At 68.7% G+C, this 56,088-nt stretch carries 49 protein-coding genes and 8 pseudogenes (1 of these 57 only partly in view); 28 read left to right on the top strand and 29 right to left on the bottom strand.

Annotated elements, in window-relative coordinates; all coding sequences use genetic code 11:
- The first annotated feature begins 184 nt into the window (after positions 1-184).
- The 5 genes and pseudogenes from ABZ823_RS23855 to ABZ823_RS23875 form a co-directional block, all read left to right on the top strand.
- Positions 185-1,375, top strand: a complete 1,191-nt coding sequence (locus tag ABZ823_RS23855) for an FAD-dependent oxidoreductase (RefSeq protein WP_361663879.1) — start codon at positions 185-187, stop codon at positions 1,373-1,375.
- A gap of 10 nt (positions 1,376-1,385) precedes the next feature.
- Positions 1,386-2,324: a sigma-70 family RNA polymerase sigma factor gene (locus ABZ823_RS23860; RefSeq protein WP_361663882.1), complete on the top strand. Its 939-nt coding sequence runs from the start codon at positions 1,386-1,388 to the stop codon at positions 2,322-2,324.
- A gap of 162 nt (positions 2,325-2,486) precedes the next feature.
- A complete protein-coding gene (locus tag ABZ823_RS23865) occupies positions 2,487-2,684 on the top strand; it encodes a hypothetical protein (RefSeq protein ID WP_361663884.1) in 198 nt (65 codons plus the stop codon).
- Positions 2,685-3,178: 494 nt separating this feature from the next.
- Positions 3,179-3,382, top strand: a complete 204-nt coding sequence (locus ABZ823_RS23870; RefSeq protein WP_361663887.1) for a cold-shock protein — start codon at positions 3,179-3,181, stop codon at positions 3,380-3,382.
- Between the two features lie 324 nt (positions 3,383-3,706).
- Positions 3,707-3,930 (top strand): annotated as a pseudogene (locus ABZ823_RS23875) (IS5/IS1182 family transposase); the annotation flags it as partial.
- Positions 3,931-4,040: 110 nt separating this feature from the next.
- Here ABZ823_RS23875 and ABZ823_RS23880 read toward each other — a convergent pair.
- Positions 4,041-4,380 (bottom strand): annotated as a pseudogene (locus tag ABZ823_RS23880) (TetR-like C-terminal domain-containing protein); the annotation flags it as partial.
- A 23-nt stretch (positions 4,381-4,403) separates the two neighbouring features.
- Here ABZ823_RS23880 and ABZ823_RS23885 point away from each other — a divergent pair.
- Positions 4,404-4,601, top strand: a pseudogene (locus ABZ823_RS23885) (DUF1772 domain-containing protein); the annotation flags it as partial.
- A gap of 155 nt (positions 4,602-4,756) precedes the next feature.
- Here ABZ823_RS23885 and ABZ823_RS23890 read toward each other — a convergent pair.
- From ABZ823_RS23890 to ABZ823_RS23900, 3 genes are all read right to left on the bottom strand, one after another.
- Positions 4,757-4,975: a hypothetical protein gene (locus ABZ823_RS23890; protein WP_361663890.1), complete on the bottom strand. Its 219-nt coding sequence runs from the start codon at positions 4,973-4,975 to the stop codon at positions 4,757-4,759.
- Positions 4,972-5,775 carry a hypothetical protein gene (locus tag ABZ823_RS23895; RefSeq protein ID WP_361663893.1) on the bottom strand — a complete coding sequence of 268 codons (804 nt, stop codon included), beginning with the start codon at positions 5,773-5,775 and terminating at the stop codon, positions 4,972-4,974. The genes ABZ823_RS23890 and ABZ823_RS23895 overlap by 4 nt, the downstream gene beginning before the upstream one ends.
- 607 nt (positions 5,776-6,382) lie before the next feature.
- Positions 6,383-6,922: a MarR family transcriptional regulator gene (locus tag ABZ823_RS23900; RefSeq protein ID WP_071384617.1), complete on the bottom strand. Its 540-nt coding sequence runs from the start codon at positions 6,920-6,922 to the stop codon at positions 6,383-6,385.
- A 68-nt stretch (positions 6,923-6,990) separates the two neighbouring features.
- On the opposite strand from ABZ823_RS23900, the gene ABZ823_RS23905 reads away from it, so the two are divergent.
- On the top strand, positions 6,991-8,283 hold the full coding sequence (locus tag ABZ823_RS23905; RefSeq protein ID WP_361663896.1) for an MFS transporter: 1,293 nt from the start codon (positions 6,991-6,993) through the stop codon (positions 8,281-8,283).
- A 303-nt stretch (positions 8,284-8,586) separates the two neighbouring features.
- Entirely contained in the window at positions 8,587-9,378 is a 792-nt protein-coding gene (locus tag ABZ823_RS23910) for an IS5 family transposase (protein WP_361663898.1), read from the top strand.
- Here the strand turns inward: ABZ823_RS23910 and ABZ823_RS23915 are convergent.
- Positions 9,335-9,871, bottom strand: a complete 537-nt coding sequence (locus tag ABZ823_RS23915; RefSeq protein WP_361663901.1) for a hypothetical protein — start codon at positions 9,869-9,871, stop codon at positions 9,335-9,337. The genes ABZ823_RS23910 and ABZ823_RS23915 overlap by 44 nt on opposite strands.
- Positions 9,872-10,803: 932 nt before the next feature.
- Between ABZ823_RS23915 and ABZ823_RS23920 the strand changes: the two are divergent.
- Both ABZ823_RS23920 and ABZ823_RS23925 read left to right on the top strand, forming a co-directional pair.
- A pseudogene (locus tag ABZ823_RS23920) lies at positions 10,804-10,980 on the top strand (IS1380 family transposase); the annotation flags it as partial.
- Positions 10,981-11,034: 54 nt separating this feature from the next.
- A complete protein-coding gene (locus ABZ823_RS23925) occupies positions 11,035-11,472 on the top strand; it encodes a VOC family protein (protein ID WP_361664082.1) in 438 nt (145 codons plus the stop codon).
- A 54-nt stretch (positions 11,473-11,526) separates the two neighbouring features.
- On the opposite strand, the gene ABZ823_RS23930 is transcribed toward ABZ823_RS23925, so the two are convergent.
- Together ABZ823_RS23930 and ABZ823_RS23935 are read right to left on the bottom strand one after the other, a co-directional pair.
- On the bottom strand, positions 11,527-12,381 hold the full coding sequence (locus tag ABZ823_RS23930; protein ID WP_361663904.1) for a hypothetical protein: 855 nt from the start codon (positions 12,379-12,381) through the stop codon (positions 11,527-11,529).
- A 247-nt stretch (positions 12,382-12,628) separates the two neighbouring features.
- Complete coding sequence (locus ABZ823_RS23935) at positions 12,629-13,246, bottom strand: TetR/AcrR family transcriptional regulator C-terminal ligand-binding domain-containing protein (protein WP_361663906.1); 618 nt, start codon at positions 13,244-13,246, stop codon at positions 12,629-12,631.
- A 105-nt stretch (positions 13,247-13,351) separates the two neighbouring features.
- Between ABZ823_RS23935 and ABZ823_RS23940 the strand changes: the two genes are divergently transcribed.
- On the top strand, positions 13,352-14,410 hold the full coding sequence (locus ABZ823_RS23940) for an aldo/keto reductase (protein ID WP_361663909.1): 1,059 nt from the start codon (positions 13,352-13,354) through the stop codon (positions 14,408-14,410).
- A 336-nt stretch (positions 14,411-14,746) separates the two neighbouring features.
- Positions 14,747-15,067 (top strand): hypothetical protein, encoded by a 321-nt coding sequence (locus ABZ823_RS23945; RefSeq protein ID WP_361663912.1) that lies wholly within the window; start codon positions 14,747-14,749, stop codon positions 15,065-15,067.
- 201 nt (positions 15,068-15,268) lie between these two features.
- Here ABZ823_RS23945 and ABZ823_RS23950 read toward each other — a convergent pair whose 3' ends face one another.
- Both ABZ823_RS23950 and ABZ823_RS23955 read right to left on the bottom strand, forming a co-directional pair.
- A complete protein-coding gene (locus tag ABZ823_RS23950; protein ID WP_361663915.1) occupies positions 15,269-15,430 on the bottom strand; it encodes a sigma factor-like helix-turn-helix DNA-binding protein in 162 nt (53 codons plus the stop codon).
- Between the two features lie 5 nt (positions 15,431-15,435).
- Positions 15,436-16,062 (bottom strand): ATP-binding protein, encoded by a 627-nt coding sequence (locus tag ABZ823_RS23955; RefSeq protein ID WP_361663918.1) that lies wholly within the window; start codon positions 16,060-16,062, stop codon positions 15,436-15,438.
- Between the two features lie 452 nt (positions 16,063-16,514).
- Between ABZ823_RS23955 and ABZ823_RS23960 the strand changes: the two genes are divergently transcribed.
- Complete coding sequence (locus ABZ823_RS23960; protein ID WP_361663920.1) at positions 16,515-17,282, top strand: glucose 1-dehydrogenase; 768 nt, start codon at positions 16,515-16,517, stop codon at positions 17,280-17,282.
- 163 nt (positions 17,283-17,445) lie between these two features.
- On the opposite strand, the gene ABZ823_RS23965 is transcribed toward ABZ823_RS23960, so the two are convergent.
- Positions 17,446-17,823, bottom strand: coding sequence for a hypothetical protein (locus ABZ823_RS23965; RefSeq protein WP_361663923.1), 378 nt, complete (start codon positions 17,821-17,823; stop codon positions 17,446-17,448).
- 244 nt (positions 17,824-18,067) lie between these two features.
- On the opposite strand from ABZ823_RS23965, the gene ABZ823_RS23970 reads away from it, so the two are divergent.
- Entirely contained in the window at positions 18,068-21,751 is a 3,684-nt protein-coding gene (locus ABZ823_RS23970; RefSeq protein WP_361663925.1) for a DNA-binding protein, read from the top strand.
- 590 nt (positions 21,752-22,341) lie between these two features.
- Positions 22,342-22,788, top strand: a pseudogene (locus tag ABZ823_RS23975) (helix-turn-helix domain-containing protein); the annotation flags it as partial.
- A 265-nt stretch (positions 22,789-23,053) separates the two neighbouring features.
- Here the strand turns inward: ABZ823_RS23975 and ABZ823_RS23980 are convergent.
- Entirely contained in the window at positions 23,054-23,662 is a 609-nt protein-coding gene (locus tag ABZ823_RS23980; protein ID WP_361664086.1) for a DsbA family protein, read from the bottom strand.
- A gap of 65 nt (positions 23,663-23,727) precedes the next feature.
- On the opposite strand from ABZ823_RS23980, the pseudogene ABZ823_RS23985 reads away from it, so the two are divergent.
- Positions 23,728-23,931: pseudogene (locus ABZ823_RS23985) on the top strand (GntR family transcriptional regulator); the annotation flags it as partial.
- Between the two features lie 450 nt (positions 23,932-24,381).
- Here the strand turns inward: ABZ823_RS23985 and ABZ823_RS23990 are convergent.
- The 3 genes from ABZ823_RS23990 to ABZ823_RS24000 are packed head-to-tail and all read right to left on the bottom strand — an operon-like array spanning position 24,382 to position 27,327.
- On the bottom strand, positions 24,382-25,233 hold the full coding sequence (locus tag ABZ823_RS23990) for an aldo/keto reductase (RefSeq protein WP_361663928.1): 852 nt from the start codon (positions 25,231-25,233) through the stop codon (positions 24,382-24,384).
- Positions 25,234-25,272: 39 nt separating this feature from the next.
- Positions 25,273-26,301 carry an alcohol dehydrogenase catalytic domain-containing protein gene (locus tag ABZ823_RS23995; protein ID WP_361663931.1) on the bottom strand — a complete coding sequence of 343 codons (1,029 nt, stop codon included), beginning with the start codon at positions 26,299-26,301 and terminating at the stop codon, positions 25,273-25,275.
- A 48-nt stretch (positions 26,302-26,349) separates the two neighbouring features.
- Positions 26,350-27,327, bottom strand: coding sequence for an aldo/keto reductase (locus tag ABZ823_RS24000; RefSeq protein ID WP_361663934.1), 978 nt, complete (start codon positions 27,325-27,327; stop codon positions 26,350-26,352).
- A gap of 219 nt (positions 27,328-27,546) precedes the next feature.
- Between ABZ823_RS24000 and ABZ823_RS24005 the strand changes: the two genes are divergently transcribed.
- Both ABZ823_RS24005 and ABZ823_RS24010 read left to right on the top strand, forming a co-directional pair.
- Positions 27,547-28,443 carry a helix-turn-helix transcriptional regulator gene (locus ABZ823_RS24005; RefSeq protein WP_361664089.1) on the top strand — a complete coding sequence of 299 codons (897 nt, stop codon included), beginning with the start codon at positions 27,547-27,549 and terminating at the stop codon, positions 28,441-28,443.
- A 23-nt stretch (positions 28,444-28,466) separates the two neighbouring features.
- Entirely contained in the window at positions 28,467-28,595 is a 129-nt protein-coding gene (locus ABZ823_RS24010) for a hypothetical protein (protein ID WP_361663937.1), read from the top strand.
- An 82-nt stretch (positions 28,596-28,677) separates the two neighbouring features.
- On the opposite strand, the gene ABZ823_RS24015 is transcribed toward ABZ823_RS24010, so the two are convergent.
- Both ABZ823_RS24015 and ABZ823_RS24020 read right to left on the bottom strand, forming a co-directional pair.
- Complete coding sequence (locus ABZ823_RS24015) at positions 28,678-29,070, bottom strand: hypothetical protein (RefSeq protein ID WP_361663940.1); 393 nt, start codon at positions 29,068-29,070, stop codon at positions 28,678-28,680.
- A gap of 75 nt (positions 29,071-29,145) precedes the next feature.
- Entirely contained in the window at positions 29,146-29,865 is a 720-nt protein-coding gene (locus ABZ823_RS24020; protein ID WP_361663943.1) for a hypothetical protein, read from the bottom strand.
- Between the two features lie 39 nt (positions 29,866-29,904).
- Here ABZ823_RS24020 and ABZ823_RS24025 point away from each other — a divergent pair, with 39 nt between their 5' ends.
- The gene (locus ABZ823_RS24025) at positions 29,905-30,456 is read left to right on the top strand and encodes an AAA family ATPase (protein ID WP_361663946.1); all 552 of its coding nucleotides are present in this window, start codon (positions 29,905-29,907) and stop codon (positions 30,454-30,456) included.
- A 99-nt stretch (positions 30,457-30,555) separates the two neighbouring features.
- Here ABZ823_RS24025 and ABZ823_RS24030 read toward each other — a convergent pair whose 3' ends face one another.
- The gene (locus ABZ823_RS24030; RefSeq protein ID WP_361663949.1) at positions 30,556-30,744 is read right to left on the bottom strand and encodes a hypothetical protein; all 189 of its coding nucleotides are present in this window, start codon (positions 30,742-30,744) and stop codon (positions 30,556-30,558) included.
- A gap of 190 nt (positions 30,745-30,934) precedes the next feature.
- Between ABZ823_RS24030 and ABZ823_RS24035 the strand changes: the two genes are divergently transcribed.
- Positions 30,935-31,810, top strand: a complete 876-nt coding sequence (locus ABZ823_RS24035) for a PhzF family phenazine biosynthesis isomerase (protein WP_361663952.1) — start codon at positions 30,935-30,937, stop codon at positions 31,808-31,810.
- A gap of 270 nt (positions 31,811-32,080) precedes the next feature.
- Here the strand turns inward: ABZ823_RS24035 and ABZ823_RS24040 are convergent, their stop codons facing one another.
- From ABZ823_RS24040 to ABZ823_RS24060, 5 genes are all read right to left on the bottom strand, one after another.
- Positions 32,081-32,836 carry an ASCH domain-containing protein gene (locus ABZ823_RS24040; protein WP_361663955.1) on the bottom strand — a complete coding sequence of 252 codons (756 nt, stop codon included), beginning with the start codon at positions 32,834-32,836 and terminating at the stop codon, positions 32,081-32,083.
- A 649-nt stretch (positions 32,837-33,485) separates the two neighbouring features.
- Entirely contained in the window at positions 33,486-34,844 is a 1,359-nt protein-coding gene (locus ABZ823_RS24045) for an oxidoreductase (protein WP_361663958.1), read from the bottom strand.
- 57 nt (positions 34,845-34,901) lie between these two features.
- Entirely contained in the window at positions 34,902-35,456 is a 555-nt protein-coding gene (locus ABZ823_RS24050) for a GNAT family N-acetyltransferase (RefSeq protein WP_361663961.1), read from the bottom strand.
- Positions 35,456-36,022 (bottom strand): NADPH-dependent FMN reductase, encoded by a 567-nt coding sequence (locus ABZ823_RS24055; RefSeq protein WP_361663964.1) that lies wholly within the window; start codon positions 36,020-36,022, stop codon positions 35,456-35,458. Before ABZ823_RS24055 ends, ABZ823_RS24050 begins: the two co-directional genes overlap by 1 nt.
- Before the next feature lie 66 nt (positions 36,023-36,088).
- Positions 36,089-36,337 carry a tryptophan 2,3-dioxygenase family protein gene (locus tag ABZ823_RS24060; RefSeq protein ID WP_361663967.1) on the bottom strand — a complete coding sequence of 83 codons (249 nt, stop codon included), beginning with the start codon at positions 36,335-36,337 and terminating at the stop codon, positions 36,089-36,091.
- Between the two features lie 16 nt (positions 36,338-36,353).
- Here ABZ823_RS24060 and ABZ823_RS24065 point away from each other — a divergent pair, with 16 nt between their 5' ends.
- On the top strand, positions 36,354-36,572 hold the full coding sequence (locus ABZ823_RS24065; protein WP_361663970.1) for a hypothetical protein: 219 nt from the start codon (positions 36,354-36,356) through the stop codon (positions 36,570-36,572).
- A gap of 3 nt (positions 36,573-36,575) precedes the next feature.
- On the opposite strand, the pseudogene ABZ823_RS24070 reads toward ABZ823_RS24065, so the two are convergent.
- Both ABZ823_RS24070 and ABZ823_RS24075 read right to left on the bottom strand, forming a co-directional pair.
- Positions 36,576-36,896 (bottom strand): annotated as a pseudogene (locus tag ABZ823_RS24070) (tryptophan 2,3-dioxygenase family protein); the annotation flags it as partial.
- A complete protein-coding gene (locus ABZ823_RS24075) occupies positions 36,893-37,612 on the bottom strand; it encodes an amidohydrolase family protein (RefSeq protein ID WP_361663973.1) in 720 nt (239 codons plus the stop codon). The gene ABZ823_RS24075 and the pseudogene ABZ823_RS24070, both read right to left, overlap by 4 nt.
- On the opposite strand from ABZ823_RS24075, the gene ABZ823_RS24080 reads away from it, so the two are divergent.
- A complete protein-coding gene (locus tag ABZ823_RS24080) occupies positions 37,558-38,550 on the top strand; it encodes an ATP-binding SpoIIE family protein phosphatase (RefSeq protein WP_361663976.1) in 993 nt (330 codons plus the stop codon). The genes ABZ823_RS24075 and ABZ823_RS24080 overlap by 55 nt on opposite strands.
- Positions 38,551-39,036: 486 nt before the next feature.
- Here the strand turns inward: ABZ823_RS24080 and ABZ823_RS24085 are convergent.
- Positions 39,037-39,696, bottom strand: a pseudogene (locus ABZ823_RS24085) (transposase family protein); the annotation flags it as partial.
- A gap of 49 nt (positions 39,697-39,745) precedes the next feature.
- Between ABZ823_RS24085 and ABZ823_RS24090 the strand changes: the two are divergent.
- Both ABZ823_RS24090 and ABZ823_RS24095 read left to right on the top strand, forming a co-directional pair.
- Positions 39,746-39,973, top strand: a complete 228-nt coding sequence (locus tag ABZ823_RS24090; RefSeq protein WP_361664092.1) for an MbtH family protein — start codon at positions 39,746-39,748, stop codon at positions 39,971-39,973.
- Between the two features lie 223 nt (positions 39,974-40,196).
- A complete protein-coding gene (locus ABZ823_RS24095; protein ID WP_361663979.1) occupies positions 40,197-41,768 on the top strand; it encodes an amino acid adenylation domain-containing protein in 1,572 nt (523 codons plus the stop codon).
- A gap of 390 nt (positions 41,769-42,158) precedes the next feature.
- Here ABZ823_RS24095 and ABZ823_RS24100 read toward each other — a convergent pair whose 3' ends face one another.
- Positions 42,159-42,746, bottom strand: coding sequence for a phosphopantetheine-binding protein (locus ABZ823_RS24100; RefSeq protein WP_361663982.1), 588 nt, complete (start codon positions 42,744-42,746; stop codon positions 42,159-42,161).
- A gap of 271 nt (positions 42,747-43,017) precedes the next feature.
- Here ABZ823_RS24100 and ABZ823_RS24105 point away from each other — a divergent pair, with 271 nt between their 5' ends.
- Both ABZ823_RS24105 and ABZ823_RS24110 read left to right on the top strand, forming a co-directional pair.
- Entirely contained in the window at positions 43,018-43,254 is a 237-nt protein-coding gene (locus ABZ823_RS24105; protein WP_361663985.1) for a phosphopantetheine-binding protein, read from the top strand.
- Positions 43,255-43,271: 17 nt separating this feature from the next.
- Positions 43,272-45,005 carry an amino acid adenylation domain-containing protein gene (locus ABZ823_RS24110; protein WP_361663988.1) on the top strand — a complete coding sequence of 578 codons (1,734 nt, stop codon included), beginning with the start codon at positions 43,272-43,274 and terminating at the stop codon, positions 45,003-45,005.
- 58 nt (positions 45,006-45,063) lie between these two features.
- Here ABZ823_RS24110 and ABZ823_RS24115 read toward each other — a convergent pair whose 3' ends face one another.
- The 3 genes from ABZ823_RS24115 to ABZ823_RS24125 are packed head-to-tail and all read right to left on the bottom strand — an operon-like array spanning position 45,064 to position 49,622.
- On the bottom strand, positions 45,064-48,237 hold the full coding sequence (locus tag ABZ823_RS24115) for an amino acid adenylation domain-containing protein (RefSeq protein ID WP_361663991.1): 3,174 nt from the start codon (positions 48,235-48,237) through the stop codon (positions 45,064-45,066).
- A gap of 40 nt (positions 48,238-48,277) precedes the next feature.
- Entirely contained in the window at positions 48,278-49,366 is a 1,089-nt protein-coding gene (locus ABZ823_RS24120) for an amidinotransferase (RefSeq protein ID WP_361663994.1), read from the bottom strand.
- Positions 49,367-49,418: 52 nt separating this feature from the next.
- Complete coding sequence (locus ABZ823_RS24125; protein ID WP_361663997.1) at positions 49,419-49,622, bottom strand: MbtH family NRPS accessory protein; 204 nt, start codon at positions 49,620-49,622, stop codon at positions 49,419-49,421.
- Between the two features lie 487 nt (positions 49,623-50,109).
- Here ABZ823_RS24125 and ABZ823_RS24130 point away from each other — a divergent pair, with 487 nt between their 5' ends.
- Positions 50,110-51,093 carry a fatty acid desaturase gene (locus tag ABZ823_RS24130; RefSeq protein WP_361664000.1) on the top strand — a complete coding sequence of 328 codons (984 nt, stop codon included), beginning with the start codon at positions 50,110-50,112 and terminating at the stop codon, positions 51,091-51,093.
- A gap of 240 nt (positions 51,094-51,333) precedes the next feature.
- Positions 51,334-56,088, top strand: partial view of a condensation domain-containing protein gene (locus ABZ823_RS24135; protein WP_361664003.1) — the 5' portion only. It continues 4,311 nt past the right edge of the window; only the first 4,755 of its 9,066 coding nucleotides appear in the window; the start codon lies at positions 51,334-51,336; its stop codon lies off the right edge, out of view.

The raw sequence follows: 56,088 nt of genomic DNA on the forward strand, positions 1-56,088 counted from the left end.
CGGCTCGACCAACGCCCAATCGTCGTCACTCAGTTCACGCCTCGCCACACGAAAGTTGTACCAGCATGGTGATCACGACTCCGTACAGGCCCTAGTTCGGTGACCCGCGTCACACCCGGCTCCTGTCAGCAATCGGGGGGCCGTCTCGTTCAAGGGGCACGCGAACGAGACAGGGAGCAACGCCATGAAGCACCGCATCGTCGTACTCGGCGCCGGATACGCCGGGGCCTTCGCCGCCGGAAACCTGGCCCGCCGGCTCTCCGCGGCCGACACCGAGATCACCGTCGTCAACGCCGTGCCCGACTTCGTTGAGCGGATGCGGCTCCACCAGCTCGCGATCGGCCAGGACCTCGCGTTCCGCAAGCTCGCCGACGTATTCGCGGGCACCGGTGTGCGGCTGCGCCTGTCGCGCGTCACCGGCGTGGACCCCGAGCGCAGGACCGTCGCGGTGACCGGCGACGACGGCGACGGCGAGCTCGCGTACGACACGCTTCTCTACGCGCTCGGCAGCTCCGTAGCCCACCATGGCGTCCCCGGCGTGGCCGAGTACGCCTTCGATGTGACGGGTCTGTCCTCGGCGCTGCGTCTGCGCGAGCGCCTGGCCGACCTGGGCGAGGGCGGCACCGTGCTGGTCGTCGGTGAGGGGCTGACCGGCATCGAGACCGCCACCGAGTTCGCCGAATTCCGGCCCGACCTCTCGGTCGCGCTCGCCGCCCGCGGCGAGCTGGGCGCCTGGCTTTCCCCGAAGGCCCGCCGTCACCTGCGCCAGGCCTTCGACCGGTTCGGCATCACCGTCCACGAGCACACCGGCATCGAAGCTGTCGAGCCGACGCGGGCGATCGCCGCCGACGGTATGCCCATCCCAGCCGACGTGACCGTGTGGTCGGCCGGGTTCGCCGTGCACCCCATTGCGGCCGCCAGCGGCCTGGAGGTCGCCGAGACCGGTCAGATCGTTGTCGACCGCACCATGCGCTCGGTCTCGCACCCGGACGTCTACGCCGCCGGTGACTGCGCCTACGCGATCGGCGAGAACGGCCGACCGCTACCGATGTCGTGCGCCTCGGCCGGCTTCACCAACATGCAGGCGACCGCCGCGATCATCGCGCGCCTGACGGGCAGCGAGGTCCCGGCCACCGGGCTGAAGTACTACGGCAACCACATCAGTCTCGGGCGGCGGGACGCGATCTTCCAGATGGTGGACGGGGACGTCCGGTCGAAGTCCTGGTACCTGGGCGGCCGGACCGCCGCACGGCTCAAGTCGGGCGTGCTCAAGGGGGCCGGGTGGGGCATCGCCCACCCGACGTTCGGCATGCCGAAGCGCAAGCGTCGCCTGGCCACCGCACCCGACCAGGCCGGTGTGAAGGCCGCCGCATAGGTTGTTCCGCATGGACAGCGCAGCCATCGATCGGTTCGAGGCCAGCCGGGGTCGGCTGGCCTCGCTCGCGTACCGTCTGCTCGGCTCGGCGGCCGACGCCGAGGACGCCGTGCAGGACGCGTTCCTGCGCTGGCAGGCCGCAGACCGCGAACGGGTCGGGGTGCCGGAGGCGTGGCTGACCAAGGTCGTCACCAATCTCTGCCTCGACCGGCTCCGCTCTGCGCAGGCGCGCCACGAGCGCGCGGCCGGTGCCTGGCTGCCCGAGCCACTCCTCGAGGGTGACCCGATGCTCGGCCCTGCCGACACCTTCGAGCAGCGCGAAGCGGTGTCCTTGGCCGTACTGACCCTCATGGAGCGCCTCTCACCGGTCGAACGGGCCGTCTACGTCCTGCGTGAGGCCTTCTCGTACAGCCACGCCGAGATCGCCGGGATCCTCGACATCACCGAGTCCGCGAGCCAGCAGCATGTCCACCGGGCCCGGATCCGGGTCGCCGCCGAGCGCCGCCGCGGCGCAGAGGCCGACCCCGCCTCCGCGCGCCGGGTCGTCGAGGAGTTCCTCGCCGCCGCCACGTCGGGGCGCACCGAACGGCTGGTGGCACTGCTCACCGACGACGTGACCGCGGTCTCGGACGGCGCCGGACTGGCCAGGCGGCTGCTGCGGTACAAGACGCGCGAGCGGGTCGCCTCCTACGTGCGGGCCGGTTTCAAGCCCACGCCGGCGAAGCGGCGGCTGGCCGGTGGCTCGCCCGCGTTCCATTTCGCGCTGGTCAACGGCTCCCCGGCCGTCCTCGCCGTGATCGAGGACCGGGTTGTGGGCGCCGTGGCGTTCGAAGTCAGCGACGGCAAGGTCGCGTCCCTGCGCGGCATCGCCGCCGCGGACCGGCTCGCGCGCCTCAACGATGCCTGGCGGCAGCACGAGCCCGACGCGCCGGTCATCAACGCATGGTGACCTGAGCCACGGAATCCAGTGGACCTGAGTGGGAGCGAGGACGGCACCCCTTCGGCGCCCGCATCGGACTTCGCCGTGTACTTCGGATCCCGGACCACAGCGCGTCCTCGCCGGTTCGAACTTCTCTACACCGTTGGCAGCGGCCTCTACTTGACTGCCGGGGTGCTGTACTTCACTCAGGCGCTGACGGCTCAGCAGGCGTACGAGCACGTTCAGCGAGGGGGGTACGTCCAGCGAAGCCTCGGACTGCTGCTGGCCGTGTGGGTGACCGCCGCCAGCGTCTCCGACAACACCGGCGGCATCCACCTGCTCTCCGGATCGAGACCACAAACCCTCGTCAGGTCCCGTCCGATGCTGTGATCCGAAGCCCGACGATCGCTGACCAGCCCTTCCGGCCTGCCTGGTCCTCGATCGACTTCAGGGCGTCCCGGAGGTCGTCGCCCCCATCCCAGACGAGGGAGGCCGCGACGATGGGGCGATCGTCCCGGATGGGGGTGTATCGGTGGTTGTACATATCCACGCTCCCAGCATTCCTCCATGCAGCGGGGGTGCCACTCAGGCAGGGATTAGCCGCATAGGTGATGCGGTTCGTAGGCTCTGACCTGCGCTTTTCAGGGGGTGATGCGCGTCTGCGGCACGTCAGGGCCACGCGCCCGGGGTGACCGGAACGGGTGGCCGAGCGCCACCAACCGGTGTAGCGTCGTGATCAGCAGTCGTGGTTCCGAAGTCCCGTTCGCCCGTGATCGCAAACGCGGGCGTTTTTGCTGTTCAACGCCTCTCCGGACCAGGGCGATCACCTCCGGATCCCGCACTGTGCGGGACCCGATACGAGTCCCTTCGAAGGAGACAGGCACATGGCCAAGGGCACTGTGAAGTGGTTCAACGCGGAAAAGGGCTTCGGCTTCATCGAGCAGGAGGGTGGCGGCCCGGACGTCTTCGCCCACTACTCGAACATCGCCGCCCAGGGCTTCCGCGAGCTCCACGAGGGTCAGAAGGTCGAGTTCGACGTTACGCAGGGCCAGAAGGGCCCGCAGGCGGAGAACATCCGCCCCCTGTAGCGCCGCACGCAAAAGAGCCCCGGCCGGGACGCACCCACCGGCCGGGGCATCGCTTTCCAAAGGGTTTTGGTGTGCGGGGAGGCCGCTGGTGTGGCACGCCGTCGCGGCCACCCTTCCCGGCGAGCCTGGGCCCCAGGCAGACGCACCGGGGGCTTCTACGACGCGGTAGCGGTCTTGTATGGGCCCTCAGCTTGTCAGCCGTCGCGCACTGCGGCTGCCGACGGCGTAGGCGGCGCAGTCCCCCCGTGGTCCGCCCTGATGAGGCTCTTTGAAACTCCCCAGGCCCGCTCTCGGTCCCCACTCCGTTCAGTGCTCAACTGAAGACGCGACCGCGGGATCGTGTCCGCGATCGCCCGCCACGGAACCCGCCACGGCACCGGGCTGGGCATCCACCGCTGGGTGATCGAACGGAGCTTCGCGTGCTGCACGGCTTTCGATGTCTGCGGATCCTCTGGGAACGGCGGGCCGCCATCCACGAAGCCCTCCCGCAGGTCGTCCGGAACAAGATCAACACGCACCCGGCCACCCCGCCAAACAAGATCATTTAGCACTCCGGTGATCTGCGGCTGCGCCGTGTCGGCGCGAGTGACCGGAAGCGATGCCGCAGGCACGCAGCGGGGCCCGAGGACCCCGGCTGCGTTCCCGCTGGGACGGTGTGTCAGACCATGGTGAGACGGTCCACCAGCAGTTCCACCCTCCGCTCGGTGTCCTCCAGGCGGCAGCCGTCCCGCCCGGGTCAGGGTCGCCAGTCCGTGTAGGGCCGTCCAGAGCACCTCGGTGAACAGCGCTGGGTGGACGCCGTCCCCGGCGACTTCGCCGAGGGTCTCCAGCAGGGCAGGGAAGGCGTTCTTCAGAGGCTCCGGGGTGTCCTCCCAGGTGCGGGCGAGGGTGGCGACCCGGGCGCGCGGGCCGTCCGCGGCGGAGGTCGCGGCCCGCAGTGCCGCGGCCATCTCGGTGGCGCCCTGGAGGGCGACGAAGCCGATGATCTCGCGCTTGCCGGGGGAAGTGGCGGTAGAGGCCGATCCCCAACGGCCTCTCCGGCGGCAGTGGCCTGCGCGGCCGCACCCGCGGGGCTCGGATGCTCGGCGCCGTGATGCCGGTCTGGTACATCGGCCCGCTCGCCCTCGTCGCGGTCTGGGCCATCGACGGACGGCACCACCATGGCGTCGGCCTCGCCGTCACCGCCGCCGCGCTGCTGATCCTCGGCGTGATCATGTCGGCACGACGGGACGCTGCCTCGGTCCAACCCTCAGCGGCGTCAGCGTCGACGGCCCGGTCCGCTCGAACAACATCTGGCGGGCGGTCGAGGGCGGCAGCTTCGGCAAGAGCGCCCTCACCCGGTCGAGCCGAGGGCGCTCTCGAGGTCCGGTCCTGTCACGACCTGTGGGACCGGACGTCGATCACCAGGCTGATCGAGAAGGCGGCCAGTACGAGGAGGCCGCCCAGGACGGTCAGTACGGCATCCCCGAACAGCCCCAGGGAGAGCGTCACCGCCAGGATCGCCAGCGCCAGGAAGACGGCCACGGGGATCTTCCAGTCGTCGCCGACGATGAAGTCGTACCAGAAGCGTGCGAACGCCTTCAGCAGGTTCATGGGGTCTTCTCCTCGACGGTGTCGGCGGCGGCGCGTGTCGGGATCGGACGCGAGGTCCTTCTGAGGGCACTCACCCACAGCCTGCTCAGCAGGAACCAGGCGGCCAGGAGGACCAGGATCGACAGGTCCTGGGCCGGCCAGTGAAGGCTTGCCCGGTCGGCGCGGAAGAGGCCGATGCCCTCGACAGCCCAGAAGGTGCCGAAGGAGGCCAGGAGCAGGCCCACCCCGTACTTGAGCAGGTTCTCGTCGATCATCGAGAGCGGACGGCGCACGGCGAAGGCGATGCCGAGGACGGTGACGACCGCGCCGGCGGCACCGAGGCCCGCGGCGGGCACGTTGTGGGCGTTCAGCCCGAACGTGATCACGATGAAGGCGACCTCCATGCCTTCCAGCAGGACGCCCTTGAAGCAGACCATGAAGGCGAACATGTCGAGCCGACCGGCGCTGTTCCCGGCGGCCTTCGCCGCCTCGGTCTCCTCGCGGTAGATCGCGTCCTCGTCGTGCGTGGCCTTACGGCCCGACGCCCGAAGGATCGCCTTCCGCAGCCACTGCAGTCCGAACGTCAGCAGCAGGCCGCCGATCACCAGCTGGAGCGCCGCTTCGGGGAACCAGCGGCCGAGCGCATACCCGGCGATCGACGTGAGTACCGCGAGCGCCGCCAGCGCGGCGACCACTCCGACAAGAGCCGAGCGCCAGCCGCGGGTGAATCCCATGGCCATGACGATGGTGCTCGCCTCGACCATCTCGACGAAGCAGGCCACGAACGACGCCGCGATGAGTCCCCAGGTTGCAGCGTCCACGGAATACCTCCCTGTTGCGAGAGGGCATGGCTCAGATACCCCGAGCGACACTAATTGCATGCACCGTAATGCGCGGATAAGCATGCGCCGAGGCACGCCCAGGAAACGGAAACGCTTGCCCTTTTCTTACTCAGGTCCAGCACCGCTGCACCATCCCAGACAAGGCCGACCAGGCCCGCAACCGCAGCAAGCGCGGCTCTCACGGCGGCCGGCCACCGAAGTTCGACCCGGTCGACTACCGTGAGCGCCACGCGGTCGAATGCGGCATCGACCGCCTCAAGAGGCACCGAACCGTGGCCACGAGGTACGACAAGCCGGATGTGCGCTACGAGGCAACCGTACTGATCGCTGCCATCAACGAGTGGCTATGATCTCTGACGTCAGGTCAGGCTGCGGCGTGCTACAGCGAGAAACTCCGCCTTGAACGGCTCCAGGCGCTCGGCCAGGCTCCCCTCGTCACGCTCCTGCCAGACCGCTTGAGTAAGTCGCTGTTTTCAATCCGATCTTGCGGGGTGTCGGTCGAACGTGAGTGTCCTTGGGTAGCTGCGGCGGCGGCCAGCGAGATACTGAGACCTGACGGCGAGAAGCAACACCATCGACTCGGGGTTCACCGGTGGCGGCTGTCCGCCTCCGCCTGGATCAGCATCCGCTTGAGCAGGGCGCTGAGCGCGTCCTGCTCTGCCGGGTCGAGCGGGGCGACCATCGAGTCCTCCGCCTGCCCGCGCAGCTCCATCGCGGCCAGCCAGCGGGTGCGCCCCGCCTCGGTGAGCTCCACGTCCACCCGGCGTCGGTCCTGACTGCTGCGCACACGCCGCACCAGCCCTGACTGTTCAAGGGTGTCCAGACGGCCTGTCATGCCAGCAGGGGAGAGCATGAGTTCAGCCGCTAGCTCGGAGGGGGTGGCCCGCCCCGGGGCCTCGCGCGCGCCGAGCCGGTGCAGTGTGGCGAACTCGAACTCCTGCAGGCCAACCTCGGCCAGGGCGCGGTCTTTGGCTTGGCCGACATGCTTGGCCAGGAGCTGAATGCGGGTGATGATCCCCTCCACCCGCGCGTCGAACGGGGCCTTGCCGCGCCAGCGTGCAAGGTGCACGTCGACGGAGTCGTCCCCTTCTGCGGGCCGCTCCCGGCCCTGACTCTCGGTGTCCATGCCCTCAGTATGCTACGCCAACTTATATTTCGTTGCAAAACGATTAGCTGGCGAAATATTATGCGTGCATGACGCAACCCATGCGCCGACTGCTGGTCGGCCGTACCTGCGCGGCGCTGGCCACCGCGCTGATACCCACCACGCTCACGCTCGCGCTGCTTCGAGGACACGCCGCAGGCTCGACGGGTTCGGCAGGGGATCTGGGCCTGGTGCTGGCATGCGAACTGCTGCCCATGCTGGTGCTGCTGCCGGTCGCCGGCGTGCTGGCGGACCGCTTCCCGCCACAGCGGGTCGTGCTCGCTGCCGATCTACTCAGGGGCGCGGCGCAGACCGCGATCGGCGCGGAGCTGCTCTGCGGCCTGGTCCGGGTGCCCGACCTCGCCGTGCTCGCCGCGGTCACCGGCGCCGCGGTCGCCTTCGGCACCCCAGCGGTCCGCACCCTGGTCGCGGCGACCGTCGACGCCGACCAGCGGCTGCGGCTGAACTCGCGGCTGGACGTCGCCACCGGCCTGGCCCAGACCGCCGGCCCTGCTACGGCGGGCGGCATGATGCTGATGCTCGGCGCCGGCTGGTCCTCGCTACTGACCGGCGCGCTCTTCATCGGCTCTGCGACCACCCTGGGCGGCCTGCACACCCGCCGGGCCACCAGGCCGGCCGACGGCGGCCACGCGGGGTTCCGGACGCAGTTGCGCGAAGGCTGGACCGAGACCCGGCGCCACCGCTGGTTCCTCACCAATGTGCTGGGCCATGGAGTATGGCATCTGGCGGCTGGCTTCCTGCTCACCCTGGGACCGCTGATCGCTGTCCGGAGCATGGGCGGTGACGGCGCGTGGGTCCTGGTGGCCCAACTGGGGACCGTCGGCATGCTGGTCGGTGCTTTTGCCGCAGGACGGCTCCCGATGCGCCGCCCGCTGGTCGGCGTGGCCGTGGGCGCGGCCGTCTTCGCGCTGCCGATGGCAGCCTTCGGGCTGGGACTGGCGCTGCCCTGGGCGGCGTCTGCGTACTTCCTCGCGATGTTCGGTCTAGGAGTGCTCAGCCCGCTGTGGGAGACCGCCATCCAGCGCCGCATCCCGCAGGAGGTGCTCGGGCGGGTAGGCTCCTTCGACGCGCTGATCTCGTTTGCCGCCCGCCCGTTGGGCCTGGCCGTGGCCGTTCCGGTTGCCACCCTCCTCGGCACCTCGGCACCACTGCTGGCAGGTGCGGTGCTCGTGGCAGCGGCGAACCTGGCCGTGCTGCTGCTGCCCGAGGCATGGGAGCACCCGGAGCCGGTCACGGCACGGGGCGATGCCAGGCGCGAACCTGTGGCAGCGGCGAGCCAGGGCCAGTCGGAGGCTGGCTCCAGGGCAGCGGACGGCAGGTAGCCGGAGGAATGCAAACCCGGTGTCGGCCCGCGCCGTTGCCTGACTGGCTGTCGTCGTGCCCATCTTGAGGGCCGACGGGGCCCCGATGGGGTGATCGTGGCAACTGCCGTGCATAAGAACAGGGCGTCTTGGTAGCTCGAAGGGTGTCTACGCCAACAAGCTGTCCAGGAGGCCCTGTTGCCGCGGTTCTACGGCATGGTGGGAGCGGAGTCCACATCGGTCACTCTCGCGTGTGACTGCCTGGCTCACCGGTTCGGAAACGCCGCCGACAACGGGACGCGGCAGCCTCGCTACCCGACGGACATGACGGACGCGGAGTGGGCCCGGGTCAGGCCGCTGCTGCCGGTGCCGGGCTGGCTGCGGGGCCGGGGCGGCCGGCCGGAGGCGTATTGCCACCGGGCCATGCTCGATGCGATCCGGTATCTCGTGGACAACGGGATCAAGTGGCGGGCGATGCCCGCCGACTTCCCGCCGTGGGACCGCATCTACGCATTCTTCCGCCGCTGGCGGGACAACTCCCTGGTCAAGGAGTTCCACGACCGGTTGCGCGCGAGGGTCCGCGAGGAGCTGGGGCGGGATGCGGAGCCGAGCGCCGGTGTGATCGACTCGCAGTCCGTCAAGGCGGACGCTGTGGTCGGCGCGGACAGCCGGGGTTTCGACGGCGGCAAGCTGATCAACGGCCGCAAGCGGCATGTCGTGGTCGACACACTCGGCCTGCTGCTGGGCGTGATGGTCACCGCCGCGGACACCGGCGACCGCATCGCCGCCCAGGTGCTGCTCGGGCAGGTCGCCGACGTTCACCACCGGCTGGAACTGGTCTGGGCCGACGGCGGCTACACCGGCAGCCTCGTCGAGCACTGCCTGGCCACGCTCGCGCTGGTCCTGGCGATCGTGAAACGCAGCGACGACATCCGCGGCTTCGTGGTGCTGTCCAAGCGATGGATCGTCGAGCGCCTCTTCGCCCACCTGATGCGCACCCGGCGCCTGGTCCGCGACTTCGAGCGCCGCACCACCAGCGCCGAGGCGATGGTCTACTGGTCGATGACCCTGCTCATGACCCGCCGCCTTGCCCGGCCGGACCCTGGGCAAGGGTGAACCGGCCCGGCTGCCGCTCGGCCAGCCAGCCCCGCGCCGCCAGGCGTTTCGCCTTCGACCGCAGTGCCTCCACCTTGGCCGGCACCGCGTCCAGGCCGAACACCGCGGCCATCTCCTGGCAGGTCAGCGGCCCTTGATGGAGCCGGTTCCGGTCCGCGAGCGCCGTGAGGATGCGCTGGTAGTCCACCGACAGCACCGACCAGGCCAGCCCCTCACGCCACACCGGCACCTGCGACTTCGGCTTCGCCGCATCCCGGGGTTCCGGCGGCGCGTCCGCATCCCGCGGATCCTCAGCGACCTCCGTGCCGGCGGTGTTGCCGCCGTCCGGAGCCAGCACCGTGTCGACCCGCCTGCGGGCAATCGCCCACTCCTGCCATTCCTGCTCGGCCGCGGCCAGTTCGGCCTGGATGCGGTCGGCCTCTTCCCGCAGCCCGTCGACTCGACGCCGAGCGGCGAGCTCGTGCTGTTCCAGCAGTCCGACGACTGACGGCATTCGTGACCTCCCGGGGAGCAACGACCCGACAGGCCACGACTCCCACGGAATCACCACTGCTATCCCCGACCAGCAAAAACGCACCGATCACGCCCGAAGAGACAACAGCTTCTAAGGGCGCGGGCGTAGGCGGTCGCCGGTGAACGAAGGCCAGGCGCACACAGCAACTCGATGTTCTTCTCGGCTATTCGAAGTCCGTCCATCGCCGGCCTGGCCGTCACATACCAGTCATCACCGACTTCCCATCGTGGTGGCCGCGCATGCGCAACGCCCTCAGCCTCCAGCGCGCACCGGATGAACTCCAGCACGGTCCTGATCTGCTCGGCACGTCGCTCCTCCGCCCGCGCCGCAGCCCGCCTTTGTTCTTCAGCCCGGTCAGCTGCCCGCTGGGTCGTGCGCTGGGTCAGATACGTCAACGCACCACCTACAGCCACACCGGCCATTGAAATCACTGGGGTCCACAGGTCTCTTGCCACGGCCGACTACTACCAGTACCTGCCCACCGACCGCCGCCGGTCTTGCGAGACAGGCTTGTATGCCCAGATACCGAGCCGCTCCAAGATCCACTTTCGGTACACGCCCTGTGCGAGTCTGGAGCAGATCCGGCGCGCCCCGAGCCCGGCCAGGGCCAGCAGCGGCCCCGCCGACGTCCCACTGCCGGCGGCGCACGGTCTTGGTGGCGAGGCGCTCCTTCCAGGCTGCGGCGAACTCCGGCGACAGGTGCAGTGAGTCGATACCCGGGTGGCGGCGTTCGAGGTCGGCTCAGACGTCGTTGCCGAGCGGGCTGGAGATGTTCTTCAGGGTGTTGTAGCCGATGCTGGGCTGGCGTTCGGTGAGGCAGTTCCCCTTCAAGAGGTCGCAGACGGATCGGGCCGGCCCGGCACGCTCCCGGATTGCATCCCGCGAGCGACCAGGGGGCCCGCGACCAGTCGACGGTCTTCCGCCTGATCGACGTCCTCACCGCCTCCGGCGAGAAGGCCCTGCAGGCCATCCGGTCCGCACGGTCCGCACGGTCCGAGGTGCGTAACCGGGTCTGGTCGCCGACGGGCAAACACGCTCCGGACGCCGGTGGACGGGTCACGGTCGACCTCGACGGTGCGCTGGTACTCGGCTGCGTCCTTGCCGGAAGCATCCGATCGGCCCGGCTCGGTAGCATGCGACGCATGGCCATCAAACTCGAGAACGTCGGCATCGCCGTTCGCGACCTCGAAGCAACGATCTCCTTTTTCACCGACCTCGGCCTCACGGTCGTCGGCCGTGACACGGTCAGTGGTGAGTGGACCGACACCGCCGTCGGCCTTGATGGAAATCACGCCAACATTGCGATGCTCCAGACGCCAGACGGTCACGGTCGCCTTGAGCTCTTCGAGTACATCCACCCCGAAGCGATTGAGTCGGAGCCCACTCGTCCCAACGAGATTGGCATGCATCGCGTCGCCTTCTCAGTCGACGACATCGACAAAGCCCTTGAGACAGCCGCAAAGCACGGATGCCGTCCGCTTCGCGGTGTGGCGACCTATGAGGACGTCTACAAGCTCACGTACGTCCGCGGTCCCAGCGGCATCCTTGTGATGCTCGCCGAGGAGCTGAAGAAGAACTGACGGCTGATCGGGGCAATTGGTTTGGCGAGTGGCTGATTCATACCAACCGCTGTCTCAACGGATCCTGGAGCCAGCGCCACGAGCGCGGCGTCCCGGTGACCGATCTGGAGCCGGTCGAGGCAAACGGGACCACGAGAGCCTGCGTCCGCTTCCTGCCGGACGGGACCCTGCGTTCGGGGTGGTCGTTGACCGCCGGGTGACCTGGCGCGGTGGTCCGAGCACTGGCCCGACCTGACTGTCCGCCTCGAGGATCAGGCGCGGCGTTGTTGTGTTGGTGTACAGGTGGCGGGCGAGGACCGCGAGGCAGCGCCAGACAACTGCGGGCTCCCTGATTTGGGCCACGATGTCCAGCCCGTCGAGGACCGGCAGCACCAGGCGCGAACGTACCAGTGTCTCCGCTTCGTGGCGGGGCAGGCGGTAGGCGCCGACGAGATGCGTGATGAGCCAGTCAGGCAGCGGCGTGCCGGGCCAGGCGGCGGCCGACAGCCGCACCGGGACCGGTTCGCCCGCCGCTCGGCTCCGGGCCATGCCGAGGATCAGGGCGATCGCTAAGACCGTCTTGCCCGTGCCCGCGTCCCCACCCCCGGGGTCGGGGCCAGCGGCTCCGGTGATGACCATCCGACCTGGCCGGAGCGCCCGGTAGAACTCGGCAATCTCCTGGAGCCTGCCTTGTCGGTCCGTTTCCGCCATACCCGAGACGGCGGCGAGTGTGAAGACGAGGTCTATGGTCCCGTTCAGCGCTTGCTGGTCCCCGCCCAGCAGTTGCCGGAACTGCTGCCCCTCCGCGTCTGACACCGCCTGTGCCAGCTCCGCGGCGAGCACTTCGCCATTGCGCGCCTCACGCAACGCTCGCACGGCCAGCCGAACGCTCCACACGCCCAGCACCGCCCCACCCAAGCCCGGTGCCACCGCCAACACTCCAGCCGGATCCGCGTCCTCCAGCCGTACCCGACCCAGCGCCCAGACCGTCCAGACCACAGCGGCGGCACAGACCACGACGCCCAGCGGGTAAGGACGTTCGCCGTACCCCCACGGACTTCAACCCCGAGGGGACGTTCGACGGACTCGTACGCACTGAAGCCATCATCGCCACCCGTCCGCGCTGATTGCCGACTACTACGACCGGGCGCGTGAGGAGTTCGCCGGTGAGGCGACCTCATACGTCCCGTACATATGCTCCCGCGCGTGCCGCAGCCGCGGCTGCCTCAGCGGCCTGGTCCGCGGCGGCCTCGTCGAGGCGGTCGCCAGTGGTCAGCAAGCGGTAATAGAGGGGGGCGGAGACGGCGCGGATCACCTCATGCGCGTCGGTGCCCTTGGGTAGCTCACCTCGGTCGATGGCCTGCTGCACACAGGGTGCCCACTCCTGGACGCGGATGTCGTAGAAGCGGTGCAGAGCCTCGGCCGTCTTCGCGTCACAGGTGGCGGCCGCGATCACCGCCTTGAACAGTGCCCCCTGCCGCGAGTGAGCCAAAGTCCGCTGGACGAGCCGGGCATTGGCCTTGAGGTCGCCGAGCAGCGAGCCGGTCTCGGTACGCGGCAGTGACTGCTCCGCCATGTCCGTCAGTAGGTCGGCCACGAGGCTGGTCACCGTTCCCCAGCGGCGATAAACGGTCGTCTTACCCACCTCGGCGCGGCGCGCGATGTCGGCGAGGTCTAGGTGGGCAAAGCCCCGCTCCGCCATGGCGTCCCCAGCCGCCTGCAGCACCGCTGCCCGCACTCGTGCCGTGCGCCCTCCAGGGCGGATGGTCCCTGGATCCGCACCTTCAAATCCCATAACGGGACTCCCGTTCCGTTAGTCAGTCGCACCTGCTATGTTAAGCCCACCACTAACGGAACCGCAGACCCATTAGCCAGAGCCTGTGGGCAAGAGAGGATCAGCATGGAGTACAGACGACTCGGTGCATCCGGACTCAAGGTCCCCGCACTCAGCTTCGGGGCCGGCACTTTCGGCGGCCGGGGACCGCTGTTCGGAGCCTGGGGGAACAGCGACGCGCGAGAAGCGCGCCGCCTTGTCGATATCTGTATCGATGCCGGGATCACGATGTTCGACACCGCCGACGTCTACTCCGGCGGCGCGTCCGAGGAGGTGCTGGGTGAAGCGATCAAAGGCCGCAGGGACCGTGTGATCGTGTCCACCAAGACGGGCCTGCCGATGGGCGACGGCCCAGGCGATGCGGGCTCATCCCGCTCGCGCCTGATCACCGCGTGCGACGATGCCCTGCGACGACTCGGCACCGACTACATAGACCTGTTCCAACTGCACGCTTTTGACGCAGGTACGCCCATCGAGGAAGTTCTGTCCACGCTCGACGATCTCGTACGGGCAGGGAAGGTCCGCTACCTCGGAGTCTCCAACTTCTCCGGCTGGCAGGCGATGAAGTCCCTTGCGATCGCGGAGAGGTATGGCCGCCCGCGCTACATCGCGCATCAGGTCTACTACTCGCTGATCGGCCGCGACTATGAATGGGAACTGATGCCCCTCGGGCTCGACCAGGGACTCGGGGCGCTCGTCTGGAGCCCGCTCGGCTGGGGACGGCTCACCGGCAGGATCCGCCGCGGCCAGCCGCTACCCGCCAAGAGCCGCCTGCGCCAAACGGCCGGCTACGGCCCCCCAGTCGAGGACGAACACCTTTACCGCGTTGTCGACGTCCTCGACGAGATCGCGCAGGAAACCGGCAAGGCCATACCGCAAATCGCCATCAACTGGCTGTTGCAGCGACCGACCGTCTCCTCCGTCATCATCGGCGCCCGCAACGAGGAGCAACTCCGTCAGAACCTCGGTGCCGTCGGCTGGACACTCACGTCCGACCAGATGGCGAAACTGGATGCGGCGAGCAGCAAGACAGCCCCCTACCCGTACTTCCCCTATCAGCGCCAGGAAGGCTTCGCCCGACTCAACCCATTTATGGGTGAGTTCACGTCCCCGCCTGCAACGTAAAAGTGTTGGCGGAGCTGCAGAGTCGTTATTGACCTTGAAAGCGTGGTGTCGGCGGGGCTGACGGTCCTCGAGTCCTGAGGTATGCCCACTGCGTGAGGTATGTGCAAGGGGGCGGGATGACCGACGAGCGTCGGGCCTTCCGCGGGAAGCTGAGGCTGGAGCCGGCCGAGCGGTATAGACACGGGTGGTGGTGTCGTGCCGTCAGCCGCCCGGCGCCCCACTGCCCGGGCCGACACTGCGGGAGAACACAGTCCCGCGCCTACGCGACATCGAAGCTGGCGAACGTGCTGTTCTCGTCCGAGCTGCAACGGGCGGCTGAAGGCCGTCGGGTCGGGCGTGCTGGCGGTGGCGGCGCACCCCGGCCTCGTTGCGACGAACATCTACGACCGGTCGACGGGGCTTGTCACAAGGCTGATGGTCCGCCTGCTCGCGCAGGACCCGGAACAGGGCGCCTTGCCGGTGCTGTTCGCCGCCACCGGCGACGTCCCCGGCGACAGCTTCACCGGACCAGAACACTGGATGCACATGCGTGACGGTGCCGAACTGATCGGCCGGTCCAAGACCGCGCAGGACACGAAGCTCGCCCGGCGACTCTGGGATGCCTCGGAGGCGCTCGCAGGCGTGTCGTTCAGCCTGTCGGCCGACATCTGCCTATGAAGCGGCGGCCTTGACGGTCAACGCGACTCTGGGGTCCGCGAACACGCCAGGCGTTCGCGGACCCCAGCCGTGTGCGCTGGTCAGACGGTCATCAGGAAGGTTGCCACGGCGGTGGTGAGTGTGCGCTGCCTGCTGCCGCACCGGTTTTGACTCAGACGCATTGGGCTGTTCGCCGCCGGGGCCGCGATCGAGGCGCGAGCGCTATCCCGCACCGGTCGGCCCGCTGCGCGGCGGGGCGAGCGGGACTGTGGCGAGCGCTCGGTGCAGCGTGCTCTTGACGGTTCCGGGCGCCATGCCGAGGGCCGTGGCCGTCTCGTCGTGGATACGTCGCACCCCTTCCGGACCCGCATCCTCACCAGCCATGACCTTCAGGCATTACGGCGGTCTTCGATGAGAATGTCCAGATCTGGCCACATCATGGCCATACGCTTCAACTGGCCCTCCGTCGATACCCCGACCGAACGCAACGGCTCATCCGGCCTGAAGTGGACGAGCGTCCCGGTGGTGCCGTCGGCCTCGACAGGCTCCAGGTCGGTCACCGGAACGCCGTGTTCGTAGCGTTGCGTCCAGGCTCCGTCCAGGCGGCGGTTGGTATGCACGAGCCATTCGCTGAGCGCTGCTACAACGGACATGCCGCGACGAGGATGGCCATCCGGAAGCAGTTCCGTGTCTGCGAAGTCGAAGAAGCGAAGATCCTTTGACGCCATGACTGGCTTCTTCACCATCTGGCCGCGCTCGTCCATCCGGGTATCGGTGCCCCGCCCGTCATCCACCACGGACAAGGAACCATCCGGATGGAGAGTGACGAGGCAGCGTCCTCCGCCCCTGCTCGATGCCTCATCGGCGGCATAGGCAAGCACCTCAAGGGCAAGGTGCCACAGGCCGCCGGGCGCGAAATTCTCCGGACTCCGTCTGATATGCGCCAGATGATCAAAATCGACGACGCTGGACCAATCGTGCGTGGTGTTGACCCAGGAACCCCTCGAGACGTTCATCAGGCAAGTATCCAACCGGCTCATGCCGGCCTAGCTGTACTCGGCCGGGAGGTTGGTGACACGCCTGTCGCCGGTTGTTGATCGTGGAGGGACCTCCGGGCGTAGTGGAGATAGCCGTCTTCACTCACCTCGGAGGTCCTGGGTGCCCACGCTGATCGGCTCCCTCAAGAACCGTCGCTCACGAAACTGCGGACAGAGCCTTGGAATCGGCCACAGGTGCTCTCGCTCCCCACTTGGTTGTGCGGTGAACGAAGGGTCTCCCCATGGGGCATACGGGGCATCAAGCGCGGCCATTCGAGGGGTGCCGTGGCCGCCTCCCCTATGACTGCCGTCCGGCCGGGACAGCTTCCTCACAGGGGTGCGCCCTGGCCGGAAGAGAACCCCGGTGCCCTGCGGGCTGCTGACCGCTTGCCTGCCGTTCATTTGTCTGCTCGCAGGAAGGACCTTCGAACGTGCCTGTTCCCGTCGTCCTCATCACGGGCGCGCTCACCGGTATCGGCCGCGCCACCGCGTTGGCCTATGCCCGGCAGGGCGCGAATCTCGTCGTCTCCGGCCGTCATCAGGACGTCGGCGAGCAGCTCGCCAGGGAGCTCGGCGACTTCGGCGCCCAAGCCGAGTTCGTGCGTGCCGACGTCCGCTCTGAGGCCGATGTGGAGAACCTCGCCGACCGTGCGGTGGAGCGGTTCGGGCGACTCGACGTCGCCTTGAACAACGCCGGCACCGAAGGAAGGCCCGGCCCGGTCACCGAGGTGACCGACGAGAGCTACCAGACCACCTTCGATACGAACGTCAAGGGCACGCTGCTGTGTCTGAAGCACGAGTTCCGGGTCATGAGGGAGCAGGGCGGTGGCAGCATCGTCAACGTCAGCTCCACCTTGGGTTTGATGGGTTACCCCGGCGCGACCCTGTACGTCGGCAGCAAGCACGCGGTCACCGGCATCACGAAGGCGGCCGCGCTCGAAGGCGCCGCGCACGGAATCCGGGTCAACGCCGTCGCCCCTGGATACACCCGGACCGCGATGTACGAGCGGTTCACCGGCGACGACACCGCGCGGGACGCGGTCGATTCGGTGCTGCCCCTGCACCGGGCGGGCACCCCCGACGAGATTGCCGAGGCCGTCCAGTACCTGGGCTCGGACAAGGCGAGCTACATCACCGGCCATGTCCTCGTCGTCGACGGCGGCCTCATGGCGGGCGGACCCCTGCTGCCGGGCTCGTGAGTGAGCCACAACCGAGGAGCGAACATGGCGAAGCGCTCGGGTATCGACGCGGTTCACACCTTCTGGGAGCAGGTGTGCGCGGCTCGCGGCGAGCGGGACTGAGTCTGGGGTGGGCGTACGGCGCGGGCCCGGCCCTCCGGTAGATCGGAAGACCGATCTCGGCTCACGTCAGGCCGCGCCGGTCAGGCCGGGGCGGCCTGCAGAGCGGCGAGCGGGGAGCGGGGAGCGGGGAGCGCCAGTCTTTCCCGGCTGTGCGAAGGAAGACGGCGGGGTTCTGGTCGGCCAGCCGTCGGTACATCGATACGGTGTCCCGAGTCGCGGCCAGCACATCGTGCGGCAACCCCAGCTGAAGCAGTGCCTTGCGGAGGTTGTTCACCAGGGTGGCGAGCGGCTGGCGAAAGGCCGCCGGTTCATCGACAGCCGCGCGTGCGCAGAGCACCGTGGCCTCCCGGGCCGCGCTGACGGGTTCCGCGAACCGGCGCAGCGCGAAGAGGTCGACGACCACGTTGTGCAGGGAGTGGGCGAGGCCGGGTTCGTGCACCGCACGGCACGTTGTTCCTGGGTTGGCCTAAGGAGGTGCCTTGGGATTGCGCTCCTTCCACGAGGTTGCGTACCTTGTCCGGCCTCGCGCCGCGTCCACGGGGGAAGCGGGCGGCTAGAGGGGTGAGTTGTCGATGCCGGGACGTCCTGAAAGGCCACTCGATCCCAGCACCGGGCCGGTGGCGCGGTTCGCGGCTGAGTTACGCAAACTCCGGGTGGAGGCAGGGAGCCCGACCTACCGGGTGATGGCGCAGCGAGGGGGGCAGGGGGCAAGCACCCTGTCGCAGGCCGCCGGCGGCGAGCGGTTGCCGACACTGCCCGTCGTGCTGGCCTACGTGGGGGCGTGCGGCGGTGATCCGGAGGAGTGGGAGAGACGTTGGCGGCAGGCGGCCGCTGAAGTAGCGGCGGAACCCCGGGCCGAGGATGAGGATGCCGAGCCTCCGTACCGGGGTCTGGCCCGTTTCGAACCGGGCGACGCCGATGTGTTCTTCGGCCGCGACGAGCTCACCGACCGCCTACTCACGCTGACCCGTTCCCGCCGGTTCAGCGCGGTGTTCGGCCCCTCGGGCAGCGGCAAGTCCTCTCTGCTGCGTGCCGGTCTCATCCCCCGCCTCCGCAACCCGGACCAGGCCACCCCACAGCCGGCCGCGCTGCGCGTCCTCACCCCAGGCGAACACCCCCTGCGCACCCACGAACAGCGGCTTACCCCGAACGACGGCGACGGGGACACATGGCTGATCGTCGACCAGTTCGAAGAGCTCTACACCCTGTGCCACGACCAGGTCGAGCGTGACCAGTTCATCGGCCGTCTCCTGACCGCCACGGATCCCGGGAGCAGACTGCGCGTCGTCATCGCCGTACGAGCCGACTTCCTCGGCCGGTGTGCCGAACACCCCGGCCTGACCGCCGCTCTGCAGGACGGCACCGTGCTCGTCGGCCCTATGAGCCGGGACGAACTACGCCAGGCCATCGTCAAACCCGCACAGGCCGCCGGGCTGATCGTGGAACGCGGACTGACGGCACGCATTCTCAACGAGGTCGAAGGGGAACCCGGGGCGCTGCCTCTGGTGTCCCACGTCCTACGCGAGACCTGGCGGCGCCGCCGCGGCCGGGCGCTGAGCGAGGAGGCGTACGAGGCCGCGGGTGGCGTCCACGGTGCCATCGCCCAGACCGCCGAGGACGTCTATGCCGGGCTCTCCGCCGAGCACGCCCAGCTCGCCCGCCTCGTCCTGCTGCGGCTGATCACCCCCGGCGAGGGATCACAGGACACCCGCCGCCCCGTCGACCGCTCCGAGCTCGACTTCGCACCCGGTCCGACGAGCGCCCCGCACACCCCTGTCGAGGCGGCGGACGTCTCCCTGGTCCTGGACCGGCTGGCCCGCGCTCGGCTGATCACCCTCGACCAGGGCACCGTCGACCTAGCCCACGAGGCGTTGATCACCGCCTGGCCGCGGCTGTCCGGCTGGATCGACGAAAAACGCGAACAGCTGCGGGTGCACCGGCGGCTGACCGAGGCTGCCCGCGCCTGGGACGAACTCGGCCGCGACTCGGGAGCCCTGTACCGCGGCACCCGGCTCGCCGCCGCCCGGGAGCAGCTGTACGGGGCCTCGCTCACCCCGCTGGAACAGGCGTTCCTCAACGCGAGCAGTGCCGCGCGCCAGGGCGAGCGCCGCCGCAGGCGCGGACTCGTCGGCGCCCTCGCGGTGCTGGTCGTGCTCGCCCTCGTCGCCGGGGCCGTGGCCTGGCAGCAGAACCGCACCAGCGACCGCCGCCGCGAGGAGGCAGAGGCCCGCCGCACCGCCGCAGTCGCCGACGGCATGCGATTCTCCGACCCGGTCACCGCGATGCGTCTCAGCGTGGCCGCATGGCGGCTCGCCGACACGACGGAGACACGGTCGGCGCTGATCGGGGCGATGGCACAACGGGAGCAGGACGTGTTCGCGGTGCCGGGGGCCGACGCCGGCTTCGACGGCTCCGACAACCAGACGCGCCGGCTGACGGCGGACGGCAGATCGGTGGTGTCCGTAACGGCGGACCGGGTCCGGATCTGGGATCTGCGCACGCGACGGCTCACGCTCTCCGCGCCCGGCCCCGGGAAGCTGATGGCCGACGGCACTTCGGCCGTGGTCGGCCCGGACGGCCGCACCCTCGCGCTGCCGACGCTGGAGGACGGCATCAAGGTGTGGGACGTACGATCCGCGCGGGTGACGAGCACGCTCGCCAAGGTCGAGTCGATGGATCCCGAGGTCGTCCTCGGCGAGCGCACTCTGGCCGCGGTGGACGTGAACGACGGCTACATCCATGCCTTGGACCTGCACAGCGGACGCCGGATACCGCGCATTCCCGCACCTGGGGGCAGCGAGTCCGCGATGACCTTCAGTTCCGACGGCCGGTGGCTCGCCTGGTGCGCAGACATGCATCCGGAGATCTGGGATCTCGCGCACCACCGGAAGGCTTCCGCGTCCTGGGCCGTAAAGGTGCGCGCCGCTGACTGCACCGACCATTCGCTCGCCTTCACCCCCGACAGCAGGTCCCTCACGGTCGTCATCGACCACGGAATCGGGGAGTGGGATCTGCGCACCGGGCGCAGAACTCTGTTTCTCGAGGCGGACGGGCTGAACGAGGTCTGGTTCGGATCCGACGGCAGGTTCCTCGTAGCCACGGGACCTCGCCGGCTCCTCGTGTGGCGGACCGCGTACCCGGATCTGCCCGTGCTGCGGCAGCGGCTGACCGCCGACGACTGGAGCGATGTAGCCCTCGACCTCCCCGCGGGAGCCGTGCGCTACCTCAACACCTCCGGGACCGTCGTCCGCTCGCTGTCCCTCGGCAGAGCAACGACGAAGCTATGGCCGGACCAGATGGCGGACCAGGCGGAACTCTCCGGTGACGGCCGGATCCTGGCCCGCATTCTGGAGACGGACGACAGGCAGCGGTTGCAGGTCCTGGACACCCACGACGGCAGAATGGTCTTCGAGCCCGAGAAAGACGCATGCCCGGGTAAGGAGACCGAGGGCGAGGGTGCCTGCGCCGGTGTCATGGCGCTCAGCGGCGACGGCAGATACCTCGCGCGCAGCCGGAGGGTGGACAGCAACCGGAAAGGGACACCGGGCGGGACACGTATCACGGTGTGGGACGTCAGGACCGGTCGCGAGTACGCCACTGTGGGCATCCGGCCTGACCACGACGGCTCCTTCGCGGTCAACGGGCTCGCCCTCGACGCCCACGCCCACACCCTGCTTGTGTACCGGCAGGCGTTTCGGCCGACGGTCGAGGTGTGGGACGTGCGCCGGGAAAAGCACGTGAAGACGGTGCGCAGCAGCCGATCCGCCACCTCAGTGGACGAGTCAGACAGCGTGCGCATAGCCCTGCGCCCCGACAACGGCAGCGTGGTGACGCAAGAGGGCCTGGTCGCCGACCTCCGCGCGGGACGCATGGCACCCCGCGTGCTCGGCGACGAGCTGATCAGTACGGCGGCGTTCAGCCCAGACGGCACCCGCCTGGCCGTCGGTGACGCCATGGGCCGGGTCACCCTCTGGGACGGGGCGCCCCGCACGCGCCTCGGTGTGCTGGACGGCTCGTTGTCCGACGCCGGGGCGGACACCACCGGCCCAGTGTCCGCCCTGGCCTTCTCCCACGACGGCCGCACCCTGGCGGTTGGAGGCTGGGCCGGCACCGTGCAGCTCTGGGACGTCCCGTCCCAACGGCTCCTCGGCTCCGCCCTGCCGACCCCGGGCGACAAGGTGCTCGCCCTGTCGTTCGGCTCCGACGACGGCACACTGTACGCCTCCGGCACGAACGTCCCCGTACAGAAGTACGACATAACGTCCGCGCACCTTGCCGCCCAGGTCTGCAAACGCTCCGGCTCTGGCCTCTCGAAACGCGACTGGAAGACTTACCTCCCGAACGTCCCCTACCACCACACCTGTTGAGTGGAAGCATCCATCCGACGATCGGCTTCCAACTCGTGGCTGCCCTGCGCTCCAAACTCCACCTCGCCACCCCTGCCGTACGGCACCCGGGGCGCCGCCTGGACGGCACGCCGGTCCAGAGGGTAGCGGCGCCGGCCGTGCCGATGGAGATCCGTCTCGGCCACGCCCCCGTCTGGACCCGCGCCCAGGAAGTCCAGTCGCAGGTCGACACCCTTGAGTATCTGCAGCATGTAGATCGCGAAGGAGTGGCGAGTGTCGTGGATTTGCAGCCGAACCCGCAAAAACGAACAGCTGGTTCGGCGTTCTTTGGGTGCGGGGGCGGCGTCGCCTACCCCCGTGAGGCGACGTCCGCTCCCGGCACCGGCGCCGCTGTGGGGCGGCACGTCACCGAGTTCAGCGGGCCGGGAAATGAATGGGCAGCCACCTTCGCCACCCTGATCAATGGCCGCGATCGCAGGCCCGGGGCAGGGCGATGCGCCGCTGACCGCACAAGGCGTCTCCGGTTTGCTCTGCTGCCGCGCGCGTGGGTAGCTTCTGCGGCCAGGGCGCCGCCTCCACGGGGGAAGCGGGGCGGGGGAGGGGAGGGGCCGATGCCGGGGCGTCCCGAGAGCCCACTGGACCCGAATGCCGGACCGGTGCAGCGGTTCGCTGTCGAGTTACGCAAGCTGCGGACCGAGGCCGGCAGCCCGACGTACCGGGTGATGGCGCAGCGCACCGGTCAGGGGGCGAGCACGCTGTCGCAGGCAGCCGCGGGGGAGCGACTGCCGACCCTGGCGGTCGTGCTGGCTTATGTCAAGGCGTGCGACGGCGATGTGGCCGAGTCGGAGGAACGCTGGCGCCAGGCGGCCGAGGAAGCGGCCGCCGCTGTGGATCGGGGCGATGGTGCGGATGCTCCCTACCGGGGTCTGGCCCGGTTCGAGCCGGGGGAACGGGACCTGTTCTTCGGCAGGGATGAGCTGGTTGCCCACCTGGCCGCGCTGATGCGCACCCATCGCCTGGTCGCGGTGGTGGGAGCTTCGGGCAGCGGCAAGTCCTCAACACCGTCGGAGTGGACGAAGCAGGCGAACATGCTGTTGCCGAACACCGTTGCCAGCGCCTCGGGAGGCTTGTTGCCCAACGGCGCTATCCGGTACCGATGCGCCTCATCGAATCCACGTCATCGGCGCGGTGCACCAGGAAATAGTCACCCACTGCTCGAAACCCCACCTCGGCCGAGCCGCCCGGTGCCGGCGTGAACAGACACCAACCGGCCGACCGGGGGGCGGACTTCCGTCGGTCCTCCGGCCCGCTCCCCCTGGCCACTCACTCGAAGCGCAGGCTGCCCGTCCGTTCCCGCTTCAGCTCGAAGAAGTCCGGGTGCGCCGAGAGGGTCCGCACCGCGTCGAAGAGCCGCGCCGCCTCCTCGCCCCGCGGGATGCTGTTCATCACCGGGCCGAAGAAGGCCCTTCCGTCGATGTGCATCGTGGGCGTGCCCACGTAACCGCCCGCCGCAGGATCCTTGCCCGCGTCGTGGCTGCGCCGGAGGGCACCGTCGTACTCGGTCGAACACGCTGCGTCCGCCAGGCCCTCGGGGAGCCCGAGCTCGGCCAGGGACTCGACGGCGACCGCGTCGAAGTCCTCCATCTTCTTGTTGTGAACGCGGGTGCCGAAGGCGGAGTAGAGGTCGCGGAGCACGTCCTCGGAGTCGTGCTCGGCCGCGGCCGCGGCGACGCGGACCAGGCCGAGGGAGCGGTCGACGAGATCGCGGTACCAGTCGGGCAGCTCGTTGCCCTCGTTGTGCAGATACAGGCTCATGACGTGGAACCGGACGTCGAGGTCGCGCAGCGGCTCCACTTCGAGGATCCACCGCGAGGTGATCCAGGCGAAGGGGCAGGCGGGGTCGAAGTAGAAGTCAACCCGGGTCCGCGGCATGGATGATTCAGCTGTCACGGAAGCGACGTTACGCGCGGATTGGCACATGATTAAGAGCCAATGCCGTGACGGAATCCTGGTCCACTTTGGCGGCCCTGGGCATCCATCTCCAATTGGACCCGGCCCCGGCGTGCGGCCGCCGGTCCGGGCTCCAACAGGCCCTTCGGGACGCCATCCGCGCCGGTCGGCTCGCCCCACACACCCGACTGCCCGCCACCCGCAAGCTGGCCGCCGAACTCGGCCTGTCCCGGGGGACGGTGCAGGCCGCCTACGGACAACTCGTCGCGGAAGGGTTCCTGATGGCTCGACAGGCATCCGGAACCACCGTCGCCGCCTTGCCCTCCCACCACGCGCAGGCCCCCACTCCGCGCCCCGTTCCCGCCGAGCCCGGTCCGACCTGCGCCCGGCAGCCGCGACGTCTCGGCCTTCCCCACCGCCGCCTGGCTGCGCGCCACCTGTCTTCGCGGCGGACCGGGAGGGAGTGGGGGAGGCGCTGGGCGGCGGTGAGGACGGTGAGCAGCCCGCCAGGTGGGTCGCGCTCAAAGCGGCGGTTGTGTCAGCAGCGCGCCGCGCAGAACGGTGCGCCGGCCCGGCAGGGCGCCGTGTTGCTGTGGTGTGATCATGGTGGACGGCTCCCGGTGAACCGTGCAAGCCGGGCGGGTGCCCCGGGCAATCACTTGACGGCACCCGCGGCCGGCGAGGGTCATTGGGTGAGGCCTTCAGCTGTCCAGGCGGCGTCCTGCGAGCCAGGTGACCATGTCGGGGTCGTGGTGGTCGAAGAACAGCGAGCTGCCGGTGTCGAGGGTGGCGATCTGGGCCATCTGCTCGTCGGTGAGCTCGAAGTCGAAGACGTCGATGTTCTCGGCCATGCGCTCGGCGCGTACGGACTTGGGGATGGCGATGACGCCGCGCTGGGTGAGCCAGCGCAGGACGACCTGGGCGACGGACTTGTCGTATGCCTTGCCGATCTCGGCGAGCAGCGGGTTGGTGAACAGGTCGTTCTTGCCTTCGGCGAAGCCGCCCCAGGACTGGATCTGCACCCCGTGCTCGCGCATGAGGTCCTGGTAGTTGGCGCGCTGGAAGAAGGGGTGAGTCTCGATCTGGTTGACCTGCGGGGTGATCTTGTTGTTGATGATCAGGTCGATCAGACGGTCGGGGTAGAAGTTGGCAACACCGATCGCCTTGGCCACGCCCTCGCGGTTGAGGGCCTCCATGGCGCGCCACTGGCCGTAGACGTCGCCGAAGGGCTGGTGCATCAGGTACAGGTCGAGGTAGTCCAGGCCCAGCTTGTTGAGGGACGTCTCGAAGGCGCGGCGGGTGTTGTCCTGGGCGGGGGCGTCCTGGACCCACAGTTTGGTGGTGACGAACAGGTCCTCGCGCGGAATACCGCTGGAGGTGATGGCGCGGCCTACGGCTTCTTCGTTGCCGTAGGCGGCGGCGGTGTCCAGCAGGCGGTAGCCGGCGGCCAGTGCCTCGGAGACGGCGCGCTCGGTGTCGTCTGCGGGGATCTGGTAGACGCCGAAGCCGAGGAGCGGCATCTTGACGCCGTTGTTGAGGGTGACGGTCTGCATGAACGGGATGTCCTTCGCTGTGCGGGTGGGGGCGGGTGGTCAGGGGCGGATGAGGGCCTTGAGGACCTGGCGGTCGGCCATGGCCCGGTAGGCGTCCGGAGTCCGGTCGAGGGGGAAGGCCTGGTCGAAGACGCGGCCGGGGGTGATGGTGCCGTCCAGGACGTCGGCGAGCAGTTCCGGGATGTAGGCGCGGGCGGGGCTGGCACCGCCGGTAAGGGTGATGTTGCGCATGAACTCGGCCGGACCGATCGGTCCCTGCTCGTACTGGGGGACGCCCAGTCGGCTGATGGTGCCGCCGTCCAAGACCGCGCCCAGGGCGGTGTCGAGGGCCGGGCGGGTGCCGACGGCCTCGATGACCTTGTCCACGCCGCCGGTCAGCTCGCGGATGCGGGCGATGCCCTCCTCGCCGCGCTCGGCGACCACGTCGGTGGCGCCGAACTCGCGGCCCAGGCCGGTGCGGGCTTCGTGGCGGCCGGCGAGCACGATCCGCTCGGCGCCGAGCCGCTTGGCGGCGATCACCGCGCACAGGCCCACCGCCCCGTCCCCGACGACCAGCACCGCATCGCCGCGGCCGACGTCGGCGGTGACGGCGCCGTGGTGGCCGGTGGTCATCACGTCGGACAGCGCCAGCAGCGACGGCAGCAGCGCGGAGTCGGCGGCTACCGGCAATTTGACCAGAGTGCCGGTGGCGAAGGGGACGCGGACGGCTTCGCCCTGCCCGCCGTCCACCCCGTCGAAGCCGTACCGGCCGCCGTTGCGGCACGAGATGTGCAGGCCCATGGCGCAGTAGTCGCAGGTGTTGTCGCTGTAGGTGAACGGGGCGACGACCAGATCACCGGTCTTCAGGCCGGTCACCTCTGCACCGGTCTCCTCCACGACGCCGAGGAACTCATGCCCCATGGGGCGGCCTGCGTCGGTGGCGGGCATCGACCCGTACGGCCACAGGTCGCTGCCGCACACGCACGCGGCCACCGTGCGCACCACCGCGTCGGCGGGATGGACGATCTTCGGGTCGGGCCGGTCCTCGACGCGGACGTCGCCGGCTCCGTACATCACTGCTGCACGCATCAGGGACTACTTCTCCAAACGGGGGTCGTGCGGGGCGGTGCGGATGAATCAGCGTTCGAGCATCTGCGCCTGGGCCTCGGTGTGGGTGGCGCCGGCGGCGGGCGGCAGGCTGGAGAGCCTGTCGAGCTGCTCGGCGGTCAGCGTGACGGCGTCGGCGGCGGTGTTCTCCTCGACCCGGGTCATGCGCTTGGTGCCGGGGATCGGGGCGATGTCGTCGCCCTGGGCGAGCAGCCAGGCCAGCGCCACCTGCCCGGGGGTGGCACCGGCCTCATCGGCAAGGGCCTTGACCTCGTCGGCCAGCGTCAGGTTGTGCTGGAAGTTGTCGCCGGTGAAGCGGGGGTTGTCGCGGCGGAAGTCGTTCTCGTCGAACTGGTCGGTGGAGCGCACGGTGCCGGTCAGAAAACCGCGGCCCAGTGGGGAGAACGGCACGAGGCCGATGTTCAGCTCCCGCAGGACGGGCAGCACGCGCTCTTCGATCCCGCGAGTGAACAGGGAGTACTCGGACTGCACCGCGGTGACCGGCTGGACGGCGTGGGCGCGGCGGATCGTGTCCGGGCCCGCCTCCGAGAGGCCAAAAGCCCGTACCTTGCCCTCGGCTATCAGCTCGCTCACCGCACCGGCGGTCTCCTCGATCGGCGTGTTCGGGTCCACCCGGTGCTGGTAGTACAGGTCGATGTGATCGGTGCCCAGCCGCTTGAGGGAGCCCTCGACCGCGGTGCGGATGTTGGCCGGGCTGGAGTCCAGGTTCCACGCGCCCTCGCCGGCGTGCGAGACCAGGCCGAACTTGGTGGCCAGCACCACCTTGTCCCGGCGGCCCTTCAGCGCCCGGCCGAGCAGTTCCTCGTTGGTGTAGGGGCCGTAGATCTCGGCGGTGTCGATGAGGGTGACGCCCAGCTCAAGGGCCCGGTGCACGGTCCTGATCGACTCGGCGTCGTCGGTGCCCGAGCCGGTGTAGCCGTGGGACATGCCCATCGCGCCCAGCCCGATCCGGGAAACCAGCAGGTCACGCAGCTTGATGTATCGCATCTCGCCCTCTTCCGATCATGGTGTTACCTGGCCTCTCACTTGCGCCCGGTCCGGCAGGTCATGCCCCGTCGAAACCCGGGCGGCGGCGAAGGGCTCCGGCGTCTTCCTCATTCACCTTCGCCCGGATGGCTCCGGTGTGGCAGGGCGGGCTCTTCGGGGGTAATGACAGGGCCCCCCTCCCGCCCGCGCAGCGGGTGCCCAGCGGGTGAGACTGGAGTCATGGCATCCGAGAGCTCGCACAGCGAGGGCGCCGAGCTGGGCCGCTTCCTGCGCGCCCGCCGCACCCAGACCAGTCCCGAACACGCCGGCCTCACCGTCGGCGCCGGCATCCGCCGGACCCCCGGTCTGCGCCGCGAGGAGCTAGCCACCCTCGCCGGGATCAGCATCGATTACTACGTGCGCCTGGAACGCGGCAAGGAGACCCGCCCCAGTCCCGCAGTCCTCGACTCGCTCGCCCGCGCTCTGCACATGGACGACCAGGAGCACCAGCACCTACGTGAGCTCGCCGCACGTGCCGCCCGCTACGCGCCCGAGCCGCCGCCGGCCCCGAGCCGCACCGTGCGCCCCCACCTGAAGCTGCTGCTGGAGTCGCTGCGGCCGAACCCCGCGTACGTCATCAGCCGCAGCATGGACATGCTGGCCTGGAACCCGGGCGGCCTCGCCCTGTACGCCGGCCTGGAGGACTGGCCTGCCAAGCACCGCAACCTCGCCCGCTACCTCTTCCTCCACCCGGCCGCACGAAATCTCTTCGGCGACTGGGACCGCCAGATCACCGGTTGCGTCGCCCGGCTGCGCGCCGTCGCCGGCACCGCCCCCGACGCTCCTGACCTGACGAATCTGGTCGGTGAACTTCTCCTCAAGAGCCCCGACTTCGCCCGGCTGTGGGAACGCTACGAGGTCACTGGCCGCAAGCCCGCGCAGAAGACCTTCCAGCACCCCCGCGTCGGCACGGTCACGCTCACCTCCCAGTCCATGCACCTGGAAGGCACCCCCGGCCAGCGCATCGGCGTCTACACCGCCGAACCCGGCACCCCCGACCACGACGCCATGATGCTGCTCGACATGACCGCGCCCATAGCCGCGCCCAGCCAGGAGATCCCGCACACGTCACCCTGACCGTTGTTCTCACAAACGGTCGTTTGCCGACTGCCGACTGCCGACTGCCGACTGCCGACTGCCGACAGGCGGGGGCCGCTGCATTCGTCGAGAGCGAGGAGCGTGTCCGCAACGAGCAGTACTACGCGGCCCTGGACGCCGTCCGCAGTTGACCACGCTCCTGTCTCTCAAGCCTCGTCGTCCTGATGCGGTTGAACTGGAAACAGTGTGCACGCCCGCGCCGCTTCGTGACCTTCACACGCGGGCAGGGTGGCGGCTTGCCAGGTAGTAGGAGCAATTCTCTCCGGCCAAGGCTGCGAAGCGTTCCGCTGTTCTCGGCTGGATGCCGATCAGGTCGGAGATCAGCACCGGTGGCAGATCGGCGAGTGCTTGCACCATAGCGGTGTTCCGGGCTGCGCGGGCGGGCAGACTGAAGCGCTTGAGCTTGTCGGCCAGTCCCGCGGGATTACGAGGGCGCCCGGGGGTGGGGCCCGGCAAGAGATACGTAGTGCCTTCGCTACTGTGCCGGGATCCGTCCTTGAGGTGGTCGTCGATGAGGCGGGCCAGCTTTGGCGGCAGGACGACGGGGTGGCGGTTGATCGTCAGGTACCGCGTCGTGGTGGAGTTGGTCGGCGGTGAGCTCGACAATGCGGGTCAGGGGGAGGGCGTAGAGGCGGACCAGGGCTGCGGCGAGGCGGAAGTCCGGCGGAAGCGTACGGTCGTTCAGGCAGCGGCGTAGCTCCTCGTAGTGGACTTCCTCGGTCTGGAACCGGCCGGGGAGTTGGGAGGGCGGGTGCTCGTACACGCTATCCAGCCGCTTGAAAGCACGCCCTTCATCCCGACCGACGCCCACGACAGCCACTCGCGCACGGTGTCCGGGTCGGTGGCCGACGGGCACAGCACCCACGGGGCGGACAGTCGGCGGGCGGCGCACACGGACTCCAGCGCCTCCCGGCGCCTGCGGTACGGCCAACCGGTCGTTTCGGTCCCGGAAAGCCGCAGCAGATCGAACGCGACGAAGTGGGCCGGCCACTCGCCAGCCGCCCGGGCCGCCCTGGCACCGCGCCGCTGAAGCCGGTTCTGCAACTGCTCGAAGGCGCGCCGTCCCGCGGCGTCCCGTACGACCAGCTCGCCGTCCAGCGCGGTCGCATCCGGCAGCTGCACGGCCCCTGACACGACTGACACGACCTCCGGAAACGCCGACCCTATTTCAGTGCCGCGCCTGGAGCGCAGCACCACCCGGCCCGCGTCGACGGAGAAGGCCGCCCGGAACCCGGCGTTCTCCAGAATTCGATGTGTCTCATGAGACAGGTTGGCAGTGGGCTTCGACAACTGGACCTGTCCCCCTAACAGTGAGATTCGGCCCCGCTTGGCGATCGTTCGGGCATGGTTTGGCAGTGGAGTTTGGCGCCGCCCAAGCCGCGCGGCATGCTGATCCGACACGCTGGGCGCGGGGCATGGCAACGGGCCGGGAGAATCACGTTGATCGTCTGGGTGAACGGTGCGTTCGGCAGCGGGAAGACCACGCTGGTGGACGAGTTGCGTCCGCGCTGGCCCGAGGCGCTCGTCTATGACCCGGAGATGGTCGGCTATGTCCTGCGGGAGATCGTGGAGGTGCCGACCGGTGATTTCCAGGATCTCAGGCTGTGGCGGCGGGAGGTTGCCAGCTTGGCGGTGGGTCTCGTTGAGGAGTACCACCGCCCGGTTCTGGTCCCCATGACCCTGGTCAACCCAGCGTATGCCGATGAGATCTTCAGCGCGCTGAAGGACGCGGGCATCGACGTTCACCACTTCTTCCTCAAGGTTCCCCGAGAGGTCCTGGAGAAGCGGATCGACGGTCGGAGCTTCACCCCGGATGACCCCGAGCAGGACGAGCGGGTCCGGCGCTGGTGCAAGGACAAGATCGAACCGTGTATCGCCGCGGCGGACACCCTGCCCACCGACACCGTGGTCCTGGACGGCGAGCTGACACCGCAGGAGTTGGCCGATCAGGTACTGGTTCGGGTCCGAGCCGGTGGGGCATCCGGCGCCTGATCGGCGTGGTGGTCTGAGGCGAAAACGTCGTTGTGCTGGAGTTCGAGTGCCTCGACGCCTCGATGAGTGTGGCCTCCAACCACCTCGGACCAGACAGTCTCATTCTTGAGCGGCCTGAGTGCGACCCAGGGGGATGATCTCGCCCTCGCCGGTCAGCTGCAGCCCCTCGGCCTGGGCCCGGCCCACCAGCTCGTCGATCAGCTGGTCATCGATACATGTTCCATGATCGGGAGTTACACCGAACGATTTACCGTCCCACTTCGGGGACGCCTTCGTCGACGTCGCCAAGTCGCCGTTCGTGTTCCTCGGGGACCTGCACGACGCGTTCACCGGTGCAAACGGCGGCGCGGGCGCGTCTGGATGTCGTGGCCTGGAATCCGGGCCGCGACTTGCCCGCGCCGGCAACACCGTGACGGGTTCGCGACAGCATTGCTCGGGTCCAGGAATAGCCGCGGGCCCCACCCGCGTTGCCGCAGGCATGACGACGAATGCGCCGCGGCCCGAGGTACTGCGATACACCGCCTTCTCCAGCGCCTCCGACGGCGGAAACCCCGCCGGCGTCGTTCTGGATGCGACCGCTCTGGACGAGAGCGAGATGCTGGCTATCGCCGCCGACCTCGGATACTCGGAGTCCGCGTTCCTGACCGCGCCTCCGGAGGGCCTCGGAGGCCAGGAGGGACGGGCGTACAGCATTCGTTACTTCAGCCCCAAGGCCGAGGTGCCGTTCTGCGGGCACGCCACCGTCGCGACGGCCGTCGCGCTGGCCGAGCGGATAGGCCCCGGGGAGCTGGTATTCGCAACGAGCGTCGGCGTCGTGCCGGTGGAGGTGGCCGAGGAGGGCGGGACGGTCAGGGCCACGCTCACCAGTGTGGAGCCGCACATCGAGGAGATCGCCGACGCCGAGCTCACGGAGGCGCTCGCCGCGCTCGGCTGGCCGGCCGCCGATCTCGACCCGGCCTTCCCGCCCCGTATCGCGTTCGCCGGTGCCCGCCATCTCGTTCTCGCGGCGGCGACGCGCGCGCGCCTGGCAGATCTCGCGTACGACTTCGCGCGCCTGGAAGCCCTGATGCATCGCTTGGACCTGACCACGGTCCAGTTGGTGTGGCGAGAGTCGGCCACCGTCTTCCATGTCCGTGACCCGTTCCCCGTCGGCGGCGTCGTCGAGGACCCGGCAACCGGTGCCGCGGCCGCCGCTTTCGGTGCGTACGCCCGTGAGTTCGGCCTGGTCCCCGAGGACGCCGTCCTCACCCTGCATCAGGGCGAGGACTTGGGCCGCGCTGGCGAACTCACGGTGACGCTGCGCGCGGGTGACCCGCGCGTCCGTGTCAGCGGCACGGGAGCTCGCATCAGCTGAAGCGCCACGACGGCAGGGCAGACACATGTCTATCCAGTCGTCACAGAGCGTCCCGCTTCCACGAACCCAGACCCGGGTTTCTACGCCGCCGCGCAGTTCATCGCGGCCCAGGTCGGCGGCCTGCTGTCCCAGGGCGCCCAGGCTGTCAGCCTGCTGCTGCGGAGGGAACCACCATACGGGGTCGAGCTCGTCACCGAGCTCATCCCACTGATCCAGGCCGTACCGCCCGTTGTCACCTCGCGGCCCAGTCGTCGTTGGCGCATCCGCGGTTTAAGCGGCGCCCGTCTTGTCGTTGATCTGGAAGGAGATGACGTCGACTTCGTCGGTTTCCGCCAGATCTGGGTAGTGGCCCTTGAGGCTTTCCCGGAGTTCGGCTGCGGTCGTGAGCCCCTCAGCTTGGGCGTCCCGGTTGGTGAGGTCGTTGACCAGGCAGTGCCTGATGCCGGTCACCTCTGCCGACAGGACGACTTCGGGGTCGCTCTCAAACACCAGCCGTGCCGGCCCGAGCTGTGCCGGGTCCCGGAAGCGGGTGGTTTTGGTCTTGGCGCCGGAGCGGACGACTTCGAGGTAGCGGGGGTTGAACCGAATGATCGGGGGACCGGCTGTCTCGGGGTCTTGGTAGAGCGATGGGTCGAGACCGTTCATGCCCGCCTCCGGGGTCCATTGCTGAGCCAGCGGCATCAGGTCGGCGGCGAGAACGGACCGGAGCCCCGCGGGCGTGGGCACGATGACGCGCATCGTGGGGTAGTAGTCCACGAAGACCTGCCGATCGCGCCCGCACGGGCCGATGACCCCGCGCCCGTGGTTTCCCACGGCGGCGATGCAGCGCATCTGGCGGACGCCCTGGGCTCGCGCGGCTCCCAGAGCCACGAGTTCGGCGCAGGGTCCGCCGGTGAAGTGGTAGAGGTTCACGCCGGCGAACATCCGGTAGTCGGCGGCCATGACCGCGGCGCCCACCGTGTGGATCCCGTCTTCGTCGGGCCCGGCGTCGGTATGCGCGTCTATGGTGCGGCGTGCCAGCTCCACGAGCTCACGCTCGTCATCATCGAGAGCTCGCGCGGATGACGGGACGTACACCTTTCAACCTTCCCTTCCGTCAGCAGTCGCCCAAGAGCATTCCACGCCACGCAGGTGGGCTCCACAGGGTTTCGGCTTACCTCGGCTGGACCCCTATGGTGGTCCCGTGGGCAGGGATGGAGCGTCCCGGCTGAGGCTGGTCGTGGTAACGGACGACGATCCCGGGCCGCGGCTCTGCCGTGGATGTGGTGGCCTATTGATGCCGACGGTGAAGGCGGCGGCGGTTTTCTGCTCGTCGGCTTGTCGCGCGCGGCACTGGCGGCGGATGCGGAGAGCGAGGGCGAGGAACGAGGCGGTCCAGGCCGACCGGACGGCGAACTGCCCGGAGTGCGGTGTGAGTTGGACGGTCGGAGTGGAACATCCGGCCTCTGCACGGTACTGCTCTCCCCGCTGCGGCAAACGGGCATTCCGCAGCCGCCCGACGGCCAGCACGCTGCCGTTGCCGTTCGGAACGGCGACCATCGATGCCCAACCGCACGGGAAACGGGATCACCACCATCCTTCACACCCGTGACCTGCGAAAAGAGGATGTGAAACAGCTTCTCACCCTGGGCTGCGCACTGATCTGCTGGCGACGCCTGAGCTCAGCTCTTGCCCGCTAGTCTTTCTGCAGGGTGCGGGTGACACCCGCGATGACCGCGGTCGTCAGCACCCAGCCGAAGGCGATCAGCAGATAGGCCAGCCACTGGAGGCTGTCGTTCGACCAGTACCAGGTCGTGCGCTGACCCAGGCCCCCGATGGGGATCAAGAGGTCGAGTGTGTAGACGAGGGGTTGGAACGGAGCGCCTTCGCCGCGGTTGACCGGGGTGGGGGAGTCAGTGCCGAAGGACAGTGTGCCCAGCAGGATCAGCGCGAGGAGCCAGACGCCGGCCAGCCAGGGGGGACGGTAGCCGTAGCCGACGGTCACGTCGAGGAGATGGCCCCATGCGCGGGCTGCCGGGGACAGAGCGCGGCGCCGGTGGCGTTGCTTGGCGAGGAGGACGCGGCGGGCGTCGTCGTCGTGCCCGGCCTTGCGATACCAGGCCGCCAACTGCTCATACGGTTGTGGGTTGTAGCCCGGGCTGCTGCGTATCCATGCCAGACGTCGGGCCACGGACTCCCGGTCGCCTACGGCCTCGTGGCGGTCATCGTTCGCGTCCGCCGTCTTGATGGAGCCGTAGACAAAGCCGTCCAGCTCCACCCTCTCCGGCCAGCTGTGCTCGTTCTCGTGGAGGTACGACACCTGGGCGCCCCGCAGATCGAGGGTGCCGGACGGGGGTCGGGCGAGGGTGAGATCGAGGTCGACGGCTTGCAGGTGCATGGCGATCAGGGCCGGGGCGTTTCCGCCGTCGGTGGTCGGTCCGTTCAGGATGCCTCCGTCGAAGGTCACGTTGTCCGCGACCTGGGTACCGCGCAGCCGTACCGTGCCGTTCGCAACGAATCCCTCGGAGAACTTGAGCGACGAGGCCATGGCGTTGTCGAGGGTGAGGGCCACGCCGCGTGGGCCGGGTCCTTCCAGCCGGGCGCCCTGCATGGCCAGAGTGCCCGGCAACTGCGCTCCCATCAGCCGGACTTCCCCGTATGCGACGAACCCGTTTCGGCAGAAGACGCCCCCCTCCATGGCCAGGCCGCCGGCCGACAGGGCCCAGCCGTCGGGGGCAATCAACTCGGCCCCGTTGAGGAGCAGTCCACCGCTCACCCGGGCGTCGGTGAGCGACAGGGCGGTACTCACTCGGTTGAAGGGTGTCGGGGCGCCGCCCTCCACCACGGAGTGCCGTAGGGAGAAGTTGCCCTCGATGCGGGCCGAATCGGCCTCGATGCCGGGGATCCGGCTGCCCGTGAAGACAAGGGTCTGCGTCGACGCGCCGAGGAGGTTCACCGCCTCCTCGAACCAGCATGTCTCCAGCCAGAGGGCATGGGCGATCTGCGCGCCGGCCAGGTCCAGACGTCCGGAGATCCGTGCCCCGGTGAGCCTCACATTCCGTCAGGAGTTCTGAGCAGGTCCGCCCCAACTGCACACGTCAGCCTCGTGGGCTCACTGCGCGAACGCGGCGAGGCTGAAGGTGAATGCGGTGTACGTGCGGTCCCGGAAGGTGAACTCGCCTTCTTCCCGCACCCCGAAGTGCCGGTGTACGGTCATCGACCGGTGGTTGCTGTGCTCGACGAACAGGGCGGCGTGGCGGTACCGCGCCGACAGGCCCCGCGCGACCGCGGAGAGCAGCGCGCGTGAGACTCCTCGGCCGCGGAACTCCGGTGCCACGGTGATCGGTCCGTAGAGCAGGATGCCGGCCGCGTCGGTGTCGATCCCGGACGCCAGCACGGCGTCCATGGTCAGCCGCGGCGGTCCCTCGTCGACGACCCCACTTCCGGAGCTGGTGACGACGATCCCGGCAAGGGCTCCTTCCTCCTCTGCCAGGAATATCCCGGTGCCGAGCTCCAACTCGGCCACCTTGATGACATCCCAGCGTCCCTGGATGAATCCCTGCTCGGCCCGTTCCTGTGCCGACAGTCCGGTTCCCCGGGCGCGTTCGAGCAGATCCAGGACCGCCTGGCGGTCAGACGGTCCGGACCTGCGGACGGAGACCGTCATCACACCGCCAGGCGATCCTGCTGAACCAGGTCGACGAGGCCGCCCAGCACGGTCCCTAGCGGCTGCGCCGCCGGGGAGTCCTTCTCCAAACCCTTCTCACCGAACTGCTGGTGGGCGTTGAACAGCAGGAACTCGGGCTGCCGGACCACGTTCGCGTCCAGCTTGTGCAGGACCTGCCGCAGCGCGAGCTGAGCGCGGACCGTGCCCAGCAGGCCCGGGGACGCGCCGAGGATAGCGGTCGGCTTGCCCGGCAGGGTCAGGCCGTTGTCGTCCGCGCGCGACAGCCAGTCGAGAGCGTTCTTCAAGCTGCCGGGGTAGGAGCTGTTGTACTCGGGCGTGGCGATCAGCACCGCGTCCGCGGCGCGGACCCGCGCCCGCAGGTCGGCGACCGGCGCCGGCGCCGGGTGCTCCGTGTCCTCGTTGAAGTGCGGGATGTCACCCAGCCCCTCGTAGTGGTCGAAGACCGTCCCCCGTGGGGCGATCTCTTCCGCGAAGTGCAGGAGTCGGGTGTTGAACGAGTCGCGGCGCAGGCTGCCGGAAAGGGCGAGCACGCGGATTTCGGACATGGGGGTACTCCAAAGGTCGTGCGAAGGTCGAGTCGGTGTGGGTCGCTCAGGCGGTCTGGGCGCCGGTCAGTCGGTGCCGAGGCGTACCGACCACAGCTCCGGGAAGGGCAGCTCCCGCATCGTGTCCGCGAGCCACTCCACGCCGGACTTCCCGTAGAAGCCCGGGCGGTCGCCGAAGGTGCGCCGGGTCGCGAGCAGGTGCAGGTGCTTGTACTCGGCGAAGCCCTTGGCCGTCGCGAGCAGGGCGTCGGCCAGCCGGGCCAGGTCCCCGTACGCGTCCGTGTCGTTGTAGACGGCGCCCCAGGCGCGCTCCACCTCGGGTCGCCGGATCGTGGACGACGCTCAGATCTCGCTCCAGGACGTCGGCCGGCACCGGCAGCCCACGCTCGCGAAGGACGGCCAGGGCCTCGTCGTACACGCTCGGGGTGTGCAGCACGGCGACGAGCTCGCCGTGCTGCTCCGGCATGGACTTGACCGCGTCAGCCAGGGGCACGGTCTTGATGCCGAGCCGGTAGACCAGCGTCCGGTACTTCCAGGACTGCACCGATGAGGACTTTCCGAGCTGCTTGGACAGGGCGTCCTTGATGGGCAGGAAGTCCGTGACCCTCATCCAGCTCAGTGACTCCCAGGACGCGTTCAGCGCCTTGAAGTGCCCCGTCACGCGCTGCAGCGCGGCCGTCGCCGGCTCGACGGCACGGTTCTTCAGGTGCTCGGTCGTGGTGGCGAGCTCCTGGCCGATCAGACTGAAGTAGAGCTCCTGGACCTGACTGACCATGAGGAAGGACAGTTCGCCCTCCACCGGGGTCAAGCACTTCTGAAGCGTGTGCAGCGCGCTGCTCCGCAGGTACGAGTCGTAGGGCGTCGACTGCGTCATGGGGTCTCCCACAGGGCGGGGAGGTTGAGGAACTCGGCGGCGTTGCCGCCCAGCAGGCGGGCGCGGTCGGCCTCACTCAGGAAGGACGCCCGCCTCACCACCTCGCCCACCGGGCGCTCCCCCAGCGGGTAGGGGTAGTCGCTGCCGAGCAGGACGTCGTCCACACCGACGATGTCGACCAGCAGGCGCAGCGCCGAGGGCTCGAACACGACACTGTCGACGCTGAACCGTCCGATGTATGTCGACGGCGGCTTCTCGGACGTGCCGATGATGTCGTTCCGCTGGTGCCAGGCGTTCTCCAGTCCCAACCAGAACGCGAAGGATCCACCGCCGTGGGCGAAGCAGATCTTCAGGCTCTCCGGCACCCGGTCGAAGACCCCGCCGAGGATCATCGCGAGCAGCGACAGGTGGGTCTCGGCCGGCATACCGGTCAGCCACTGCGCCATCCAGCGGTTGAGCCGCGCCGAGTTCGGCATGTCCCAGGGGTGGACGAACACCGGGGCCCCGACCTCGGCACAGTGCTGCAGGAACTGCACGATGCCCTCGTGGTCGAGGTCGCGGTCGCCCACGTGGTTGCCGATCTCGACCGCGGATCGCCTCGGCGCGTGGCGGGTCGGCTGCCAGCCAGGGCGTGTCGGGGCCCAGGGCGACGATGCGGGGCTTGGGCGGAGGCGGCGGGTACGACACCTTCGCCCTGTCCGGCGCCCGCACCGCACTGATGGTCGGCGAAGTCGCCGGCCAGGGCATCCACGCGGCCACCACCATGGGACAGCTACGGACCGCCAGCCACTCCCTGGCCGCACTCGACCTGGAACCCGACGAGCTCCTCGCACGCCTCAACGACACCGCCATCAGCCTGGCCCAGGAACGCGCAGCTCTGCCGCCCGGCGACCGCATGCCGCTCACGGGAAGCTGCGCGTACGCGGTCTACGACCCGCTCGCCCAGACCTGCACCATCGCCCTGGCCGGCCACCCCCCACCCGTCATCGCCCATCCCGACGGGAGGACCGAGATCCCTCACCTGCCGAGCGGGCCTCCCCTGGGCAGTGCCGAAGGACCCCCTTTCGCCGCCACCACGATCTCCGTCGCCGACGGCAGCGTCCTCGCCTTCTACACCGAATCCCTCCTGCATACCTCCCCAGCCCCCGACAGCCTCCAACGGGTGCTGGCCCACCCTGACCGGCCACTGCAGGATCTGTGCGATGACGTGCTCTACCGGCTTCGGAACGACGCCCGCCACAGCGATGTCATCCTGCTCCTCGCCCGCACCCACGCGCTTCCCGCCGACCAGGTCGCCGCGTGGGATCTCGACGACCACCCCAAAGCTGTCGCCACGGCGCGCGCCTACGCCCAACAGCAGCTGACCCTTTGGGGAGTAGAGGAGGAAACCGCCTACACCACCGGAATGATCGTCAGCGAGCTGGTCACCAACGCCGTCCGCTACGGCACCCCGCCCCTGCGGTTGCGGCTCATCAAGGACCGCACACTCACCTGCGAGGTCCACGACGGCAACCCCCTCGCGCCGCGGTTGCGCCACGCGAAGACGGTCGACGAAGGCGGGCGCGGCCTGTTCATTGTCGCCCAACTCGCGCAGAACTGGGGCGTCCGCTACTCCCTGGACGGCAAGACGGTCTGGGCCGAGCAGATTCTCTGACCTCATCCCACCGAGACAGCCTCCCGCTCCCTGCGACGCTCGCGGGGAAGAACACGTACGGGAAGGGCCACGAGCGCGAGGAGGCAGGAGCTCGACCGCGTCGCGCTTGTACTCCTCGGAGTACCGCTTCGTGTACTTGCTTCCCGCCTGGCACTGCTTCCCCTTGGAACCTCGTGTCCCAGCCTCCGGGTGTCCGTGATCGAGGGGAGGCTTCGTCGGTCACTTCAAGCTGATGCCGGACCACCTTCGCCAGCCGGTCCGCACGATCTTCCTGTTGATCGGACTGCTGACGAACTGGCTCGGTCTCCGCTACCGTCAGACCCTGCGATGGCGGCAGACCCGGCACAAGCCACGGGTTGAACCGGGATCGTCGGAAGGCAAGAGCGGATCTCGCGCCGACCGCGGCCCGGCATCCCGCTGAAGGCTGTCCCGTAAGTGACCTTGGAGTTGATGCGGATGGGGACGGTCAGAGCACGATCGGCTCCGTTATCCGTGGAGGGCAGGGGTGTGCAGGCGGGCGATTCCGGGCGTGGCGTGATGGACACCGCCGCCTGTCAGGCGGCAGCCGCGGAGGGTCCTCCAGGTCTTCACGCGAGCGAAGGTGTGCTCGACGCGGGCGTGAACTCGCTTGTGGGAACGGCCGAGTTCCTCCTCTCAAGCGGGAAGTTCCTCGCCCTTCGCCCTGCGGTGCGGGATGACGAGTCCGGTGCCCTGGCAGCCGCCGTCGGCGATGGTCATGGTGCGGCCGACCGCGTGCCCGGCGCCGGATTTCTCCAGGCCTCGGGATTCGTGCCGGCTGCCGGGCAACGGCCGGCCGGCCATGACGACGAGGCGCCTGTCGGCGTCGATGACCACCTGGTCGGCCGTGGAAGAGCGCTGGTTCTCCGGCCGCCCGGCGTTCGAGCGCCCGCGGGTGGGTACGAGCGTGCCGTCCACGATGAGCGCGGTGTCCTTGCGGAACCCCTTGCGCGGCTGGAGCGTGAGCAGTGGGCGGAGACGCCCGGTGATCCGGTCGGCCGCCGGCTTCGAGACGCCGAACAGCGGGGCGAGCCGGCGCGTCGTCACGTTCGTGCGCCAGTACGCCGCAACCAGCAGGATCCGGTTCTCCCGCGACAGGCTCCACGGCCGTCCTCGACGCACATCAGCCGTCATCTCACCCGTGACCAGCCGTTACGGGACGACCTTCAGGAGCGGCATGGCAAACCCGTTTGACGATCCGGACGCATCTTTCACAGTCTTGTCGAACTCCGAGGGGCAGCATTCACTATGGCCGGCGTCTGCGCCGGCGCCGGCGGGCTGGCGTGCTGTCCACGGCCCCTCTGGTCGGGAAGCCTGCCTGGATTACGTAGAGGCGAACTGGAAAGATCTGAGGCCGTTGAGTCTGACACGGACCATGCGAGGCGACGGTGTCGACACCGAGTGATCACGCCTGGCGGCCAGCAGTTCCCTCGAGTCCAGGTTGCGGAATAGAGCGAGATCGATTTGCGGCGTTGTGGCACTGCGAAATTGCGACAAAGGACGAGTCTGTGAAAGAGGTGTGAGTTCGGATGCCCATCCGGAGCGGCGAAGCGGCTGCCGACGGTTATGACCACGCTGACGGGCCGACCAGATCCACACTGATCCATGGCCCGAAGCGTCCTCGGAGTATGAGCGCAACCCTCGATCAGCTCATCTGCCAACATGCGGAGACATCCCCGGAGGCCATTGCAGTCGCCGACCCTGATGGGAGTATCAGTTACGAACAACTGGTGAACCGCGCCCGCCGTGTGGCTGAGGTGCTCCGTGCCAGAGGAATGAAAACTGAATCGCCGGTCGGTGTCCTGGTGCCCCGCTCGTGCGATTACGCCGTTGCCGTTCTTGGTGTCATGATCGCCGGATGCGCCTTTGTTCCACTGGATCCGGAATATCCGTTGGCCAGACTGACCCACGCGCTGCGTGACTCAGGCGCTGTCGGTCTCATATGCCGCGCGGACACCGAATCGCTCCTCCCGTTCGGCGGTGAGCTGATCCCGTTGAATTCGCTCGAGGACGACGGCGCGCTGGCGATTGAACGCAGCAAAACGCCGTTCACGAATCCGCGATCCTACGTCGAGTTCGCACCCGATGACGCGAATCGGCTTGCGTGCATATTGTACACATCGGGATCGACGGGAAAGCCGAAAGGCGTCGCACTTCCTCATCGCGCGCTTGTGAACCACTTTCTCTGGGAAGCCGAGTTCCTTGGAGTCGGACCGGCGGACCGCATTGCACAGCGTACGCCCAGCGGTTTCGACGCGGCGTTGTGGGAGATGGCGGTGGCCTTGATTTCGGGAGCGATGTTGGTTGTTGTTCCGACCGATATCGCCACTATCACGTCGGCCTTTCGTGACTACGCCAATTCGCGTGGGATCACCCTGATGCTCGCGGTACCGACCCTTCTCCGGGCGTATCTGGAGTCCGGAGTTCTACGGGAAATCCCGTCAATGCGTACCATTGCGTCATGCGGCGAAGCCCTCAATCGATCCTTGGCAGAATCCATCAAGTCCGAAACCGGGGCGCGTCTGGTGAATGTGTATGGGCCGACTGAAGGTGGTGTCGGCGCCATGGAGTTCTCCGTGGACACTGACGTGGAATCTGCCACTGTGCCGATCGGGAAACCAGCGGGAAACGTCACGGTCTACGTCCTCGATGAGCGCTTGATGTTGGCTCGCGTCGGCGATGTCGGTGAGATATACATCGCCGGGCCTCAACTCGCACGAGGATACTTCAATGCACCGGCCTTGACTTCCGAACGCTTCGTTGCTGATCACATCAGCGGAGTTCCGGGGAGCAGGATGTACCGGACAGGGGACCTGGCCCGGATGTTGCCGAGCGGAGATCTGGAATATCTGGGACGGGGTGACGGACAGTTCAAGCTTCACGGAGTGCGAGTGGAGACTGCGGAAGTCGAAGCGGTTCTCGCTGAATTTCCAGGCGTCAGCGCAGCGGCAGTCGCCGTGAAGTCCGTGTCGGCGGACACTTCGATTCTCGTCGCCTATGTTGTCGCGCTGCCGAAAACGGACGAGGGGCTGGTGGCGCGCCTGTACGAATTTCTGCAGGATCGATTGCACGGGGCCATGATCCCCGCGCGCTGTATTCTTGTGGACCATCTTCCGCTATTGCCGAACGGGAAGGTCGACAGGGCGTCGCTTCCGGAGCTGGACGCTAGGTCCAAAATGCCTGTCGAATCGAGTTCGTAGCGGCCTCGTCGCGCGAAGCCGAGGCCTGCCGGGTGGGCGCGTGCCGTGGCGAGGCGAGCAACGTGGACGTGCGTCGACGGCCTGCTTGTCCGCGCTGGGGCGCGACCGACGCGACCCCTGGTGATCAAGGTTGTCGAATGCTTTGATCATGAACAGGGGTCGCGTTCGCGTGCCGTCCCGACTGGTCGACGTTCTTCTGCGCCACCGCGAGGACGTCGACCCGCGGCGCGGACCTGCCGAGCCATCCGGACTCACCCCACGGTCCGGGGTGTGGGACCGGCTACCCGGGCGGCACCGCCACGCCCGCCCGGCACCGCCACGCCGGCCGGCATCGCCCGGTATGCCGTCGACGCCGCTCCCGAGATCGGGGCGCGGCGGGCGCATCGCGCCTCACCACTCGGTGACCACAGGGCGGTTCGGCGCTGGATGGTTCGCCGACGCCCGTTCCGTATCGATCGCCGCCGCCAGGCTCCCCAGAGTTCTCAACGTCATGATGGATTTCATCGGGATGTAGACGTCGAAGGTCTCTTTGATCATGTTCGCGACCTTGAACGCGTCCATGCTGTTGCCGCCGAATTCGAAGAAGTTCGACTCGCTGTGCACCTCGTCGGCGTCGAGGACCTTCTGCCATATCGTGGCGAGCAGTTGCTCTGTCTCCGTCAACTGTGCGTCCCGCGGCCCGGCTTCGTGGTGTGAACGGGTACCTGCCGACAAGGCATCGCTGACGAGGTCCACCAGGCTGCCGACGTCGGCCAGCTCGGCGGACGTCATCGCCGCGTCGTCGATTTCGACGGAGAACTCCTGCTCAAGTTCGGTGATGATGCGCCGAATTGCAGGTGGATCCAGGTTGACGAGGTCTGAGCGAAGCGAGAGCCCGTCGTCGAGGCCGGCTGTTTCGAGCGGGAGGCCGAGCGCCGAAACGATGACTTGCCTGACCCTGACCGCAAGGGAATCTGTCGCAGGTTCGGGAGTTGCCAAGTCTGTCCTCCCCGTCGAATTCCGCCCTCCGCGGCCGACCGAGGCGGCCTCAACTGCGCAGGGCGCTGGAAGCCGGATTCTACACATCCGAGTGCTGATGTGTACATGTGGATCAAGCGGGTCGCCGACGGCCCGGCCAGGGCTTGTGCGCCCTCACCTGATGCATGGATGCTGCGTCTTGCGCCACGCGGAGGCTGATCGTAAGCTTTCCACGATCATCCTACTGACACTTGGGTCGTTGGGATACGCGGGGAGGGCACCGACCATGCCTGTGCGGGAGCAGCAAGTCTCCGAGATCTGGGCGGAAGTCCTCGCACTGCCCGAGGTGGACGTCGATGCCAACTTCTACGATCTCGGCGGACATTCGCTGCTGCTGATAGAACTCGTGGGCCGGCTCAACCAGAAACTGGGAATCGAGACGGACATCGTCACGGTGCTGGAACATCCCACCGTCGTCGAGTTCACCGCACACTGGAATTCCCTGCCCGCGACAGGCGGCGACCGCTGACAGGACTCGGAGTCGTGATGACGCCCGACGAGCCCGACCGGCTTGCGAGCCTGTTCCTGACATCGGCTCAGAACACACCCGGCCGGGCCGCGGTTCGGGACAACGGCGGCGTGTGGACCTACGCAGAAGTCGCCCGGGCCGCTTCGGATCTGGCCGGCCGAATCGCCGCGGCGGGGGCCTCGCCCGGCGACCGGGTGGGCGTCATGGCCGCGCGCCGGGCCGGCGGCCCGGTGGCGATCCTCGCCGTCCTGTGGAGCGGGGCCACCTATGTACCGATCGATCCCGACTGGCCGGCCGCGCGCCGTGCCGCCGTCCTGCGGGAGGCGCAAGTCCGGATGGTGCTGGCGGTCGACAGCGCGCAGGACACGCCGGACGCGGTCCAGCGTCTCGACCTGACCACACCGGAACTGTTCCAGGCCCAAAACACCCCAAGCGCGGCGCCCTTCGCCCCGCGCCCCCGACCCCACCCGGGCGCGGCCTACGTCATGTTCACATCCGGCTCGACCGGGGTGCCCAAGGGCGTCGAAGTACGGTCCGCCTCCGCGGCCGGGCTGGTGGCCTCGGTGGCCTCGCTGATCGGAATGGGCCCGGACTCCGTCTACGTGGCGCTGTCCTCCTTCGCCTTCGACATCTCCGTGTTCGACATATTCGCCCCCTGGACCGTCGGCGGTGAACTGGTCGTCGCCGCCGAACTGCAGATCCTGGCGAACCAGTTGGGACCGCTCCTCGAAGCGCCGGGGCGACAGGTGTTCACGCAGACCACGCCCACGGTTCTGGGACATCTGCTCGAGGCCGGACTCCGGCTGCCGTCGACCACCGTCCTGCTGCTCGCCGGGGAACGCCTGCGGCGATCACTCGTCGCCCAGGTCACGCACGTCCAGCAGGTGTGGAACCTGTACGGCCCGACCGAGACCACGATCTACGCGACCGCACACGCCTGTCTTCCGCTGGATCCCGGCGACCCGGAACCGGACCTGCCGATCGGGACCGCGGTCAACGACGCGGTGCTGGAGATCCGGCCGCTGTCCGGTGCCTCAAGGGACGTCGGCGAACTCGTCGTCGGCGGACCCGGCGTCGCCCTGGGCTACTTCGGCCGCCCGGACTTGACCGCGGAGCGCTTCCTGGACGGCGGATCGCGATACGCCACCGGCGATGTGGTCCGGCGCCGGGCCGACGGCCTGCTGGTGCACGCCGGACGGCTGGACCGTCAGGTGAAGATCCGCGGCAACCGGGTCGAGCTGGACGAGGTCGAAACCGCGCTCGCCGACCTGGTCGGCCACGGCCGCGTCGCGGTTCGGATGGACACACACCGCGTGCTCGGCCCGCACCTCGCCGCTTTCGTCAGCGATCCCGGCTGCGACGCCCCGGCACTGCGCCGGCAACTGGCAGGCCGCCTCCCCGCCTACATGGTGCCCACCCGGATCCATCAGGTGCCGCAGATCCCGACGACCAGCAGCGGCAAGACCGATCACCGGGCCCTGCTCGCGCCGGACGAGAGCGGGACGTGGGAAGAGACGGTCTTCGACACCCTCGCGAAACTGTGGGAACAGCACCTCGGCACGCCCGCGGCGCCCGACGCCAACTTCTACGCGATCGGCGGCCAACCGCCCATCGCCCGGCAGATCGCGCTCGGACTGCGGCAGGCCTATGACACCGACGTCGACCCCGCGGTGATCCTCCGCCACCCCGTCCTGTCCGACCTCGCAGCAGCCGTGACCGAGCTGGTGCGGGCGTCGATGCCGCGGGACTGAACGAGACGCCCGCCGCGCTTCAGCGCGGCGGGCGACACGGTGACACGGAACGCTCAACTCATCGACGCGCGGTCCTGGGTCCGGAGCCGGCCGCCTGTCCGCTCTGCGGCACCGGCAGCCCGTCGACCGGCGCGCCCGGATCGGCGAGTCCGGCGGCGAGCAGGGCCAGCAGGGTGTCCTGCCAACGGCGCGCGGAGGCTTGGTCGAACCGGTCGGCGGCGTACTCGATCTCGCCCGCCACCCCGGCGGCGTCCTGCCGCACGGTCCAGGTCAGCGCGACCTTCGCGGTCCGCGAGTGAACGAACCGCTCGGCGATGTCGAGGCCTTCGATGTCGCCGAAACCGTCCAGCGGGGTGGACTGCATGGCGAAGATCGCCTGGAACAGCGGGTTCTCCCCGGCGCCGCCGGACCGCCTCAGGCCTTCCACCAGCTCGGCGAAGGGCAGCTCCTGGTGGGTCAGCGCCCCCGCCAGCGCCTCGTCCGTGCGTGCGATCAGCTCACGGAAGCTCATGTCCTCGGTGAAGCGCATCCGCAGTGGAACCGTGTTGACCAGATAACCTATGAGCTCCTCCGTACCGGGCCGGTTCCGGCAGGCCATCGGCACGCCGACCACCGTCTCCTCGACCCCGCCGGTCCGGCGCAGCGTCGCGAAGAAGGCCGCGAGCAGAACGGCGAAGTCCGTCGTGCCGCACATGCCGGCGACACGCTGCAGCGCGGCCGGATCGACGGCAGCGCGCGGTAGCTCCACGGCGAATCCCTCGGTGCCGACTCGCTTCCCGGCTCCGGACGCCGAGCCCACTTCCGCAGCCGGCAGGTCCCCGGCGAGCTGGGTCCGCCAGTACGCCCGCTGCCTGTCCGCTTCCGGGCTGAGCAGCCAGCGCTCCTGCCAGGCGGCGTAGTCGGCGTACTGGATGGTCGGCTCCGGCAGGGGCCGACCGGTGTAGAGCGCGCCGAATTCCCGCCAGAACACGGCGAGCGACCAGGCGTCGAAGACCGCGTGGTGCACGTTGACCAGCCACAGGTGCTCCTCGGCACTGACGCGGAAACACGCTGACCGCAGGAGCGGGCCGGTGGCGAGGTCGAACGGGCGCCCGGCCTCCAGCTCGGCGAGGCGGAACGCCTCGTCGAAGTCGGCGGCGACAGATAGCGCGGTGTGGACCGGGCTCGCAGGCCGGATCCGCTGCCGAAGCTCGCCGTCCTGGTACTCCAGCACCGTGCGCAGCGCCTCGTGCCGGGCGACGATGGCGGTCAGCGCGGCGTCGAGGCGATCGAGGTCGAGGGGACCACGGATCCGGTAGCAGACCGGAATCGCATAGGTGGGCTTGCCGCGGTGTACCTGGTCCACGAACCACAGGGCCCGCTGCCCGCGCGAGGCGGGGGGCCGGTCGCCATGGCCGCCCGAGGGCACGACCGCAGCGTCCGCGACGTTGCGACCGTGTTCCTGCTTCACCGCGGCTGCGATGCCCGCCACGTTCGCGGCCGCGCGCAACTGGGCGAACGTCAACGCCACACCCGTCACCTCGGTGACCCGGCTGAGCAGTCGCAGCCCCCGCAGCGAGTCGCCGCCGGCCGCGAAGAAGTCCTCGTCGCGGCTGACGGGCGGGCCGTCCAGCACGTCGCCGACGAGGGTGGCCAGGACCCGCTCGAGCGTCGACATCCCGGCCGCGCCCGCGTCGTCGGCGCGGGCGGTGCGGCCGCCTTGCCTCGGCGCGGTCGCCGGCAGCCGGGAGCGGGCCACTTTGCCGTTGAGCGGCGAGCGCGGGATGCGCTCCAGGAACACGAAGGTCTGGGGCACCATGGCCTCGTGCAACCGGCCGGCGGCGTCGGCGCGGATCGCCGCCTCGGACACCCCGGCCTCGGCCTCGACGTAGGCGACGAGCCGCGATCCGAAGGGCGGATCCTCGACCGCGATGACGACCGCGTCCTTGACGCCGGCGCAGTGCAGTACGGCGCTTTCCACCTGGCCGGGTTCGACCCGGTACCCGCGGATCTTGACCTGGCGGTCCGAGCGGCCCAGGAAGACCAGCGTCCCGTCCGGCCGGCGGCTGGCGCGGTCGCCGGTGCGGTACATGCGCGAACCAGGCAGGCCCTGGGGGTCGGGAAGATACCGTTCAGCGGTGGCGACCGGATTGGCGTGGTAGCCGCGGGACACCGGCGGGCCGCCGACCCACAAATCGCCGGGTTCGTCGTCCGGCACAGGCCGTAGACCGTCGTCGAGGACGTAGAGGGCGGCGCCCGCGAACGAACGCCCGATGGGAACCAGCGCGTAGGCGTCGGGATCGGGATGGGACGCGTCGACGCCGTCAGGACGGTGAAGCGCCACGCTGATCGAGGTCTCCGTCGGCCCGTAGTCGGAGACCCAGTCGACCTTCTCCGCCCCGGGGATCCGGTACCAGGCAGCGAGCTTGTCCACATGGATCTTGTCGCCGCCGATGAACACGATGCGCAGGCAGGCGGGCAGGCGTACCAGCCCGGCGGTCAGGTCGTCCACCCACTGGTGCCAGTAGGCGCTGGGCAGGCTCACCATCGTCACGGCCAGCCGGTTGATCAGATCGGTGAACTCCACGCTGGTGAACTGCCGCTTGTCGGGCATGACGACGGCGGCCCCGGCGGCCCATGCCGGCCAGATCTCCTCCAGCGCGGCGTCGAAGGCGATCGCCGTGGACTGCAGGACGCGGTCAGTCGGCTCCAGCCGCAACTCGGCCCGGAGCGACGACGCGTGGTTGACGAAGCTGTCGTGCTGGACGGCGACCCGCTTGGGCTTGCCGGTCGAGCCCGAAGTGAACACGCAATAGGCCAGATTGGCCGGGTGAAGGGCGGTCTGCGGAGCGGTCGCCGGCTGACCGGACAGGTCGAGCCGGTCCGCGTCCCTCACGGGCAGTCCCGGGGGAGCCACGGTGATCTGTGCGTCCCGGACGACCAGGACCGCCCCGGCGTCGGTGAGCATCGCCTCGGCGACGTCACGAGGCAGTGACGGATCGACCGGTAGGTACACTCCGCCGGCCTTCCAGATCCCCAGCATCGTGACCAGCAGCCGCGGCGACGGCTCCATGATGACGCCGACCAGGCGCTCCGGCCCGATGCCTTCGGCGGTCAGCAGATGGGCGAACTGATTGGCCCGCTGGTCCAGTTCGCGGTAGGTGAAGGTCCCGCCGTCCCAGGCCGCCGCCACAGCGTCCGGCGTCAGTGCGGCCTGGGCCTCGAACGTGTGATGAATACAGGGACCGGGCATCAGGCTCCTACCTCCGAATCCGACGTACTGGGTTGAGACATCAGAAGTAGGAGCGCAGGCTGCCACGCCGCCGGATGTCGGTCGTCGCGCAGTGGAACGAGCCGCCGAAGCTGTTGAAGTTGCGGAACGGGCACGGGATCGCGGCCATCCCCCAGCTCTCGGCCAGGCGGCGCATCGGCTCGTCCTGCGCTTCGACGATCATCCGCTCCTCATCGATCATCAGCACGTTCATATTGATCCACTTGCTGGTCATGTACAGCGGGTGCCCGTCCGGTATCACCGGCGTCGGCGCCGACCGCACCTCCCAGTCCTTGAAGATCTCGGGTACCTCCGGCACCCGCTCCGGGTGGATCAGCAGCTTGCCCTCGGCCAGCGGCATCAGGCTCGCGTCGATGTGCATGGGGTGGGCGTCGGCCAATTGCAGCTCGTGGACCCGGTAGTCGTCGCCGAGGTGCCGGCGGACCCACTCGATGCCCATCGCGTTGGTGACGTGGCTGCGCTGGGCGAAGATGTCGCGGCCGCACCGGATGAAATCGGCCGCGTCGAAAGTCGGCTCGAACTCGGTGATCACCGAGCGGAACGGTTCCCCCCCCGGTTGGTCGGTCCAGTCGGCGACGTACAGCTCGTCGGGCAGTTCGGGCTTGGGCGGGGAGCTCCAGCGGGCGCCCTGCTGGAAGTACTCCTTGAGCAGCGGCCGGTAGGCCGATGCCGCGTACGAGCGCGATCGCCAGGCCATCGGCGCCTCGATCACGTCCTGTCCGACGACCAGCAGCAGATCCCGGGGCATCGCGTCGTACAGGCCGGTGCTCGACCAGCCCGGCGCCCCGTAGGACCGGCTGTGATCCCGCACGTCGGGCCGGCGGACCTTGACACCTTGGCCTTCCAGGATGTCGACCAGCTGGTCGAGTTCGTCGCGCGCGGCGGCGATCGCGTCGGCGGGGAACGGCTGCCCGGCCCGTTCCCGGAACACGGCGCGCTGCTCAGGCGACAGCGGGGCGCCGACAGCGACATGCCACGGCGGGAAGTGAGCACCGTCGACGACGCCGACGATCACTTCTTCCAGCGGATCCCACTCGTTGTAAGAACTGACGGGGCACTCCGGCTCGGCCGAGACCTCTGATTCACGCATGTCGATGCTCCGTATGCTGAGGCGTAGGGGAGATTGGTGAATCGGTGGCCTTTCAGGCACCCGGGTCCATGAACGCACGCAGGCTCGCCGGCCGCAGATCTGTCCACATCTGGGCGATCAGATCCAGACAGACGGATCGCGGGGCCCGGTCGCCGACGGTTTCCCAGCCGGCCGGGACCTTGCGGCTCGCAGGCCAGAGCGAATATTGGTCCTCATGATTGCGCACGACGAAGCACAGGTCCTCGGGCTCCAACATGATTGCCTTCCTCGGCAGGTCGGATCATCCAGATGGACATCGGCCGCTAGGCACATCCGTGCCGGCCTCTCGACGCGCATCGCGACCCGCCCGCCCCTCCATGATCACGGCTCGGCTCGCAACGTGCAGTACTTCACCAAGGTCAATTGGTCGGTGTCAATAGCCGATCGGCGATTGCCCGGTTCAACTGAGACCTTTCCAATTCCCGGTTGAGCCGAGGACGTGGTGATCTCGGTCGTGCTCGCCCCTGCCAGGGGCCCTTTCCTCGTCCGTCCAACCAACTGGTCAGGTAGGACGGGCGAGTTGACAGAGGTCTCCTTGAGGTATCGATCACTACGGTCTAGAGTCGGGATCCGCCTTGGCGACGCGACACGCATGCGCATGGGTGTCAAAGATTGAGACCGTTTAAGAGCGATCCGGACTCCCGCCCCCGTTGCGATCCGACGGTGGCGGGCTGGAGTAAGGCATGTCGCAACGAGGGGGATCAGTGAAGATCTGGAAGAACACGCCCAAAGACTCGATCCTCGTGGCGTTGAGTCTGGCACAATTCGGCGTGACTCTGGCACTGGCGATCACCTGGAACACGAACTCGCTGCCGGCCAGGGCCGCCGGAGGGGCCCTGCTCACCGTGATGATGACCTACAACATCATCGTCATCTCGCACCTGTTCACCCATGTGCCGTGGTTCGTCAGCAATCGTCTCAACGCTGTAATGTCCCTCGTCAATTCCGTCAACATCGGGCAGTCCGTCCAGGCGTACCAACTGACCCATGTCCGCAACCACCACCGCTTCAACAACGACCGTCAGGGCCCCGATGGCACCACCCGGGACACGTCGTCCACGTACCGCAAGGGCAAGAACGGGCAGCACCAGCCGCTGATGGCCTACGCCCTCGGCGGTGCGGTGGACTCGGTCGTCGGCCGCGCCAAGGACGTGGCCTCCACGACGCGCCTGTGGAGCGTCGGTCGAGGCGAGGAGCGACTTCTGTCCCTGGCCTCACACCGGGAGGGCAGGAGAGCCCGCGAGCTGCGGCAGATACAGGCCGACCGCGCCGCGCACTGCCTGTCCCTCGTCGTATTCGCGACGCTGTCCTGGCAGTGGACGGTGATGTGCTACCTCCCGGCGTTCTTCGCCGCGCTGACGCTGGTCAACGTGCAGAACTACTACCGGCACTACGGTGCCAACCCGGAGGACCGAGCGGCGGACTCGGTGAGCCACTACAGCCGCGTGTACAACTTCCTCACCTTCAACGACGGATACCACCAGGAACACCATCTCAACCCCGGTTCGCACTGGTCCCAGATGCCCGCGGTCTCCTCACGCCACCAAGACCGGCTCGGGGCGCAGCCCCGCGTCGTCAGCCCGGTCCCCGCCATCGTCGGGTTTCTCTACCGCAGCCGGCCGCTGTTGCACCAAGCCGGGACGGCAGGCACGCCGGACCCTCACCGGGACACCCCCACAGCGATCTGACTGCGGCCCAGCCCCACTGAGCCGGTTCAACTGATTCCTCGTCATCGCAGTTCCAGGCCCTCACGGACCGTCGGCGGATTCCCTGCAGGGGTCTGCGAGAGTCATTCGCTCCCTCCCTAGACGCACAAGTCTTCGCAACGCTTGTTCCCTTGCGCGAGCCTCGATGCCCGTCGCCACGGATGCGGCGGCTGCTGCTACCGCGGTTGAGTCGATGCATGACCAGAAAGGTAGGAGATCGCAGTGGTTTCTCAGGGGGACGTCGCGGCAGACGGAGACCTGCTGCCCTTCTTGCAGGATCTGGGTCGCCGTGGCGTGCGATTCTACCTGGAGCAGGGCACGCTCAAATCGGCCGGAGCCGGTGAACTGGCGCCCGCCGAAGCGGATTTCGTCCGACTGCACAAGGCGGAGATCATCGCTCACCTGCTGTCTCAGGCGGCGCAGATGGGGGGCGCCGATGATGCCGACGGCCCGGCACCGCTGAGCTACCAGCAGGAGCGATTGTGGGTGCTCAACGAGATCGCGGAGCGCTCCGAGGAGTACAACTCGATCGAGACCTTCTGCATCCGGGGCGATCTGGACATCGACCGACTCTGCAGCGCGTTGCGCCGCGTGGTCAGTGAGAACGAAGTACTGCGCGCGGTTTACCGGATGACGGGCGATGCAATCAGCCAGGTCGTACTCGACACGGACCTGCACATCGTCCGAGAGGAAGCGGGAACGCCCGAGGAGGCCCTGGCGAAGGCTCAGTCGGCACAGCTTGCCGAGTCTAGTCACCAGTTCGATCTGAGCGCCGAGATCCCGGTGCGGTGCCGACTGGTCGTCGCGCCCGATGATGTGTGCTACGTGATTCTCAATATCCATCACATAGCGTGTGACGGCTGGTCGATGCCGCTCATATGGCGGCAGCTGAGCCGATTCTACGATGCGCCGGATGCCGGGCACGAGAGCTCCGGATCCGCGTATGCGGAGTATGCGCGGTGGCAGCGCCGGATGATCACCGGCGAAGTCCTTGACACCCTCGTGGACCGCTGGCGGGATCGCCTGGACGGTGCGCCGCTGGTCCATGGCATGCCGGTCGACGGCGGGGTCCAGGGCACGCGAGGTCAGGCCGCCGGCATCCATACGCAGCGGATCACGGGCGATGTCTATGACTCGTTCACCAAGCGGTGCATCGCCGCCGGGGCGAACGAGTTCGCCGGGCTGCACTCCGTCCTCGCGATTCTGGTGGCGCTCGTCAGCGGCCGGCAGGAGACGGTCATAGGCAGCCCCATCGCCAACCGCGAGCTGCCGGACATCCAAGAGACCGTTGGCTTCTTCGTCAACATGATCTCGGTGCGCGGGGCGGTCCACCAGGACGACACGTTCGCCGACGTGCTGGCCACCAAGATGGTCGAGATCGAGTTCGGCTACGCCTTCCAGCAAGTGCCGTTCGAGCGCGTCGTGGCGGCCGTGACCGACGGACGCAACGACACAACGCCCATCTTCCAGATCGTCCTGGCCCTGCAGAATTTCGGCGCCGGCGGTCCGGCCCTGGACGGCACGCGGATCGAAGTGCTGCCGGACGTCCAGGACCGCAGCCGGTATGACCTCGAGGTCTTCGTCAAGGCCGACGGCAGCCGTGGACGGGAGCTGCTGTGGGTCTACGACGAAAGCGTCTTCGACAAGGCGACCATCGAACGGTGGGCCCGATGGTTCTCCCAGATGGTGGAGATCGCCTCCGAAAGCGTCGAGGTACCCGTCGCGGACCTGAGGACTTCACTGGCGGAGCGGACCCCGCAGGAAGCGGGCGGCACCGACGCCCTCGACCTGGACGAGAACATCGACGTCCTCGAGCGGATCGCGGCGCTTGCTGACGCCGAACCCGACCGGGTGGCGGTCAGCGACGGCACCCGGCAGATGACCTACGGCGAACTGATGCGCCGAGCCGGAGAGATCGGCGGGGCGCTGGCCGAAAGGTTCGGCCCGAGCGGCGTGTTCGCCCTCGACATGGAGCGGTCCATCGAGCTGGTGCAGACGATCGTCGCCATCATGTCCGTCGGCGGAACGTACGTCGCCCTCGACCGGAATGACAGTGCGGCCCGGCGCGCGATGATCCTCGGGGCCGCCGACCCCCGGTGCCTGCTGACGGACGGTGAGCACGGCCCGCTCGACAAGAGGGGGGACGTGGACGCCGTCGATGTTCGGACCCTGACGGCGGACAGCCGCGGCCCGCGGGGGCCGGTGTCCGCGGACGACGACCTCTACTACGTGTTCACGTCGGGTTCTACCGGTCGGCCCAAGGGCGTACGGGTCACCTACCGGAACCTGGCCGCCTACCTCGGGGGCGTGGTCGGAAGGCTGCGCCTGCAGCCCAAGGCGCGCTACTGCTGGCAGTCGAGTGTGGCGACCGACTTCGGCAACACGGTCCTGTTCGGCGCCCTCGCCACCGGTGGGCGGCTGGACATCGCGACTCGCGACGACATCCTCGACGGCGCCGCCATGAGAACGTTCCTGCGGCGGAACGAAACGGACGTCCTGAAGATCACGCCCAGCCATCTGGCCGCCTTGCTCGAAACGCACCCGATCACCGATCTGCTGCCGAGGAAGACCCTCCTGCTCGGGGGAGAGGCGGCCCCGCCGGCGGTCGTCCGCGCACTGCGCGACATTCCGGCGTCGGTCGCCGTCCACAACCACTACGGGCCGTCCGAGACCACGATCGGCGTCTTCGTCGCGGACGTGAACGATCCGGCGACTTCAGGAGCACTCCCGATCGGGCGGCCGTTGCCCGGCGTCGAGTTCACGATCGAGACGGCGGACGGCGCCGCGGTGCCTTTCGGGGCAGCCGGCGAACTGGTGATCCGGGGCGCACAGGTCGCCGCGGGATATCTCGGCGAACCCCAGGACGGGCCCGCGGCGTTCTTCGACACGGGCGCCGGACGCGGCTACCGGACGGGAGACTGGGTCCGCCGGCGCAACGACGGCCAGCTGGTGTTCCTCGGCCGGCAAGACGACCAGGTGAAGGTTCGCGGGTACCGCGTCGAGCTCGGGGAGATCAGGGCCGCGCTGGAGTCGACGGCCGGCGTGGGACGGGCCGAGGTCCTGATCGACGAAGACGCGCACGGCACGGCAAGGGTGGTCGCGTTCATCCGGAAGGACGACTCGGCCGAGGGTGCCGGACACGAGGGCACTCAGACACAGATCGACGCCGAAGCGGTGGTCGAACAGTGGCGGGAAGTCTACGACTTCGCGTATGCCGAGCGGGTCACCGGGGACATCGAGTTCAACGCGTCGGGCTGGATGAGCTCCTACACCGGTGAACAGATCCCTGAACAGGAGATGCGCTCCTGGCTTTCGAGCACACTCGAGCGGATCTCGACCGTCCAGCCGAAGAGCGTGCTGGAGATCGGCTGCGGCCTCGGCATCATCGCCTATCCACTCAGCCGTCGCGTGGACAACTACCTGGCCTGCGACTTCTCATCGCAGATCATCGCCATGAACGAACGAAACGCCAGGAAGATCAGCACGGGCCCGCTGTCGTTCTTCACCTGCGAGGCGATCGACATCGACCGGTATGCCGAGCGTGTCCGCGAGGCAGCCGTCGACACCGTGATCATCAACTCGGTGGTCCAGTATTTCCCCGGCCTGGACTACCTGGAAGAGGTACTGGACAAGGTCCTGGCCATCGACTGCGTCCGCAACGTCTTCGTCGGCGACGTCCGCAATCACGACCTGCTGGACGAATTCAGCCTGTCCGTGGTGGACGCCCAGGCACCGGACGGCGAAGCACGGCCGGACCTGGAACGTCTGCAACTGGCGTACGCGCAGTCCGAGCAGGTGACCGAGCTTCTCATCTCCGATGAGTACTGGACCGAGTTCGCCGCACAGCGGGAGAGCGTGGCCGGAGTAAGCGTCCTGCCGCGCACCGGCCCCATCTCGAATGAACTGTTCGACTTCCGCTATGACGTCATCCTGAGCAAGGATCCGGGCAGCCTGCATCACGTGGGTTCGGCGGGCCCGGTCGAAGTCCGGGACGCAGACCTCGCCGAGGCCGACGACCTGTGGCGATCACTCGCCACCGGCGAGAGCGGCACCGCCATCGTCCGAGGTGTCCGTAACCCCCGAACCGCCGATCACTGCGACACGCTGCGCACAGCCAAGTCGAGCGTGACAGCCGGCCCACGAGCCGCGCAGCCGGCCGAGCCGCAACCCCCGCAGGAGGTGCTGACACGGCTGCAAAGGGTGGCGGATGCTCATGGGCTGCAAACCAGCGCCCACTACGCCCGAGACGACAACGGCTCCGTCAGCCGCCTCGACGTCGTCGTCTTCCGGTCCGATCGCGCGCAGTACGCCGACAGCGCGGGCCTCGCGGCACCGTCGAACGGCGGCCGGACCGGGCCGCTGAGCACCACGCCGACAGCGGGTCGGTCCGCCGGTGCCCTGATCAGCCGGGTCGCCGAAGGCGTCGCGACCCTGCTTCCTCCGCACATGCGCCCGGACCAGTTCGTACTGGTGCCGGCCTTCCCCCTCAGCAAAACCGGAAAACTCGATCGCCACGCGCTGCGCCTGCTGGCATCCCGCCGAGAGGCGGCCGGCGGCCTCGGAGAACTGGCGGGAGAGACCGAATCCGCATTGGCGCAGATCCTGCGGGACCTGCTCGCGAACAGCGAGCGGATCGACCGGGAGAGCGACTTCTTCGCCGTCGGCGGGCATTCTCTGCTGGCCGCCCGGTATGTACACGCCGTCAACCGGGCCTTCGGCCTGGAGCTGCGCGCCAAGTCCGTCTTCGACCGGCCGAGGCTGCGGGACTTCGCCGAGCTCGTCGCGGCGAGCCGCAATGAGGCCGACCCGAGCGTCGCGCCGGGCGACAACCCCAGCCAGCAGATGGCGATCTCGCCGCTGCAACAGCGCTTCTGGACGATCGCGAAGTCATCGGGACCCTCGACCCTGTACAACACGACCTTGCTGCTCGAACTGACCGGCCCCCTGTCCGTCAGCGCTCTGCGGACGGCGTTCCAG

The sequence above is a fragment of the Streptomyces sp. NPDC047079 genome, from assembly GCF_040643755.1.
In the GTDB taxonomy this organism is placed as follows: domain Bacteria; phylum Actinomycetota; class Actinomycetes; order Streptomycetales; family Streptomycetaceae; genus Streptomyces.

What these genes read in the sequence shown, in the direction of transcription:
- ABZ823_RS23870 (WP_361663887.1), top strand. Translation starts at nt 3,179, where the DNA reads ATGGCCAAGGGCACTGTGAAGTGGTTCAACGCGGAAAAGGGCTTCGGC.
- ABZ823_RS23950 (WP_361663915.1), bottom strand. Translation starts at nt 15,430, where the DNA reads ATGGCTGGTGAGGATGCGGGTCCGGAAGGGGTGCGACGTATCCACGAC.
- ABZ823_RS23995 (WP_361663931.1), bottom strand. Translation starts at nt 26,301, where the DNA reads ATGCGTGCAGCAGTGATGTACGGAGCCGGCGACGTCCGCGTCGAGGAC.
- ABZ823_RS23900 (WP_071384617.1), bottom strand. Translation starts at nt 6,922, where the DNA reads ATGGACACCGAGAGTCAGGGCCGGGAGCGGCCCGCAGAAGGGGACGAC.
- ABZ823_RS23905 (WP_361663896.1), top strand. Translation starts at nt 6,991, where the DNA reads ATGACGCAACCCATGCGCCGACTGCTGGTCGGCCGTACCTGCGCGGCG.
- ABZ823_RS24125 (WP_361663997.1), bottom strand. Translation starts at nt 49,622, where the DNA reads ATGTTGGAGCCCGAGGACCTGTGCTTCGTCGTGCGCAATCATGAGGAC.
- ABZ823_RS24110 (WP_361663988.1), top strand. Translation starts at nt 43,272, where the DNA reads ATGACGCCCGACGAGCCCGACCGGCTTGCGAGCCTGTTCCTGACATCG.
- ABZ823_RS24120 (WP_361663994.1), bottom strand. Translation starts at nt 49,366, where the DNA reads ATGCGTGAATCAGAGGTCTCGGCCGAGCCGGAGTGCCCCGTCAGTTCT.
- ABZ823_RS23860 (WP_361663882.1), top strand. Translation starts at nt 1,386, where the DNA reads ATGGACAGCGCAGCCATCGATCGGTTCGAGGCCAGCCGGGGTCGGCTG.
- ABZ823_RS23990 (WP_361663928.1), bottom strand. Translation starts at nt 25,233, where the DNA reads ATGCAGACCGTCACCCTCAACAACGGCGTCAAGATGCCGCTCCTCGGC.
- ABZ823_RS24055 (WP_361663964.1), bottom strand. Translation starts at nt 36,022, where the DNA reads ATGTCCGAAATCCGCGTGCTCGCCCTTTCCGGCAGCCTGCGCCGCGAC.
- ABZ823_RS23855 (WP_361663879.1), top strand. Translation starts at nt 185, where the DNA reads ATGAAGCACCGCATCGTCGTACTCGGCGCCGGATACGCCGGGGCCTTC.
- ABZ823_RS23910 (WP_361663898.1), top strand. Translation starts at nt 8,587, where the DNA reads ATGACGGACGCGGAGTGGGCCCGGGTCAGGCCGCTGCTGCCGGTGCCG.
- ABZ823_RS23955 (WP_361663918.1), bottom strand. Translation starts at nt 16,062, where the DNA reads ATGAACGTCTCGAGGGGTTCCTGGGTCAACACCACGCACGATTGGTCC.
- ABZ823_RS23970 (WP_361663925.1), top strand. Translation starts at nt 18,068, where the DNA reads ATGGCGCAGCGAGGGGGGCAGGGGGCAAGCACCCTGTCGCAGGCCGCC.
- ABZ823_RS24095 (WP_361663979.1), top strand. Translation starts at nt 40,197, where the DNA reads ATGAGCGCAACCCTCGATCAGCTCATCTGCCAACATGCGGAGACATCC.
- ABZ823_RS24050 (WP_361663961.1), bottom strand. Translation starts at nt 35,456, where the DNA reads ATGACGGTCTCCGTCCGCAGGTCCGGACCGTCTGACCGCCAGGCGGTC.
- ABZ823_RS23890 (WP_361663890.1), bottom strand. Translation starts at nt 4,975, where the DNA reads ATGAACCTGCTGAAGGCGTTCGCACGCTTCTGGTACGACTTCATCGTC.
- ABZ823_RS24090 (WP_361664092.1), top strand. Translation starts at nt 39,746, where the DNA reads ATGGCAAACCCGTTTGACGATCCGGACGCATCTTTCACAGTCTTGTCG.
- ABZ823_RS24035 (WP_361663952.1), top strand. Translation starts at nt 30,935, where the DNA reads ATGACGACGAATGCGCCGCGGCCCGAGGTACTGCGATACACCGCCTTC.
- ABZ823_RS23935 (WP_361663906.1), bottom strand. Translation starts at nt 13,246, where the DNA reads ATGGGATTTGAAGGTGCGGATCCAGGGACCATCCGCCCTGGAGGGCGC.
- ABZ823_RS23940 (WP_361663909.1), top strand. Translation starts at nt 13,352, where the DNA reads ATGGAGTACAGACGACTCGGTGCATCCGGACTCAAGGTCCCCGCACTC.
- ABZ823_RS23915 (WP_361663901.1), bottom strand. Translation starts at nt 9,871, where the DNA reads ATGCCGTCAGTCGTCGGACTGCTGGAACAGCACGAGCTCGCCGCTCGG.
- ABZ823_RS24005 (WP_361664089.1), top strand. Translation starts at nt 27,547, where the DNA reads ATGGCATCCGAGAGCTCGCACAGCGAGGGCGCCGAGCTGGGCCGCTTC.
- ABZ823_RS23925 (WP_361664082.1), top strand. Translation starts at nt 11,035, where the DNA reads ATGGCCATCAAACTCGAGAACGTCGGCATCGCCGTTCGCGACCTCGAA.
- ABZ823_RS24115 (WP_361663991.1), bottom strand. Translation starts at nt 48,237, where the DNA reads ATGCCCGGTCCCTGTATTCATCACACGTTCGAGGCCCAGGCCGCACTG.
- ABZ823_RS23980 (WP_361664086.1), bottom strand. Translation starts at nt 23,662, where the DNA reads ATGCCGCGGACCCGGGTTGACTTCTACTTCGACCCCGCCTGCCCCTTC.
- ABZ823_RS24000 (WP_361663934.1), bottom strand. Translation starts at nt 27,327, where the DNA reads ATGCGATACATCAAGCTGCGTGACCTGCTGGTTTCCCGGATCGGGCTG.